The sequence below is a fragment of the Paraburkholderia bengalensis genome (assembly GCF_037126505.1).
Taxonomy (GTDB): Bacteria; Pseudomonadota; Gammaproteobacteria; order Burkholderiales; family Burkholderiaceae; genus Paraburkholderia; species Paraburkholderia bengalensis.
The window spans coordinates 1-44286 of sequence record NZ_JACFYJ010000068.1; the positions used below are offsets into that span (position 1 = coordinate 1).

General features: G+C 64.3%; 40 protein-coding genes, 1 tRNA gene and 1 pseudogene. 19 read left to right on the forward strand and 23 right to left on the reverse strand.

From position 1 onward, the window contains the following. Positions 1–351 precede the first annotated feature (351 nt). The 3 genes from H3V53_RS30220 to H3V53_RS30230 form a co-directional block, all read right to left on the reverse strand. On the reverse strand, positions 352–675 hold the full coding sequence (locus tag H3V53_RS30220; protein ID WP_336601005.1) for an H-NS histone family protein: 324 nt from the start codon (positions 673–675) through the stop codon (positions 352–354). A 210-nt stretch (positions 676–885) separates the two neighbouring features. Next, entirely contained in the window at positions 886–1194 is a 309-nt protein-coding gene (locus tag H3V53_RS30225) for a GIY-YIG nuclease family protein (protein ID WP_336601006.1), read from the reverse strand. Between the two features lie 7 nt (positions 1195–1201). Then, on the reverse strand, positions 1202–2374 hold the full coding sequence (locus H3V53_RS30230; RefSeq protein ID WP_336601007.1) for a GNAT family N-acetyltransferase: 1173 nt from the start codon (positions 2372–2374) through the stop codon (positions 1202–1204). 366 nt (positions 2375–2740) lie between these two features. Between H3V53_RS30230 and H3V53_RS30235 the strand changes: the two genes are divergently transcribed. Both H3V53_RS30235 and glnK read left to right on the forward strand, forming a co-directional pair. Further along, on the forward strand, positions 2741–4798 hold the full coding sequence (locus H3V53_RS30235) for an NAD(+) synthase (RefSeq protein WP_336601008.1): 2058 nt from the start codon (positions 2741–2743) through the stop codon (positions 4796–4798). Between the two features lie 131 nt (positions 4799–4929). Then, on the forward strand, positions 4930–5268 hold the full coding sequence (glnK, locus tag H3V53_RS30240; protein ID WP_008342452.1) for a P-II family nitrogen regulator: 339 nt from the start codon (positions 4930–4932) through the stop codon (positions 5266–5268). Positions 5269–5479: 211 nt separating this feature from the next. Here glnK and H3V53_RS30245 read toward each other — a convergent pair whose 3' ends face one another. The 5 genes from H3V53_RS30245 to H3V53_RS30265 form a co-directional block, all read right to left on the reverse strand. Continuing rightward, positions 5480–6637 carry a porin gene (locus H3V53_RS30245; RefSeq protein WP_336601009.1) on the reverse strand — a complete coding sequence of 386 codons (1158 nt, stop codon included), beginning with the start codon at positions 6635–6637 and terminating at the stop codon, positions 5480–5482. 584 nt (positions 6638–7221) lie between these two features. Continuing rightward, on the reverse strand, positions 7222–8007 hold the full coding sequence (locus H3V53_RS30250) for an ABC transporter ATP-binding protein (protein WP_336601010.1): 786 nt from the start codon (positions 8005–8007) through the stop codon (positions 7222–7224). Positions 8008–8037: 30 nt separating this feature from the next. Beyond that, positions 8038–8751: a histidine ABC transporter permease HisM gene (locus H3V53_RS30255; protein ID WP_054919682.1), complete on the reverse strand. Its 714-nt coding sequence runs from the start codon at positions 8749–8751 to the stop codon at positions 8038–8040. Beyond that, positions 8748–9437 (reverse strand): histidine ABC transporter permease HisQ, encoded by a 690-nt coding sequence (locus H3V53_RS30260; RefSeq protein WP_054919710.1) that lies wholly within the window; start codon positions 9435–9437, stop codon positions 8748–8750. Before H3V53_RS30260 ends, H3V53_RS30255 begins: the two co-directional genes overlap by 4 nt. A 375-nt stretch (positions 9438–9812) precedes the next feature. Further along, on the reverse strand, positions 9813–10589 hold the full coding sequence (locus H3V53_RS30265) for an ABC transporter substrate-binding protein (protein WP_336601011.1): 777 nt from the start codon (positions 10587–10589) through the stop codon (positions 9813–9815). Between the two features lie 417 nt (positions 10590–11006). On the opposite strand from H3V53_RS30265, the gene H3V53_RS30270 reads away from it, so the two are divergent. Then, positions 11007–11714 carry a pirin family protein gene (locus H3V53_RS30270; RefSeq protein WP_336601012.1) on the forward strand — a complete coding sequence of 236 codons (708 nt, stop codon included), beginning with the start codon at positions 11007–11009 and terminating at the stop codon, positions 11712–11714. Between the two features lie 196 nt (positions 11715–11910). Here the strand turns inward: H3V53_RS30270 and H3V53_RS30275 are convergent, their stop codons facing one another. Beyond that, complete coding sequence (locus tag H3V53_RS30275) at positions 11911–12450, reverse strand: Spy/CpxP family protein refolding chaperone (protein ID WP_336601013.1); 540 nt, start codon at positions 12448–12450, stop codon at positions 11911–11913. 223 nt (positions 12451–12673) lie between these two features. Between H3V53_RS30275 and H3V53_RS30280 the strand changes: the two genes are divergently transcribed. After that, positions 12674–13399: a response regulator gene (locus H3V53_RS30280; protein ID WP_054919689.1), complete on the forward strand. Its 726-nt coding sequence runs from the start codon at positions 12674–12676 to the stop codon at positions 13397–13399. Further along, positions 13383–14711, forward strand: a complete 1329-nt coding sequence (locus tag H3V53_RS30285; protein ID WP_054919712.1) for an ATP-binding protein — start codon at positions 13383–13385, stop codon at positions 14709–14711. Before H3V53_RS30280 ends, H3V53_RS30285 begins: the two co-directional genes overlap by 17 nt. Before the next feature lie 95 nt (positions 14712–14806). Here H3V53_RS30285 and H3V53_RS30290 read toward each other — a convergent pair whose 3' ends face one another. After that, positions 14807–15073: a double-stranded DNA-specific endonuclease gene (locus H3V53_RS30290; protein ID WP_336601014.1), complete on the reverse strand. Its 267-nt coding sequence runs from the start codon at positions 15071–15073 to the stop codon at positions 14807–14809. Positions 15074–15222: 149 nt separating this feature from the next. Next, a complete protein-coding gene (locus H3V53_RS30295) occupies positions 15223–16902 on the reverse strand; it encodes a sensor domain-containing diguanylate cyclase (RefSeq protein ID WP_336601015.1) in 1680 nt (559 codons plus the stop codon). Positions 16903–17590: 688 nt separating this feature from the next. Here H3V53_RS30295 and H3V53_RS30300 point away from each other — a divergent pair. Together H3V53_RS30300 and H3V53_RS30305 are read left to right on the forward strand one after the other, a co-directional pair. Continuing rightward, complete coding sequence (locus tag H3V53_RS30300; protein ID WP_336601016.1) at positions 17591–19345, forward strand: ABC transporter permease; 1755 nt, start codon at positions 17591–17593, stop codon at positions 19343–19345. Between the two features lie 22 nt (positions 19346–19367). Next, positions 19368–20711, forward strand: coding sequence for an AAA-associated domain-containing protein (locus tag H3V53_RS30305; RefSeq protein WP_054919695.1), 1344 nt, complete (start codon positions 19368–19370; stop codon positions 20709–20711). Between the two features lie 116 nt (positions 20712–20827). Here H3V53_RS30305 and H3V53_RS30310 read toward each other — a convergent pair whose 3' ends face one another. The 3 genes from H3V53_RS30310 to H3V53_RS30320 form a co-directional block, all read right to left on the reverse strand. Next, positions 20828–21355 carry a hypothetical protein gene (locus tag H3V53_RS30310; RefSeq protein ID WP_336601017.1) on the reverse strand — a complete coding sequence of 176 codons (528 nt, stop codon included), beginning with the start codon at positions 21353–21355 and terminating at the stop codon, positions 20828–20830. Between the two features lie 44 nt (positions 21356–21399). Next, positions 21400–21963, reverse strand: coding sequence for a hypothetical protein (locus tag H3V53_RS30315; RefSeq protein ID WP_336601018.1), 564 nt, complete (start codon positions 21961–21963; stop codon positions 21400–21402). 359 nt (positions 21964–22322) lie between these two features. After that, positions 22323–23378 (reverse strand): sigma 54-interacting transcriptional regulator, encoded by a 1056-nt coding sequence (locus H3V53_RS30320; protein ID WP_054919698.1) that lies wholly within the window; start codon positions 23376–23378, stop codon positions 22323–22325. A 511-nt stretch (positions 23379–23889) separates the two neighbouring features. On the opposite strand from H3V53_RS30320, the gene H3V53_RS30325 reads away from it, so the two are divergent. The 6 genes from H3V53_RS30325 (at position 23890) to otsA (ending at position 28732) form a co-directional block, all read left to right on the forward strand. Beyond that, positions 23890–24207, forward strand: a complete 318-nt coding sequence (locus tag H3V53_RS30325) for a DUF883 family protein (protein ID WP_054919700.1) — start codon at positions 23890–23892, stop codon at positions 24205–24207. A gap of 86 nt (positions 24208–24293) precedes the next feature. Further along, positions 24294–24554: a hypothetical protein gene (locus H3V53_RS30330; RefSeq protein ID WP_336601019.1), complete on the forward strand. Its 261-nt coding sequence runs from the start codon at positions 24294–24296 to the stop codon at positions 24552–24554. A gap of 367 nt (positions 24555–24921) precedes the next feature. Continuing rightward, entirely contained in the window at positions 24922–26328 is a 1407-nt protein-coding gene (locus tag H3V53_RS30335; RefSeq protein ID WP_336601020.1) for a sigma-54-dependent transcriptional regulator, read from the forward strand. A 185-nt stretch (positions 26329–26513) separates the two neighbouring features. Then, positions 26514–26726: a hypothetical protein gene (locus H3V53_RS30340; protein WP_336601021.1), complete on the forward strand. Its 213-nt coding sequence runs from the start codon at positions 26514–26516 to the stop codon at positions 26724–26726. Between the two features lie 181 nt (positions 26727–26907). Further along, on the forward strand, positions 26908–27120 hold the full coding sequence (locus H3V53_RS30345) for a hypothetical protein (RefSeq protein WP_054919705.1): 213 nt from the start codon (positions 26908–26910) through the stop codon (positions 27118–27120). A 190-nt stretch (positions 27121–27310) separates the two neighbouring features. Continuing rightward, positions 27311–28732, forward strand: coding sequence for an alpha,alpha-trehalose-phosphate synthase (UDP-forming) (gene otsA / locus H3V53_RS30350; RefSeq protein ID WP_336601022.1), 1422 nt, complete (start codon positions 27311–27313; stop codon positions 28730–28732). 99 nt (positions 28733–28831) lie between these two features. Here the strand turns inward: otsA and H3V53_RS30355 are convergent, their stop codons facing one another. The 7 genes from H3V53_RS30355 to H3V53_RS30385 all read right to left on the reverse strand — a co-directional run bounded on the left by H3V53_RS30355 (position 28832) and on the right by H3V53_RS30385 (position 34889). Continuing rightward, on the reverse strand, positions 28832–29422 hold the full coding sequence (locus H3V53_RS30355) for a hypothetical protein (RefSeq protein WP_336601023.1): 591 nt from the start codon (positions 29420–29422) through the stop codon (positions 28832–28834). Positions 29423–29537: 115 nt separating this feature from the next. After that, a complete protein-coding gene (locus H3V53_RS30360) occupies positions 29538–30971 on the reverse strand; it encodes an MFS transporter (protein WP_336601024.1) in 1434 nt (477 codons plus the stop codon). A gap of 178 nt (positions 30972–31149) precedes the next feature. After that, positions 31150–31659 (reverse strand): YbhB/YbcL family Raf kinase inhibitor-like protein, encoded by a 510-nt coding sequence (locus tag H3V53_RS30365; protein WP_336601032.1) that lies wholly within the window; start codon positions 31657–31659, stop codon positions 31150–31152. Positions 31660–31833: 174 nt separating this feature from the next. Then, positions 31834–32280 carry a very short patch repair endonuclease gene (locus H3V53_RS30370; RefSeq protein ID WP_336601025.1) on the reverse strand — a complete coding sequence of 149 codons (447 nt, stop codon included), beginning with the start codon at positions 32278–32280 and terminating at the stop codon, positions 31834–31836. Continuing rightward, positions 32280–33602, reverse strand: coding sequence for a DNA (cytosine-5-)-methyltransferase (gene dcm / locus H3V53_RS30375; protein ID WP_336601026.1), 1323 nt, complete (start codon positions 33600–33602; stop codon positions 32280–32282). The genes H3V53_RS30370 and dcm overlap by 1 nt, the downstream gene beginning before the upstream one ends. A 262-nt stretch (positions 33603–33864) precedes the next feature. Further along, on the reverse strand, positions 33865–34188 hold the full coding sequence (locus H3V53_RS30380; RefSeq protein ID WP_336601027.1) for a hypothetical protein: 324 nt from the start codon (positions 34186–34188) through the stop codon (positions 33865–33867). Between the two features lie 431 nt (positions 34189–34619). Continuing rightward, positions 34620–34889, reverse strand: a complete 270-nt coding sequence (locus H3V53_RS30385) for a hypothetical protein (RefSeq protein ID WP_336601028.1) — start codon at positions 34887–34889, stop codon at positions 34620–34622. A 226-nt stretch (positions 34890–35115) separates the two neighbouring features. On the opposite strand from H3V53_RS30385, the gene H3V53_RS30390 reads away from it, so the two are divergent. Then, positions 35116–35238, forward strand: a complete 123-nt coding sequence (locus tag H3V53_RS30390) for a hypothetical protein (protein WP_336601029.1) — start codon at positions 35116–35118, stop codon at positions 35236–35238. Positions 35239–35366: 128 nt separating this feature from the next. On the opposite strand, the gene H3V53_RS30395 is transcribed toward H3V53_RS30390, so the two are convergent. Together H3V53_RS30395 and H3V53_RS30400 are read right to left on the reverse strand one after the other, a co-directional pair. Next, a tRNA-Arg gene (locus H3V53_RS30395) sits at positions 35367–35441 on the reverse strand. Between the two features lie 199 nt (positions 35442–35640). Further along, positions 35641–35823: a rubredoxin gene (locus H3V53_RS30400; RefSeq protein WP_028365620.1), complete on the reverse strand. Its 183-nt coding sequence runs from the start codon at positions 35821–35823 to the stop codon at positions 35641–35643. Positions 35824–36152: 329 nt separating this feature from the next. On the opposite strand from H3V53_RS30400, the gene H3V53_RS30405 reads away from it, so the two are divergent. The 5 genes and pseudogenes from H3V53_RS30405 (at position 36153) to H3V53_RS30425 (ending at position 44136) form a co-directional block, all read left to right on the forward strand. Beyond that, a complete protein-coding gene (locus H3V53_RS30405) occupies positions 36153–36554 on the forward strand; it encodes a DUF4399 domain-containing protein (protein WP_336601030.1) in 402 nt (133 codons plus the stop codon). 206 nt (positions 36555–36760) lie between these two features. Continuing rightward, positions 36761–38686, forward strand: coding sequence for an ATP-binding cassette domain-containing protein (locus tag H3V53_RS30410; RefSeq protein WP_336601033.1), 1926 nt, complete (start codon positions 36761–36763; stop codon positions 38684–38686). Between the two features lie 307 nt (positions 38687–38993). Further along, positions 38994–40979, forward strand: a complete 1986-nt coding sequence (locus tag H3V53_RS30415) for a DNA topoisomerase IV subunit B (RefSeq protein WP_336601031.1) — start codon at positions 38994–38996, stop codon at positions 40977–40979. A gap of 78 nt (positions 40980–41057) precedes the next feature. Then, positions 41058–43380: pseudogene (gene parC, locus H3V53_RS30420) on the forward strand (DNA topoisomerase IV subunit A). 297 nt (positions 43381–43677) lie between these two features. Next, the gene (locus H3V53_RS30425) at positions 43678–44136 is read left to right on the forward strand and encodes a CopD family protein (protein ID WP_054919736.1); all 459 of its coding nucleotides are present in this window, start codon (positions 43678–43680) and stop codon (positions 44134–44136) included. Positions 44137–44286: the final 150 nt, after the last annotated feature.

A 44286-nucleotide genomic window follows, 5' to 3' on the forward strand; every position in this document is an offset into this window, starting at 1 on the left:
GAGCATCGCGCTGAAAAGTTAACAGCTCGGCGCCTCGTTTACAACACCTCCCGCGTCAAAAGCAAAAATGCCGTTCAGTGCTTAACTGAACGGCATTACTCTTTGGAGCGTCTTTTTTTTTCGCGCGTGACCGGTCGGACGGGCGTGGCTGGATCTGCCCGGCATAACCCTGCCGGATGGCCTTGCGATCGATGCCGGCATGAGCCGTTCGAGAGGCGAGCAGGCGACCCACGCTTTGAGGCGTCACGCGCGCGTGATGCGCACCTCGTTGTCATGCAGCAAGCCGCGGTTGCTCATCCAGCCTCCCACGGGGCAATCGGATGGCTTACGCCTTCACGATCGGCGACGGGGTTACTGCGGCTGGATATTCGCGAGGCGCGAACCGGCGAACGGGTCCTTGCTCCAATCGACTTTCGGGCGTTCCTGTCTGGCCGGCACAGGCTTGTCGATGGCGAAATGTTCCGCCGATTGCCCGGCGCTGACGGCATTGCTCAACCATTGGGGCATTGCGCCCTGACCGTCCCACGTCTCGCCGAAAGCGCTGCGAAACCGCACCGCCTTCGCGCGGCGCCGGTCTTCCGCGAGTGCGACCGCCAGGTCGGCTGCCTTGATGCCAACCTGCGCCATGCGGCGGCGCAAATACGCAATCATGCTGTCACGCTTTCGTTCGTCCATTTGCTTCACCTCTGGGGGTTCTTGCCTAAGTATCGGATCACGTCGGGTATCACATCGCGGGCGGTCGGGCTGCTCGTCCGTCCGGCCGGGAACCGGCGATGCATTTGCAGTGATGCAAGTATCTGTTCGGCCAAAGACGGCGTCGAGGCGCAATTCCTGAAAACACTGTTGCGCCCGATACAAAAAATGCGCGAACGTTGTTGCAGCGCGTCAGGATTCTTCGGAAGGCGACGGCTCGTCATCGCCGACGGCGGGCAGCACGGACTCGAGCGTGCGCGCGCCGCACGCCAGTTCCCACTTCTGCGCGGGCGCGAGTTGCTTCACGCGATACTCGGCGCGCAACGCGCTCGACCGGTCGGTCAGCTCGAACGATGCCAGCAGGCGCACCGGCTTGCGCGAGCGCGTGTAGCGCGCGCCCGTGCCGGCGCAGTGCTTGTCGAAGCGCGCGGCGACGTCGGTGGCGATGCCTGTGTAGACACTGCCGTCCGAGCATTCGATCAGATACAGGAACCACGGCATCGCGCGTTCAGTCTTTGAAGGGATTGTGTTCGCGCAGTTCATCGACGTACGCGTGGATGTGATTCTTCTCGTTGTCGAGAAAGTGCGCAACGGCGTCGGAAAACGCGGGATGCGCGAGCCAGTGCGTCGAGCGCGTGACGGTCGGCATGAAGCCGCGCGCCATCTTGTGCTCGCCTTGCGCGCCGCCTTCGAACACGCCGAGCTTCTGCTCGATGCAGAACTCGAGCGGCTGATAGTACGCCGTCTCGAAGTGCAGGCAGGGCACGTGTTCGAGCGCGCCCCAGTAGCGGCCGTACAGCGTGCCGCCCGCGTTCGCGCCGTCGCGCTGATAAACGACGAGCGAGCTCGCGATCGGCTTGCCCTCGTATTCGGCGATCACCATCATCAGATTCTCGGGCATCGACGCCCCGATCATCCGGAAAAAGTCGAGGTTCAGATACGGACTCGAAAAGTGCTCGCGGTATGTCTGCCGATAACACTTGCTGAAGAAGCGCCAGTCGGCGTCGCTGATGTCTTCGCCCGCCATCCGGCGAAACGTGATGCCCGCGTCGCGCACCTTGCGGCGCTCGGCGCGAATGTTCTTGCGCTTCTTCTGTTCGAGCGTCGAGAGGAACTCGTCGAAGTCGCGATAGCCTTCGTTGACCCAGTGAAACTGCACGCCTTCGCGCTGCATCATGCCGAGGTCCGTCAGCGCCTGCGCTTCGGCGTCCGTCGGGAACAGCACGTGCAGCGACGATACGTCGGCCTGCTCGGCAAAGGCGACGAGCGTCGCGGCGAGATGGCGCAGCGCGTGCGGATCGGCTGCTAGCAGGCGCGTGCCCTGCACGGGCGTGAACGGCACGGCGCACAGCAGCTTCGGGTAATAGGGCAGGCCGTTGCGCTTGTAGGCATCGGCCCAGGCCCAGTCGAACACGTACTCCCCGTACGAGTGGCCCTTCGCGTAGACGGGCGCGGCCGCGGCGAGCTTGCCCGTGCGCGGATCGGTCAGCGTGACGAATTGGGGCGCCCAGCCCGTGTCCGCGACGGCGCATCGCGTCGCGTGCAGCGCGCTCAGAAATTCGTGGCGCAAGAATGGCGTGGGTTGCGCCTGCTGGCTGAGCAGCGCGTTCCATTCGGCGGCATCCACTTCGAGCGGCGAAGCGAGGATGCCCGCGCGGTAATCAAAACGTTCCTGGTTCAATCTTTTCGACCGTTGGCGATCCTGTTGCCGCGCGCGGTTCGGGCGCGCGGCATGTCGGGACGGGATGAGGCTGATAGATGCGTATTGCGCGCGTGCCGGTTCGCGTCGGCCTTGCGAAGCGCGCCTTTGTGCATCGACGGGGCGAGGCCACGGCGCGCGGCCTCGCGCGGCGAACGGCCATGTTAATGCAAATGCGTGCGCCCGGTGCGCGGCGTGCGCGACTCGACGGGCGAGCGCACGCGTTCGAGACCTGGAATGCGCTTACGGCTTATCATCTACGCTGATCGATAGCAGCCGTTTCGCGCGTGCCGTCCACCATTCCAATCCGTTCGATCACCGACGCACGCGCCCGAAGGAATCTCTGACATGAAAGGCAACTTCTTCAATTTGTATTCGCACGGCTTTGCACGCGTTGCGGTGGGCGTGCCGCGCTGCCGCGTCGCCGACCCCGCCTTCAACGCCGACGAGACGCTCGCGCTCGCGCGCGAGGCCGCCGCGAAGGGCGCGGCGCTCGTCGCGTTTCCCGAACTCGGCTTGCCCGCCTATACCTGCGACGACCTCTTCCATCAGCGTGCGTTGCTCGACGCATGCAAGACAGCGCTGGCAAAGATCGTCGAGGCGTCGAAGAAGCTGCCCCTTGCGTTGATCGTAGGCATGCCGCTGCAGGTCGATCACAGCCTGTACAACTGTGCCGTCGTCGTGGCGCGCGGCGCCGTGCTGGGTGCCGTGCCGAAGAGCTATCTGCCGAACTACGGCGAATTCTACGAGGCGCGCCAGTACACGCCGGCCGATAGCGCCATCGCGCGCGACATCGAATTGCTCGGCAAGCCGGTGCCGTTCGGCGCGTCGCTGCTGTTCGAACTGACCGACGTGCCCGATTTCCGTTTCCACGTCGAGATTTGCGAGGACGTCTGGGTGCCCATTCCGCCGTCGTCGTTCGCGGCGCTCGCGGGCGCGACCGTGCTGGTGAACCTGTCGGCGTCGAACATCGTGGTGGGCAAGTCGGGTTACCGGCATCAACTGGTCGGCCAGCAGTCGGCCCGTTGTCTCGCAGCGTATCTGTACACGTCGGCGGGGCGCGGCGAATCGTCGACGGACATGGCGTGGGACGGCCAGGCGCTGATCTGCGAAAACGGCGAGATGCTCGCCGAGTCCGAGCGTTTTCTCGACGACTCGCACATCATCTTCGCGGACGTCGATCTCGAACGGCTGTCGCACGAACGCATGCGGCAGACCACGTTCGGCATGTCGGTGCAGCGTCACAAGGACGAGGCGGCGAAGTTCCAGATCGTGCGCTTCGCGATCGAGCGCGCAGCGGCGCATGCGCTGCCGCTCGCGCGCAAGGTCGAGCGCTTCCCCTACGTTCCCGCCGATACGCGTCGCCGCGACGAGCGTTGCAACGAGGTCTACAACATTCAGGTGCAGGCGCTCGTGCAGCGGCTGTCGGCGTCGAATATCCAGAAGGTCGTGATCGGCGTGTCGGGCGGACTCGACTCGACGCATGCGCTGCTCGTCTGCGCGAAGGCGATGGACCGGCTCAAGCTGCCGCGCACCAATATCATCGGCGTGACGATGCCGGGCTTTGCGACGAGCAGCCGCACGCTCAAGCAGGCGCGCGAGCTGATGGACGTGGTGGGCTGCACGTCGATGGAAATCGACATCCGGCCAAGCTGCGAGCAGATGCTGAAGGATCTCGGCCACCCGTACTCGGCGGGAGAGGCGAAGTACGACATCACGTTCGAGAACGTGCAGGCCGGCGAGCGCACCAACCATCTGTTCCGGCTCGCAAACTTCCACAACGGCATCGTGATCGGCACAGGCGATCTGAGCGAGCTGGCACTCGGCTGGTGCACGTACGGCGTCGGCGATCACATGTCGCACTACAGCGTGAACGCGAGCGTACCGAAGACGCTGATCACGCATCTGGTGCGCTGGGTCGCGGAGACGGGCGCGATCGGCCAGAACGGTTCCGATACGCTGATCAACATTCTCGGCACGGAAATCAGCCCCGAACTGGTGCCTGGCAAAGAGGCGGGCGCGATCGAACAGAAAACGGAAACGTTCATCGGCCCGTACGAGCTGCAGGACTTCAATCTGTACTACATCCTGCGCTATGGCTTCGCGCCGTCGAAGGTCGCGTTCCTCGCGCTGCACGCATGGCGCGACAGGGAGCAGGGCGGCTGGCCCGAAGGCGTGCACGTCGCGCGTAACGAGTACGATCTCGCTGACATCAAGCGCAATCTCGGCATCTTTCTGTGGCGCTTCTTCAAGACTAGCCAGTTCAAGCGCAGCTGCGTGCCGAATGCGCCGAAGGTCGGCTCGGGCGGCTCGCTGTCGCCGCGCGGCGACTGGCGCGCGCCGAGCGACTCCGAAGCCGTGGTCTGGACGGATGATCTCGCAACGGTTCCGGACAAAGCCGCCTGAAATCTGTCTTTATCTGCCGTTGAGAGCGCGTCGCTGCACGCGTTGCCCTGCATGATGCTGGCAACGTGTGCAGTGCGGCGTAGAATCGACGCATCTGAACCTTCCTTTTTCGAACCGAGACGAGGCCTGCCATGAAACGCATCACCGCCATCATCAAACCGTTCAAGCTCGACGAAGTGCGCGAAGCGCTCGCCGAAGTCGGCCTGACGGGGCTGACCGTCACCGAAGTCAAAGGCTTTGGCCGCCAGAAAGGACACACGGAGCTGTACCGCGGCGCCGAGTACGTCGTCGATTTTCTGCCGAAAGTGAAGATCGAAGTCGTTGTCGCGAACGATCAGACCGATCAGGTGATCGATGCCATCATTGGCGCGGCGCGCACGGGCAAGATCGGCGACGGCAAGATTTTTGTCGCTGACGTCGAACGCGTGATCCGCATTCGCACGGGTGAGGAGAACGAAGCAGCCGTGTAATCGCGCGGCCTGCATGCCGTTCGATAAAGCGCCGGCGTTGCACCGCGCCGGTGCCGCGATGCACGGGCGAAGTGCCCCGGATGGCGCAACGCCATGTTGCTCGCGGAAATAAAAAAAGGTGCGACACCCTTTCGGACATCGCACCGATACGCGCCTCTCGCAGCAGCGTGAAAACTGTTTCTGTTAAAGCTGTTTTGTTGGCACCGTTCGATTAGAACGAGTGCTGGATACCTGCGTACACGCCCGTCTGGCTGTGGCCCGGCAGCGGGTTGTCCGTTGCGACCGACGTACCAGCGTTGTTCGCGTTCAGGCCGAAGTTAGCCGTCTTGCTGTTTTGCGTCGTTGCGACTTGCAGGTCGAGCAGCGTGCGCTTGGACAGGTTGTACGAACCGCCAACCGTATAGATGGTCGCGTTGCCGCCGCCGTTGTTCGCGTTCACGTGGTAGACAGCTGCGATCAGAGCTGCAGCCGGCGTTGCTTGCCACGTGATACCGCCCCACTCGTGATCGAGCGTGGTCGGCGTACCCGGCAGATAGTTCGTCGCGCCCGACGAGCGGATCGCCTGGTAAGCGGCCTGAATCTTGAACTGACCGAGGAACACGTTCAAGAGAGCCGAGTACTCACGCGATGCTGCGAACACGCCCGTACCGATGTTGCCCGTGTTGGTCGGGTCGCCTGCAGCCGGGTTCGGGCCGAACAGGCCGCCGTTTGCCGGGTTGCGGATTTCGTCATAGAGACCGCGAACCTGGAACAGCGACGACGTGTACGTGACCTGTGCACCAGCCTCGCGGCCTTGCGCCGTCGTGCCGTTACCGTTCCAGTTCGTCGCGTTCGACAGAGCGTATTGACCGTAGAAGTCAAAGCCTGCGATCTTCGGCGACTGGTAGGCTACGTTGTTGCTCGATTGCGGCCAGTTGCGGCCACGCACCAGCGATGCCGACGACCAGTTCGACTGACCGAACGGGTCGAAGTCCCACACGCCGTTCGAGATGAAGAGCATGCGGCCCATCGTGAACGTACCGAACTGGTCGTTCGCGAAGCCAACCGTCGCCCAACGATTGAAGAGACCACCGCCGCCAGGGCCCGCACCCGTCATCGTGTTGAAGGAGCCTTCCAACTGGAACACGGCCTTCGTGCCGCCGCCCAGATCTTCAGAGCCCTTCAAGCCCCACAGGCTGGTACCCCAGTCGCCGCTTTCTGCGCGGAAGCGGTGCGTGCTGCTCGTTGCCGAGCCGCCCACTTGGTTCTGCGGCACACCATTCATATACTCCAGACCAGCGTCCAGGCGCCCATACAGCGTCACGCTGCTCTGTGCGTGTGCTGCAACGCCGAAAGTCAGCAGCGCTGCGGCAGCCAAAGCTTTCTTCATCTTCTCCTCCATACCCTGTCAAAAAGTAAAGCCAGTACTGCGAGTGGTGCCCGGACGCCAGCAGCGCCGAGCAGGAATCCTGCTAAAAAGATGGGCGGTGTGACGGGCGGTTTTGTCGACGCGCAGCCTGGGAAGCTGTCTGTTCGTCTCTCCGATCCCTCGCGACCGGCATCTCCTTGTTCGTTCGTTTTGAAGTGAAACTACTTTTCTTGAACTTTGTTTTGCTACTTTCGTTACTAATTTAGCAAAATACCCTTCGGTTGGCGAATAAATTAGCGATGCTCGGTAAAGGTGTCTCTAAATTGCAATACCAATATGAGACAAGTGGGCGATCCAAGGTCTCAAAACGGCCTCTAAACCTTGTCCGGCAAGGGTTACAGCCGTGTTAATGACTGATGTCAAGGATTGCCACTATTGACGGGAGAAATCGTCGGGAGTAAAGGCGTTTTGAACTGTCGTTCGCGCATATGTTGGGATGCCGAAGCGTTGAAGCCTTGCTGGGAACGCAAGAGCGGCGGCGCGCGCGCATGAAAAAGGGCGCCGGTAAGCGCCCTGTAATACTACATAAACTACAGACTCCTGCCTTATTTAAGACTGCCCGACAAGAACTGCTTAAGACGATCACTCTTCGTGTTCCTGAACACTTCGTCCGGATGGCCTTCTTCTTCGACGCGTCCTTGATGCAGGAACATCACGTGGTTCGACACGTTGCGCGCAAAGGCCATTTCGTGCGTCACGACGATCATCGTGCGGCCTTCTTCGGCGAGCGTCTGCATGACCTTCAGCACTTCGCCGACGAGTTCGGGGTCGAGCGCAGAAGTGGGTTCGTCGAACAGCATCACGTCCGGGTTCATCGTCAGCGCGCGGGCAATGGCGACGCGCTGCTGCTGGCCGCCCGACAGATGCGACGGATACTGCTTCTCCACGCGCGGCGCGAGGCCCACTTTCTCCAGATACGCGCGGGCGCGTTCTTCGGCTTCCTTGCGCGGAATGCCGAGCACGTGCAGCGGCGCCTCGATGATGTTCTCGAGCACCGTCATGTGCGTCCACAGATTGAAGTGCTGAAACACCATCGAAAGCTTGGTGCGCATCTTCTGCAGCTGCTTCGCGTCCGACACGCGCAGCGCCCCGCGCTTGTCCTTCTGCGTGCGGATTTCCCGACCGTCGACGAAGATGCGCCCGGCGTTCGGCTGCTCGAGAAAGTTGATGCAGCGAAGCATCGTGCTTTTGCCCGAGCCGGACGAACCGATCACGCTGATCACGTCGCCGCGATTCGCGCGCAGCGTGACGCCCTTGAGAACTTCGTTGTCGCCGTACTGCTTGTGCAGGTTGTCGACGAAAAGCATTTGCGGTGTAGCTTGAGTGTTCATCGGGTTCCTTGACTTGCTTATTCGCCGTACTTACTTGCCTTGCGGGCGCAGATAAGCGAGCCAGCGGCGCTCGGCGCGGCGGAACAGCCAGACGAGCGCAAAAGAGATGATCAGATAGAGCAGGGCGGCAATGCCGAATGCATCGAACGAACGATAGGTGGCCGAGTTGACGTCGCGCGCGATCTTAAGAATATCGGGCACGGTCGCCGTGAACGCGACGGTCGTGGCGTGCAGCATCAGGATCACTTCGTTGCTGTAGTACGGCAACGCGCGGCGCAGCGCCGACGGCAGAATGACGCGCCGATACAGCGTGAACTGCGACATGCCGTACGCGCGCGCCGCTTCGATTTCGCCATAGGGCGTTGCCTTGATCGCGCCCGCGAAAATTTCCGTCGTGTACGCGCAGGTGTTCAGCGTGAACGCAAGCAGCGTGCAGTGCATGCCGTCGCGGAAGAACGCATTGGTCAGCGCGTTCGAGCGGATGATTTCAAGGCTGTAGAGGCCCGTGTAGCAAAGCAGCAGTTGCACGTACAACGGTGTGCCGCGAAAGATGTACGTATACAGCCACACCGAGCGCGCGAGCCATTTGTTCTTCGACACGCGCGCGACGGCGAGCGGTATGGACAGACAGAAGCCGAGCCCGATCGACACGACCAGCAGCCACAGCGTGATGACGACGCCCGTCAAGCGGTAGCCGTCCGTATACAGATAGTTGCGCCAGTATTCCTGGATCAGCTCGATCATAGTTCCGCCTTGCGTACGCCAGTCGAGTAGCGTTTTTCGAGGTACATCAGCACGAAGTTCGAGGCCGTCGTGATAAGCAGATAGATGGCGCCCGCCATCAGCGTGAAGAAGAAGAAGCGCAGGGTGCCCTTGCCGGCGTCCTGCGAAGCCTTGACGACATCCGCAAGGCCGATGATCGACACGAGTGCCGTCGCCTTGACCATCACCTGCCAGTTGTTGCCGATGCCGGGCAGCGCGAAGCGCATCATTTGCGGGAACATGATCCGGGAGAACACTTGCCAGCCCGTCATGCCGTATGCCGCGCCCGCTTCGAGCTGGCCGCGCGGCACGGCGAGAAACGCGCCGCGGAAGGTTTCGGTGAAGTACGCGCCGTAGATGAAGCCGAGCACGGCCACGCCGGCCACGAACGGATCGATGTCGATCTGGTCCCAGCCGAGCATGTCGGTGAGGTTATTCAGCCAGATCTGGATGCTGTAGAAGAGCAGCAGCATCAGCACCAGATCAGGGACGCCGCGAATCAGCGTCGTGTAGAGGGTGCCGATGCCGTACGACAAACGGTTTCTCGACAGCTTCGCCGCCGCGCCGAGCAGACCCAGCAGGAACGCGAGTGCGAGCGACAGGATTGCCAGCTTCACGGTCTGCACCGTGCCGGCAAAGATGATCGGGCCGTAGCCTTGAAAGAGCATAGTGAGTCCTTGACGACGCTCCCGCGCGCCGCGAAAGACGCGGCAATGCGTACGCTGCGCTGGTTCGTCCGAAGGCGGATGCCGATGGCCTTCGATGTCTCCCGTGCGGCGCACAGCATGCCGCTGTGCGAATCATGACTGCCTGACCGTTGCGGGCCGGCAGCGCGTTTTACTGCGTTGCGTTTTACAGCCTTGCGTTTTACAGCCTTGTTCTACTGCCAGTTTTGCCGCCGGTTCTACTGCCTGCTTGCCGCGCTGCTGCCACGCGGCGCGGCGTTGGGTCCGACTGTATTACGAACCTTGCGATCCGGCCCATCCGGGCCAGCCCCGAGCCCGCGCTTGGCGCCGTGCTGCGCGGCGTCCGGTCGGTCGCGTTCAGCGGCTCTGATCGATATCGACGTCGAAATACTGCTTTTCGAGCTTCGTGAACGTGCCGTCCCGATGCACGTCGGCGAGCGCCCGGTTGAGCATGGCCTTCAGCTCGCCGTCCTCCTTGCGCACGCCGATGGCCGTGCCTTCGCCGATCGTTTTCGCGTCCTTCACTTCTGGGCCCGCCCACCCGAAATCCTTGCCGCGCGGCGTTCTCAGGAAGCCGGCGTCGGCTTGCAGCTCGTCCTGCAGCGCGGCGTCGAGACGCCCCGTCGCCAGATCCGCATAGACCTGATCCTGGTTCTGGTAAGGCACGATCGTCACGCCCTTGGGCTCCCAGTACGCCTTCGCGTACGCTTCCTGCGTCGAGCCCTGCTCGACCCCGACCCGCTTGCCTTGCAGCGACGCCGCCGTCGGCAGCAGCGGCGAGCCCTTCTTCGCGATCATGCGCGCGGGCGCATCGAACAGCTTGTCGGAGAAGTCGATCTGCTCGCGGCGCTTGTCCGTGACCGTCAGCGACGACACGATGATGTCGAACTTCCGGACCTTGAGCGCCGGGATGATGCCATCGAGATCCTGCGCCACCCACACGCATTTGACGTTCATCTTCGCGCACAGCGCGCGGGTCAGATCGACGTCGAAGCCAACCATCTGGCCGTTCGGCGCCATCGATTCAAACGGCGGATAGCTGGCGTCGACCCCGATGCGCACGGTTTTCCACTCTTTTGCCGCGGCCCCCGACGCCAACACGGCGAACGCCATGCCTACTGCGAACTTCTTCATGTATCTCCTGACTTCCCGGCCGCGGGCGGCCTGCCAGCGGCGGCCGTCGCCATTCTAGGCGGACAAAAATCGCCTGCCCGAACAGGTTGCGCCGGCGGCGAGCCGGCCGGCGCTGGCGCGCCGCACGGGTCGGTCCGTACCACCCGTGCCAAAAAGCGCGGTATTTTACCCGAACCGGCGCCCGGTGCCAGTGCTTGCCGCAACGAAAAAGCCCTTTGCCGCCAGAGACATGCGCGTGCGGCCGGGGTCGCGGCGGGCGGCCGGCCGGTTCCATCGCGCCGAATCGGCCGATGCAGCCCGCATGGCAGCCTTTGCCATTGCCATCATTTCGGAAACGATCCGGTGCGCCGGTGCGGATTGTCTGGGGCGGGCGTAGCCCATACATTCCCGTATCGCCAATTTTCACGGGAGACTCATATGATCAGAATTCGCCGCTCCGAAGAGCGTGGCCATGCGAACCACGGCTGGCTGAACGCGAAGCACAGCTTTTCGTTCGCCGATTACCATGATCCCGAGCACGTTCATTTCGGTCCGCTGCGCGTGATCAACGAGGACCGCATCGCCGCGGGGCAGGGCTTCGGCACGCATGGCCACCGGGACATGGAGATCGTCACCTACGTGCTCGAGGGCGCGTTGTCGCACCGCGATAGTCTCGGCAACGGCTCGACCATCCGTCCGGGCGACGTGCAGCGCATGAGCGCCGGCACGGGTGTGATGCACAGCGAATTCAACGGCTCGCAGGATGATCCGTTGCATCTGCTGCAGATCTGGATTATCCCGAAGCGCGCCGGCGATGCGCCGGGCTATGAAGAAAAGCGCTTCACCGACGCAGACAAGCGCGGACGCCTGCGCGTGGTCGCGTCGCCCGACGGGCACGACGGCTCGGTGACGATTCACGCCGATGCGTCGATCCACGCGGGCCTGTTCGACGGCGCGGAGCGTGCCGAACATGCGCTCGAGGCCGGGCGTCAGGCTTACGTGCACGTTGCGCGCGGCGCCGTCACGGTCAACGGCGAAACGCTGAGGGCCGGCGATGCCGCGATGATCACCGACGCGTCGAACGTCACGCTCGAAAACGGCGACGGCGCGGAAGTGCTGCTGTTCGATCTCGGCCAGTTGCGCTGACGGAGGTCACGCCCGCTTCGCAGATCTGCGCGGGCAAATGCCGAAACGCCACGCAAGCGCTTGCTTGCGTGGCGTTTTTCTGTTGCGCCTCGGGCGTGGAGTGCGGCACGGCCCGAGCCGCCGGGCCGCAGCCGTCGGATACCGGGCGCATACAGGAGACGCACTGGACGCGCGCCGGCACGACCCGCGCCCGAACTCAGGGCTTCACCGCCGACGCCGCCGCGTCGCCGCGATGCTTCTCCCAGCGCTCCCGCATCTGTTCGTGACGCTGCTCCATCTTCGCGAAGTGCTGCTTGAGCGCCGTGCTGACGGTGGTCTTCTGCTGGTCGTTCAGGCCGTTGTAGAAGTTGAGCCACGCCGTCGACGTCTGCTCGCGCAGTTGCGCGTCCTTCTGCTCGATCTGCTGATGTGCGGCGTGCATCGCGTTCAGATCCAGAATGGGCTGCTGCTGCATCTGCTTGAACTGCTGGCGCATCTGCTCGTGGTTCGCGCGCTCGGCTTCATGGCTTTGCTTCATCGTGTCGAGCGCGGCCTGCCAGGCTTTCTCCTGATCCGCGTTCAGCTTCAGTTGCCCGTGCAACTGGTTCAGTTCCTTCATGAACCCGCCGTGATGCCAGCCCGGACCGCCGTGGCTCATGCCGGGGCCGCCCGGGGGCTGCGCCGCGAACGCGGCTCCGAGACTCAGTGAAAGCGACGCAGCGGCAACGGCGAGAAAGCGTGATGTTTTTTTGGACATTACAGTGCTCCTTGATCAACTAGCCGACGATGCCGCCCGTCTCGAAGGTGGACCGGCGCGCATTCGGTAAGGCACAGCGTAGAGGGATCGAAGGCGGCCCGTGTTACGCGTATCCTTGCTGAAGTTACGCCACATTACGCGCGCCTTTCGCGGTAACACCCGGTAACCCTTTGGGGGGCAGGTGAGGCGAAACGGCGTGAAGGCGCGCGTTACACTTCTCCACATGGCTACTCAAATTCTTGTCGTCGACGACGACGTCGAACTGCGCGACCTCCTGCGCGACTATCTTGCCCGGCAAGGCATCGAGGTATCGGTGCTGCACGATGCCGCCTCGCTCGAGCGGCGCATCGAGCGCGAGCGTCCCGATCTGATCGTGCTCGACCTGATGATGCCGGGCGTCGACGGGCTCACGGCGCTGCGCAAGCTGCGCGCGTCCGGCGACGATATCCCCGTCATCATGCTCACGGCGCGCGCCGACGACGTCGATCGCATCGTCGGACTCGAGCTCGGCGCGGACGATTACCTCGGCAAGCCGTTCAACCCGCGCGAGCTGCTCGCGCGCGTGCAGGCGGTGCTGCGCCGCCGCAAGACGCAGCCGTCCGCGGCCGCGCCCGAGCAGCGCGAGCCGTTTTCGTTCGGCCGCTTCTCGCTGGATTTCCAGTCGCGCACGCTGCATCAGGAAGGCAAGCCGCTCACGCTGTCGGGCAGCGAATTCGCGCTGCTGAAGATCTTCGTCAACAACCCGATGCGCACACTCACGCGCGAGCGCCTGCTCGAACTGCTGCACGGTCCCGAGTACGACGGCACCGACCGCGGCATCGACGTGCAGGTCTGGCGTCTGCGCCGCATTCTCGAAACCGATCCGTCCGTGCCGCGCTTCATCCAGACCGTGCGCGGGCGCGGATACGTGTTCGTCCCCGATGGCGAGCAACATGCGGCGTCCAATTGATTCACTGTTCGGGCGGCTCGCACTGCTGGTCGTCTGCGTATTGCTTCTGTCGCATTTCGCGTGGTACCTGCTGGTGCGCTTCGAGCGCAATCAGTCGCAAACGCGTTATGCCGTAGAAGAAGCTGTGTTCCTCGTCGATGCCGTGCGCGATCACATGAAGCGCGAGCCGGATCAGCCGCTGCCGTCGCGCGTGCGCCTCGTCGATCCCGCCAGCGCCGACGTGCCGCCCGATACGACGGACTTGCCCGTACCGCTCGACCGTTTCGTTGACGACGTGCGCGACCGTCTGCCCACCTCGACGCAGGTGCGCGTCGGCGCGCCCGGCAAGCCGCCCACGCTGTGGGTCCGCGCGGCCAGCGACGCTAGCTGGATCGTCGTGCCCGTGCAGCCGCTGCGGCCGCCGCGCTCGCTCGACCGCATGGTGCTGTGGCTCGCCATCATCTTTTCGGCCGGCGTGATGGCAGCGCTTTTTGCCGCATGGCAACTGCAGCAGCCGCTGCGCTCGCTTGCCCAGGCGGTCACGCGCTTCGGGCGCGGACTGCCCGTGCCGCCGGTGCGCGAGCGCGGTCCGCGCGAGTTGCGGCAGCTCACGCACGGTTTCAACCAGATGGTGCAGGAAGTGGCGCGTACCGAGCATGATCGCGCGGTGATGCTGGCGGGCGTCGCGCACGATCTGAAAACGCCGTTGGCGCGTCTGCGGTTGCGCGCCGAGATGATGGACGAAGCGAAGATGCGTGACGGCGTCGTGCGCGACGTCGATTCGATGACGCATATCGTCGAACAGTTTCTGGTGTTCGCGCACGACGGCGCCGACGGCAGCGAGCCCGTCGAAGTGGACGCGCAGTGCGAGCGCGTGGTGCGCAGCTATCGCGCGGTGTCGAGCGGCGCGCCGACGGTGCAGACCGATCTGCGGGCGGGCGCCGGCTTCCGGTTGCCCGCTGCGACGCTCGACCGCATTCTGTCCAACCTGCTCGACAACGCGCATGCGTACGGTGCGCCGCCCATCGCCGTGTCGACGGCGCGCACTGCGCAGGGCTACACGCTGACGGTCACCGACAACGGCAAGGGCATCGCCGCGCAAGACCTGATCAACGCGAGCCGTCCATTCGTGCGGCTCGATCCGGCGCGCGGCGGCAACGGTCATAGCGGCCTGGGGCTCGCGATCGTCGAGCGGCTCGTGCGGCGCGCAGGCGGCGAATGGCAGATCGGCAACAACGACGAGACGACGGGCGGACGCGGCTTGCGTGTGCAGATGACGTTCCCGCTGGAGTCGGTGTCGCGCGCGGCGTCGGCGTCGGAGAGCGTCTGGTGAGGTTGATGTGCCGCGCGCCTCGCTGCGCGGTACTCTTCGGGCGGGGCGACGGAATCTGACCATCTTCCCGCCGTCTTCTTTCAGGTGGGCAGCGCCTATTGGGTGAAGAGCGTGTTGAGCGCGGCGGCCGCCTCGCTGTCGACCGTATTCCACGTGACAGTCTCCGCCTCGAAGATGTAATGCGTCGTGTATTTGCCGAGACGCGCCAGGATTTCTTCCTGGATCACTTCGGGTGCCACTTCCAGCTTCAGATACCACGCCGTCGATGACAGACGCGTCTGAAACGCGCCGTATTCTGCGAGCAGATGATCGAAAGCGTCAGCGTCCTGATCGCGGCAGACGATGACCAGATTTCCCTTCATGCGAACCTCCGGAGGAGCGAAAAGAGCGAAAAGCGGTGATCGAAAACTCTCGAATGAAAGTCGATGATACCTGCTTAGGCTTCGCTTGCCCGGCGGTCTAGCACGCATTCATGCGTGCTTCGTACTGGTGCGCCAGCAGCTTTTCGATGCTACCAGGCGTTGGCGGGCGCGCGTGCGGGCGGGGCGGTGTCGTCGGGCGGGACGGCTTCGCTGCGGTCGCGGCCGCCCTGTTTCGCAGCATAGAGCGCCTGGTCGGCGCGGCTGATGATGCGCTCGGGCAGATCTTCCGGCGACAGCTCCGTGATGCCGATGCTCACGCTCAAGCCCACCGACTGCGGCAGCTTCGCCGACGGCATCGCCTTCAGCCGGACGCGCAGACGCTCGACCACTTCGAGCCCTGCAGCGAGCGCCGTTGCCGGCAGCAGAATGCCGAACTCTTCGCCGCCTAGCCGGCCGATCGCGTCGCTGCCGCGCAGCTCGGTGCGGCAGGTATCGACGAAATGTTCGAGCGCGCGGTCGCCGGCTGCGTGGCCGAAGCGGTCGTTGATCTGCTTGAAGTGATCGAGGTCGGCAATCGCCATGCACAGCGGCTCGCCCGTGGCGTGCGCGCGGTCGATCTCATGCCGCAGCAGGTCGAGGAAATAGCGGCGCGACAGCGCGCCCGTGAGCGCGTCGTGACGCGCTTCCGCCGACAGCAGCGTGTTCGCCGATTGCAGCTGCTCGGCGAGCACACGCGTGGCGCGGTGGTGGCGCCGCTCGCGCAGATACGACACCGTGATCACCCACGCGAGCGCGACTGTGCCCGCGAGCGTCAAGAACACGAGCAGATGATCGCGCTTGTGATTGCGCATCAGCTCGGGCCACGCGGCGAGCGGGTCGACCAGATGCGCGGAGAGGCCGGAGTTCAGGCCGCCGCGCGACTGATAGAGCGTCGGGGTCGGCTGGCCGGGCATGTCGAACAGCTGGTCGCGGATCTCCGGCGGCACCCACGGCGCGTCGCGGTGCACCTGAGTCTTGACGGGCCGGATCTGGATGGTCGGAAACTGGTCGCGATGGTAGGTGCTCACCCGCTCCGCCTCGTTCATCTGGGTGACGCGCGAGTTCGGCATGGCCTGGCCTTCCAGCTCCGCGTTGTGCGCCATGATGATGACGCCGTTGTCGTCGGTGACGAAGGTGCCCGCGTGCGCTACCCAGTGACGCAGCCGCGCGATGCCGACCTTCGCGACGATCGCGCCGACCAGCAGGCCGTCGTCATACACGGGCGCCGAGATGAAGATGCCCGGCTCGCCGCTCATGCGTCCCACGCCGTACGCCTCGCCGAACGCGCCGAGCAGCGCGTTGGTCAGGTAGCTGCGCGAGCGCATGTCGAGCCCGACGAACGAGTGCGAGTTCTGCGCATTGCTCGCCGCGACGCACAGCCCGTTGGCGTTCACGAGCCAGATGATGTCGAGGCCGGAGAAGCCCTGGGCATCGCGCAGGAAGCCGTCGATGCCCGCCAGTTCCGGCGACTTCAACAGCTCGTCGCGGTGCGCGGGTTCCAGGTCGACGCCCGACGCGGCATAATTCTGCGAATGCGTCAACGCCTGCTGGATCACGCCGAGTTCGGCCATCGTTGCGGGTATCGCGCGTGACATCGCAAGGTCGCTCGCGATCACCTCGGCCATGTTGTAGACGATCGAACCGGACATTTGCCGCTGCTGACGCAGCGCGGCATCGAGTTCTTGCTGTACCATCCGGTCCGCGACGAGACCCGATGCGAACCAGCAAGCGAGCACGACCAGTATGAAACTGGCCGGTCCCAATGCCTGGCGCAAGGTTGTCCTTTTCATCGACCCTCTGATCCGTCTGACTGATTCATGCAACAACGTCTTTCGTTGCAACGCGCCGGCGCTGGGCCGTTCCTGTCGATCCTCGCCGTGCGCCGCACGGAGCCAGGATAATGCGCTGCGCCGCCGTCCTCGTTGCCGGCGGCCAGTAGCTTTTGCCGCTTCCCGATTTTAACCGCCGCGCGGCCCGACGCCAGTCGGGATTTGTGCGCCCGGAAGCCCGTTTGCACCGCTGCGCGGCCCGTTGTGGCGTTAACGGCGTTTTGCGGGAGTTTCTGAATGGTGCCGGCGCGGCGGATGTGGCTCACGCCCTGCGGCTTACAGATCCATTCCGGACGCCATTCAGCGTGACATTTGAATGTCAACGGTTGTTTCTGTCACACAGGTTGTAGTAGTGTCGTGCCGTCCAAAATGAGGAAAGCTCGCCCGCTTGCCGGCGGCGGCCCGCGCAACACGATTGCGCCGGCCGTAAGTGCAGGCGCGCACGGGGCGCCGCGCAACGTATCCGTTGCCGGCCAATGCGTATCCAACGCCAACGATTTATCGCGCATTAGCGTTTTGCCATGCCTGATTTCCGCTTTCCGGATCGATTCTCGGACCTTCGGGCCGCCGTCTGCCACGGCGGCCGCGCGGGCGTAGCCACCGCGGCGCGCGGCATATCCGTGCCTGAGCGCGAAGGGAGGGCCGCCTGATGGACCTGTTCAGCTTCACGCTCAATCGCACCGCCAACGCGTCCGCGTGGCGCGTGCTGCCCAATCGTTGGGACTTCATCGCGTTTCCGCTCATCATCTGCCTGATCGCGATGGCCGTGGTCGGCTTTCACGAGACCTTGGCGCCCATCTCGACGCTGCAGACCGAGGCCATCTCGCTCGATCCCGCGAACCTGCCCGAGTATGCGTTGCGCACCACGCTGCGCATGCTCGCTGCGATGGTCGCGTCGCTCGTCTTCACGCTCGTCTACGGCACGCTCGCCGCGAAGAGCCGCCGCGCGGGGCAGGTGCTCGTGCCGATACTCGACATCCTGCAGTCGGTGCCCGTGCTCGGCTACATCTCGTTCACGGTGACGTTCTTCCTTGCGCTCTTTCCGTCGCGCGTGCTGGGCGCCGAACTGGCCGCGATCTTCGCGATTTTCACGAGCCAGGCGTGGAACATGACGTTCAGCTTCTATCAGTCGCTGCGCACGGTGCCGCGCGATCTGGATGAAGTATCGAAGGGGTTTCATCTCACGTCGTGGCAGCGCTTCTGGAAGCTCGAAGTGCCGTTCTCGATGCCGGGCCTCATCTGGAACATGATGATGTCGATGTCGGGCGGCTGGTTTTTCGTGGTCGCGTCGGAGGCGATCACGGTGGGCAATCATTCGATCACGCTGCCTGGCATCGGCGCGTATCTGGCGCAGGCCATCGCCGACAAGAACCTGCACGCGATCGGCTGGGTGATCCTGACGATGACGGTCGTGATTCTCGCGTACGACCAGTTCCTGTTCCGCCCGCTCGTCGCGTGGACGGACAAGTTCCGGATGGAAAACACGAGTTCCGGCGACGCGCCGGAGTCGTGGCTGCTCGACCTGATTCGCCGCACGCGCCTGATTCACCGGCTGCTCGTGCCGCTCGGCTGGATGTTCGCGAAGGCCGCGCGCATCCCGTTGCGCTGGCCGAGCGTCGGTCCCGTGCGGTTCGTGAAGCCGTCCGAGCGCAAGCCGTCGAAAGTGGGCGATATCGTGTGGTCCGTGATCGTACTGCTGGTCACGCTGTATGTCGTGTATCGCGTGGTCATGTACGTGCGCACGGGCGTCACGCTCGACGAAGTCGGCCATGTGGTCGTGCTCGGCCTGCTGACGCTGTTGCGCGTGACGCTTTTGATTGCGATCGCATCGGTCGTGTGGGTGCCCATCGGCGTGCTGGTCGGGTTGCGTCCCGCCCTCGCCGAGAAGATCCAGCCGCTCGCGCAGTTTCTTGCCGCGTTCCCCGCGAACCTGCTGTTCCCCGTGTTCGTGATCGTCATCGTCCGGTTCCATCTGAACCCGGACATCTGGCTGTCGCCGCTGATCGTGCTCGGGACGCAGTGGTATATCCTGTTCAACGTGATCGCGGGCGCGAGCGCCTATCCGAACGATTACAGGGAAGCCGCGAAGAATTTCCGCATCCGCGGCTGGCAGTGGTGGCGCCAGGCGATGCTGCCGGGCGTGTTCCCGTACTACGTGACGGGCGCGATCACGGCCTCGGGCGGCGCGTGGAACGCGAGCATCGTCGCCGAAGCCGTGCAGTGGGGCGACACGAAGTTCGCCGCGCATGGTCTCGGCGCGTACATCGCGCAATACACGGCGGCGGGCGACTATCCGAAGATCATTCTGGGCATCGCGGTGATGTCCCTGTTCGTGTCCCTGTTCAATCGCCTGTTGTGGCGTCCGCTGTACGCCTACGCCGAAAGCCGTCTGCGGCTCGATTGAGATTCATTGAAGGCATAACGCGATGCAAAATCCCAAAGCCGTAACCGCCACGCCGATCCAGACGCCGCCGATGCCGCCGCGTCTCGGCCAGGAAATCCTGCGCGTCAAGGACGTGTGCCGCGGGTTCAACAAGACCCAGGGCGAACTGCTCGTCCTCGACGACGCCAACCTGTCGCTGCGCGAGGGCGAAATCGTCGGTCTGCTCGGCCGTTCGGGCTCGGGCAAGTCGACTCTGTTGCGCATCATCGCCGGGCTGATCGAGCCGACGGATGGCGAAGTGACGTACATGGGCAAGCCGCTCAAAGGGCCCGCCGAAGGGGTCGCGATGGTGTTCCAGACCTTCGCGCTATTCCCTTGGCTGACCGTGCTGCAGAACGTGGAAGCGGGGCTGGAGGCGCTTGGCGTCGGCGCGCGGGAGCGCCGCGAGCGGGCGCTCGCCGCAATCGACCTGATCGGCCTCGACGGCTTCGAGAACGCGTATCCGCGCGAGCTGTCGGGCGGCATGCGACAGCGCGTCGGCTTTGCGCGCGCGCTGGTCGTCGATCCGACGCTGCTGCTGATGGACGAGCCGTTTTCCGCACTCGACGTGCTGACGGCGGAGACGCTGCGCACCGACTTGCTCGATCTGTGGACGCAAGGCCGCATGCCGATCAAGTCGGTGCTGATCGTCACGCACAACATCGAGGAAGCCGTGTTCATGTGCGACCGCATCCTTGTACTGTCGTCGAATCCTGGCCGCGTGATCGCCGAGATCAAGGTGCCGTTCAAGCATCCGCGCAACCGTCTGGACCCGGCGTTCCGGCGCCTGGTCGACGACATCTACGCGAAGATGACGGCGCGGCAGACGGGCGAGGCGACCAAGAAGGGGCTGGAGCTGCATAGCTGGCTGCCGCATGTGTCGACCAACCTGATGGCCGGTCTGATCGAAACGCTCGCGGCCGCGCCGTACCACGGCCGCGCGGACATGCCGGAAATCGCGCGATCGCTGCATCTCGAAGTGGACGACCTGTTCCCGATCGCGGAAGTGCTGCAGCACCTCGGTTTCGCCGACGTGCGCGAGGGCGACATCTTCCTGACGCCGCCCGCGCGCGTGTTCGCCGAGTTCGGCACGCAGGAGCGCAAGCTGATGTTCGCCGATCACCTGTTGAAGCACGTGCCGCTCGCCGCGCGGATCAAGAAGGTGTTGAACGAACGTCCGGGGCACCGCGCGCCGCGAGTGCGCTTCGAGCAGGAGCTGGAAGATTTTCTGTCGGACAGCGCCGCGGAAGAAACGCTCGACGCCGTCATCAACTGGGGCCGTTATGGCGAAATCTTCTCGTACAACGACCAGACGGAAATCTTCAGTCTGGAGGACGTCGAGTCCTGAGCTTTCAGGCGTTCGCGTGAGCCATGAAGAGGGGGAGCCGTGCGGCTCCTCTTTGTTTTTGTCGCGGCCACATCCACACGACGACGGCAGCGGCCGTGGCTTGCGTCAGCGCTCCGTCATTGCAGATTGCCCCAGCGCTCGACGGCCGGTTCCGCCGACGCCCATTTCCAGTAGCCCTTGTTGTCCTGCTGGCAGGCGCTCGCCGTGTACCAGAAGACCTTCGAGTCGGGCTTGTCGCCGTCGATGACGGAGAACACGAACTCCTTGCAGATCGCCAGCGACGACGCGAACGCGCGCGTCACGCGCACCTGGCCGTGGCCGTTCTCGATGGGCAGCGCGTGTTTGACGCTCCAGTCGCGCGTTTCGCCGACGGGCATCGCGCCCGCAAGCGCCGCGATCACGTTTTGCTGATCCGAGTGCATCACGCGCAGGTAGCGCGCGACGGCCTCGTCGGTGGCGGCCTGCACGGCAATGCCGACGCCGATGCCGACAGCGGGATTCGCGGTCACGATGCCTGTCGCCGCGCCCGCGCCCGCACCGGCCGCCGCGCCCACCGATGCCGAACTGCAGCCGCTGACGACGGCGCCTGCACCGACGCACAACGCGGCAACCAGCGCGAAGCGCGCAAGCGTCGCTGCCATCATGGCGGCGACGCGTCGTACTGCGCGCTCAGGTGTCAGGCGCGAAATCATTGCAGCGAACCCCAGCGTTCTGTCGCGGGTTCCGCCGACGCCCACTTCCACGCGGTGCCGTCGCGGCAGATCGATGCGACGAAGAACGCGCTCGACGCGGGCACGTTCTTCGTCGCGGTTTTGTCGACGGAGAACACGATTTCCTTGCAGTCGAGTTGGCCCGCGCTGATTGTGCGGCTGACGGTCACGCGGCCATGCTCGTCGTCTTCGAGCGGCACGGAGTGCGTGATGCTCCACGGCGCGACGGCGCCGACGTCGAGCGGGCCGGCCGCGACGGCGATGCTGTCCTGCGTGTTGCGATGGATTACGCGCTCCGAATACTGGACGCCCGCCCGTGCCGCCGCGACGGCGCCCAGGCCGATACCCGTGGCGACGGCGGCGTTATTGGTCACCTTCGCGGCAAGGGCCGCGCCCGCGATACCGGCGCCAGCCGTGGCGCCTTCCGAGTACAGCGAGCCGCAGCCGCTGAACGCTGTTGCGACGGCGGCAGCCAGGGCGGTAATCAGCGCGACGCGCGGGAACGTGGAACGCCGCAAGGGGGCGTGCGGTTGGCGGTGCATGGCTTTCTGCATTTCTTCGTCTTGCTCCTGCTCGTGCCTTCGACGCCGGGCGCCAGCGCAGAGGCAGAATGCGTCTGATCATTTTTCGCAGCGGCATTGTGCAGGATGCCTTTTGTTATTGGCATAGGGAAAATGCAAGCAATTGCAAAAGATGCTGCGGGGCCGCCGTCTTTCTGATTGGCGAGCCCAGCAGTTCCCGTGCCTGACGACGCCGCGCCGCACTGGCGCGAGCGTGCTTGCCGAGCTGGGCAGCGAGGGAGGGGGCGATGCGGCTTCGCGAGGAAGCCGCTGCCGGAGGGAAATGGGGAAGCGGCGCGAAGGCATGCACGACGCGCACGACATGCGCGACATGCCACGCATCAGTTGTCGTCGGTATTCGACTCTTCGTCGCCGTACGTGCTGAGCCGGTTGTACAGCGTCTTCAGGCTCACGCCGAGCGCCTTGGCGGCGCGGCGCTTGTCGCCGCCGCAATACTTGAGCGTGCCGAGAATGATCTGCTTTTGCGCGTCGGCGAGCGGCGTGCCGATCCACACGCTCATCGAGTCGCCGAGCGTGACGGGTTTCTTCACGCGCGACATCAGATGCGGATGCGGCAATTCCACAGCCTTCTCAGCCAGGATGAACGCGCGATACACCGCGTTCTTCAGTTCGCGCACGTTGCCGGGCCACGACCACGTGCGCAGTGTTTCCATCGAGCGCTTGCTGAAGACCTTGTTCGTGCCTTCCTGGCGATTAAGCTCGTCGAGGAAATGCATCGCGAGCAGTTCGCGGTCGCCTTCGCGTTCGCGCAGCGGCGGAGCGCGCAGCGGAAACACGGCGAGCCGGTACATCAGGTCTTCGCGCAGACCGTTTTCCTTGACGGCGACAGCGGGATCACGATTGGTCGCAGCGATGACGCGCACGTCCCCGCGAATCAGCTCCGTGCCGCCGACGCGATAGAACGTGCCTGTCTCCAGCGCACGCAGCAGTTTCACCTGGCGCACGGGCGCCATTTCCGTCACTTCGTCGAGAAACAGGGTGCCGCCGTTCGCGTGTTCGAAGTAGCCGACGCGGCCTTGGACCGCGCCCGTGAAGCTGCCTTTCTCGTGGCCGAACAGTTCGGCTTCGATCAGTTCGTCGGGGATGGCGCCGCAGTTGACGGCTACGAACGCGCCGTCCTTGCGCGCGCTGTGCTCGTGGATCGTGCGGGCAATCAGCTCCTTGCCGGTGCCCGATTCGCCGATGATGAGTGCCGTCGCGTCGGTAGCGGCGACGCGGTCGATCTGTTCATAGAGATCCAGCATCACGGGCGATGAGCCGTACAACGTGCCGTACGACTTCAGCCCCGCGACGTTTTCCGTCGCGCGCGGCCGGGCGGGCGGCGTGGCGCCGCCTTCGGAAACGGCTGCGGGCAAGTCCAGATCGGGTGACGACATAGCCAAGGGTGTCCTGTGCAAATTCGGGTGGATATCGTGAATGGCGCAGGCCGGAATCGACTGCGTGGACTGCTTTGTAGAGTGGTCCACTATCTCACAAAAGGCAATTTAACCACTCGCCCGGCCCTCCCGGCAAGGCGGGCATAGTGCGGCGTTGGCTGGCAATTCGTCAACGTTGGCGTACGATCGACACGCGATGCCGGCAAAAGTTGCGCAAACGGCGCAGGGGCGGAAAGTTTGCCCGGATCGCGGCGCACGGATGCCAGCCGTGCGAAGGGCTTTGTCGGCGGGCGGAACTCGGCGGTCGCATGGGGATCGCAGGTGGGTGCCGGGTACGTCCGTTGCAAAGTGACGTGGGCAGCTATGAGGGATGGCGCGCGCGGATATCCGCGCGAGGCGGAACCGTCCGCCCGCGACAGGCGCCGCTCCCGTTTGGGGTCTCGCCTGGAGCCTCCTTGGCGTCTGGGCTTGGCACCCCGCTTCGCGCCCGATAACGAGATGGGAGATTGCAATGACGGAAACCACTGAACAACTCGCGTTGGGCCGACAAAAAATCGTCCAGGACCTCAACGTTCTGCTGGCCGACTCGGAAGAAATGCTACGGCTTGCGGCGGCCGTGCCGGGCGAAGGGCTCGACGCGCTTCGCGAGCGCCTGCGAACGCATGTCGATGCGGTACAGGGCGCGCTCGCCGATGCGCAAAGTTCCGCGCAGCGGCGCTATCGCACTGCGACGATCCAGACCGAGCGCTACGTCCGGCAGAACCCGTGGCAGTCGCTTGGCATTGCGGCTGGCATCGGCTTCGTGCTCGGCATGCTAGCCGCGCGGTGACGCGGCACAGCGGCGTCCCCGGATCGCAGATCATCGGCGGTGCGACTGACGTCTTTTTTCCTCTTCACGACAACAAGGAGTTCAAGATGGCACGACCCAGAATCGGCGTATTCGGCGCTCTGTTCGCCGTGGGCAGCGTACTGGCGTGGCGCTGGGCGCAAAAGCAGCGCGCCGCGCAGTCATCCGCCGCGCGCGATCTGACGCGCTGGGAGGGCGAGGGCGGTTCCGTCACCGAGCCCGAGAACCCCGCGCGGGGCGCGCAGATGACGCCTGCCGCACATCTGCGCAAGGGCAACGGCGCCAACGGCGCCGATCACGGCGACGCGTGGCCGTTTCCGCGCAGCTAGCGCGAACCATACGCGCGAACCGCTCGAGAAGTGCAGGAGAGAACGCTGGCAACCAGCGCGGCGGCGCCACGACATAGACAAATTGAACAAATGGACGTCGCCGCGATTGGTGCTTGACGTTTTTTCAATGTCCCGCCGTATAATGAGCAAAAACAACAATAATCAGTGGCTTTTGCGGCAACATTTACGGGAATTGTTGCGCAGATGCGTTAATTCGGAAAGTTTTTCACGGTGGAATCACTTGGCGTCGCCAAGCAAGCTTGCAAAGCTGACGTATGCTTGAAGATTGCAGCGCTTTCGTCGTCCCAACTTTCTGGCCGCAGACTGCGCGTATCCACTATCAGCACTTACGAGCTTTTCATACGCGATGCCACATGTATTGATTGTCGATGACGATCCGAATACCCGCGATGCGCTTGCGACGATCATCGCGGAAGACGGCCTGACAACGGCGACGGCAGGCGATCTGCGCGAGGCCCGCATCCAGCTGGTGCGGCAGATGCCGGACGTCGTGTTCACCGATCTGAAACTGCCCGACGGAACGGGCGTCGACCTGTTCGAAGATCTCGATCCGCGCTCGGGCGTCGAGTTCGTTGTGATCACAGGGCACGCGACGGTCGAATCCGCCGTGAGCGCATTGAAGATGGGCGCTGCCGACTACCTCGTGAAGCCCATCAACATGCAGCGCGTCAAGGCGATTCTCAGCCGCCTGCCGCGCGCCGGCGACCTCAAGGCAGAGATCGGCACGCTGCGCGGCGAGTTGCGCCGGATGGGCCGTTTCGGCCTGATGCTCGGCAATTCGCCCATCATGCAGCAGGTGTACGACCAGATCAGCCGGGTCGCGCCGACGGCCGCTTCCGTGATGCTGGTGGGCGAATCGGGCACGGGCAAGGAAGTCGCGGCGCAGACGCTGCATCAGTTGAGCCTGCGGCGCAAGCATGCGTTTCTCGCCGTCAATTGCGGCGCGATTTCGCCAAACCTGATCGAATCGGAAATGTTCGGCCACGAACGCGGCGCGTTCACGGGCGCGGACCGTCAGCACAAGGGGTATTTCGAGCGCGCGAACGGCGGCACGCTGTTCCTCGACGAAATCACCGAAATGCCGATCGAGTTGCAGGTCAAGCTGCTGCGCGTGCTGGAAACGGGCATGTTCATGCGAGTCGGCACGACGAAGGAAATCGAAACCGACGTGCGGCTGATCGCGGCGACGAACCGTGATCCGGAGCAGGCGGTGCTCGAAGGCAAGTTGCGGCTGGATTTGTATCACCGGCTCAACGTGTTCCCGATCAGCCTGCCGCCGCTGCGCGAGCGCGGCAAGGACGTGGAGCTGCTGGCGCAATCGTTCCTCGATGACCTGAACGAGCAGCACGGCACGAAGAAGCACTTTCCGCCCGCCGTGAAGGAGATGCTGCTGTCGTACCCGTGGCCCGGCAACGTGCGAGAGCTGAAGAACTATGTGCAGCGCGCGCACATCATGTCGGGTACGGATTCCGACAGCACGGCGACCGTGCCGCTGCAGATCTCGCTGTCCAAGCCGACGGCGGGCACGGCGATCACGATTCCGTTCGGCACGTCGCTGGCCGAGGCCGATCGTCAGTTGATCCTCGCGACGCTCGAGCAGTGCGGCGGCGTCAAGACGCGCGCTGCGGAAATTCTCGGCATCAGCCTGAAGACGCTGTACAACCGGCTCGTCGAGTACGGCAACGACGCGGGCCGCGCCGATGGCGACGATGTCAGCGACGAACCGCAGGCGCTCGGCAAGGCGGACGCCTGAGGCCGTAGCGAAGTCTGGGCACGTAAATTCCGTGCGCGGTGTTGGCGCGCGGTTCCGACGCATCGTTCTCGCCGTCACGCCGTCAGGGGAGGCGGCGTCGCAACGGCACATGCCTTGCTGAATTTCGTTCGAGCAGTCGAAAGCCAAAAGCGACGACAACAGCGAACGAAACCAGGGAGCCCATCATGCCGGACTACGACGCCGTCCCCGATCTCCACGCGCATCGCCCCGAACCCACGACGCCGGATACGCCGCCCGAGCCCGGTCAGCCGGATACCGTGCCCGATCCGACGCGTGAACCGGTCGAACCCGACACACCGCCCATCGGTGATCCGCCGTCACAACCTTCGCAGACGCCGCATACCGGCGGCCGGCTCGCGCTCTGGCCCGAGTTCTGACGCGTTCTTTGCTTCAAAAATGGCCGAAACGCGGCGCGTGCAATCTGCGCGCCCGGGCGATGTACTCGTTACAAAGCGACCGAACTTTTTACCGGCAAATTACGTTGATCCGCCTAGACTTAGGTGATGTGCCCGGTCGATCCCCCGCTCGGGCAGCAGCCTTCCCCTGGAGGCGTCCATCATGAGACATCCCGCATTGCGGCGCTCCGCGCGCCATTCGAAGCGCGACCAGCGCCCATCCAGCGGCACGGGCAATCCACCTGTCGGCGCCGATCCCGCGCACGAAAACCGCGCCGCGCCGGGCGCCCCGCCTGACGGGGATCACAACCAGGGCGGCACGCGCCAGGAAGGGATCGATTACCAACGCGATCTGGGCTCCGAACAGGACGCCTGAGGCTTGTTTTTCCGCTGGGACCCGTGGCGAAAATTCTGCTGCGCGCAGCCTCGCGCGCAGCGGGTTTGTACTCGTCCGTCACATTTACATACATTTTTATTCCGAGTTTTTGCGCATGACGGCATAAGACTTGCGTGCGTGCGATTGAGTATCACCGCATGAACAGTCAACTGAATGAGGTGGAGCCGCAATGAGCAGATTGATCGTCGTTTCAAATCGCGTCGCGCCGACTCAGGAAGGACGCCCCGCAGCGGGCGGTCTCGCCATCGGCGTGCTGGATGCCCTGAAGGAGACGGGCGGAGTATGGTTCGGCTGGAGCGGCGAGACCGTCGCCGAGCCGTCGGCGCCCGTCATCGAGAAGCAGGGCAACGTGACCTACGCCACCGTGGGACTCACGAAGCGCGATTACGACCAGTACTACCGCGGTTTCTCGAACGCGACGCTGTGGCCGACCTTCCACTACCGCAACGACCTGTCGCGCTATGACCGCCAGGAATATGCCGGCTATCTGCGGGTGAACGTGACGCTAGCGCGGCAACTGAAGGAGATGCTCAAACCCAGCGACATCATCTGGGTCCACGACTATCACCTGCTGCCGTTCGCGCGCTGCCTGCGCGATCTCGGCGTGAAGAATCCGATCGGCTTTTTCCTGCACATTCCGTTTCCTGTGCCGGAAGTCATGCGCACCGTGCCGCCGCACGAAGAACTCGTGAAATGCATGTGCAGCTACGATGTCGTCGGCTTTCAGACGGATGCGGATCGCCAGTCGTTCGTCGACTATATCGAGCGCGGCCATCACGGCACGTCGAGCGACGAGAACATGATTCATGCGTATGGCCGCTTCCTGAAGGTCGGCGCGTATCCCATTGGCATCTATCCGGACGCGATCGCGAAGGCGGCCGAACAGTTCAGCGATCGCAAGCAGGTACGCAGCCTGCGCGACGCGATGCGCGACCGTAAGCTGATCATGAGCGTCGACCGCCTCGACTATTCGAAAGGGCTGGTGGAGCGCTTCCAGGCGTTCGAGCGTCTGCTGCTGAACGCGCCGGGCTGGCATGGCCGCGTGTCGCTTGTGCAGATCGCGCCGCCGACGCGCTCCGACGTGCAGACTTACCAGCGCATTCGTCAGAACCTGGAAGGCGAGGCGGGGCGCATCAACGGACGCTTTGCGCAGCTCGACTGGACGCCGATTCAGTATCTGAACCGCAAGTACGAGCGCAATCTGCTGATGGCGCTGTTTCGCCAGTCGCAGGTCGGCTACGTGACGCCGCTGCGCGACGGGATGAACCTTGTCGCGAAGGAATATGTGGCGTCACAGGATCCGGCCGATCCCGGCGTGCTCGTGCTGTCGCAATTCGCAGGCGCCGCCGAGCAGTTGCCGGGCGCGCTGGTCGTCAATCCGTTCGATCTGTCGCAGATGGCCGAGGCGCTGGAGCGCGCGCTGTCGATGCCGCTCGCCGAGCGCCAGGCGCGTCACGCGGACATGATGGCGCCGCTGCGCGAGAACAATCTGTCCGTGTGGCGCGATACGTTCCTCGCCGACTTGCGGCATGTCGCGACGGCTTCGTCGGTGACGGAGAAGGCCGTCAAGCGGGCAGACGTGACGGTTTGACGAAACACGACGCGTCAAGCGACGCGTCCTTTCTCCCGGGTGCACGATGCCGACGGCAGCCTTCGCAGGCTGCCGTATTCATTCCAGCACGGCGTCTTCTCAAGCCCGTTGCTGGCTGAGTTCCGTCAACGGCACGGGCGTCGCGCGCGGATCGAAGTCCGCCCATTTGCCTTGCTGCCAGCGGCCCGTCGCGCGCTCGATGTCGGCGCCGCCCGTCTCGCGCAGAATGCGCGCCGCCTCCATCTGGTTCTCCGGGCACACGTGCACGGCGACGAGCACGCCCGAGTTGCGCAATTCGTGATGCACGATGTCGTGATGCTCTTGCGGCGCACTGCGTGCCTGCACCAGCTTGCCGACCAGCGATCCCAGATACGCGCCCACGCCCGCCGCGATCACGACGACGGGCACAGAAGCCGCGAACGCCGTGAAGACCGCGACGCCGATCACGGCGCCCGCGGCGGCGCCGAACGTCATCGCGTGATGATGGAGATGCAAGGTCGGCGGCGGCGCGGCGGAGATCGTCGGCGCGACGGCGGCATGCTCCGGAAGCGGATGGCGCGCGTGCTGGCCGCGCGGATTGACGAAGAACAGTGTGACGTCTTCTGCGACGAAGCCGTTGTCGAAGAGCGTCTGCGCGGCCGCTTCAGCGGCGGGAAAAGTGGTGAAACGTCCAGCGACGATGAGTGACATGGCGCCCCCTTCGTTCAAGGAACTGAGCGAAGCGCGCCGGCGCCGCGCTGAACGGCGGCGCGCAACGGCTTCGACTACAAGAATAGGCGCAAACGAGGACGGCGAAAAATCCGTGTCACGCGCGCGGCGCCGTGTGCCGGGCGACGCGCATCAGGCTGACGACGGCGCCTAGCGCCGCGAACGCGGCGGCCACGTACAGCGCGATCGTCGGGCCGCGTCCAGGCGCCACGCCGAAGATCAGCGCGACGAGCGCCGAGCCGAGCGTCTGGCCCGTCAGCCGCGCCGTGCCGAGCATGCCGCTCGCACCGCCGCTGCGATGGCGCGGCGCCGCCGACAGCATCGTGCGGTTGTTCGGCGACTGGAACATGCCGAAGCCGATGCCGCACAGCGCCATGCGCCAAACGATGTCGGACGGCGCCGGATGGGCGCCGAGCGTGGCGAGCAGCAGCAGGCCGAGAGACAGCACGGTGAGTCCCGCGCCGCCGAGCCAGCCCGCCGACACGCGGTCCGACAGCACGCCCGACAGCGGTGCCGCGCCGACGATCACGAGCGGCCAGGGCGTCATCAACAGACCCGTCTCGACCTGCGACATGCCGAGATGGTCCTGCAGCAGGAACGGCAGCGACACGAAGGCGAGCATCTGCGCGCAGAACGAGCACACCGACGTGCCCACCGACAGCGCGAAGATGGGAATGCGCAGCAGATCGATGGGCAGGAGCGGCGCGGGCTGCGTCAGCTGCCGCCGCACGAAGAAAAAACCGATCCCGCACGCGGCGATTAGCTCGGCGGCGACGTAGCCGTAACGCTCGCCGTGGCCGAAGCCGTCGACGGCGAAGATCACGAGGCCGAATACGAACGCGTTCATCACCGCGCTCGTGTAGTCGTACGGCGACGGATGCGGTTCATTGCGCGGCAACGCGCGCAGGCCGACCGCGATCGCCGCGACGCCGATGGGCACGTTGATCGCGAACAGCCACGGCCACGCCGCGACGGCGAGCACGGCTGACGCCACCGTCGGTCCCACAGCCGACGAGGTCGCGACCACCATCGCGTTGATGGCGACGCCGCGCCCGAGCTGCGCGGGCGGATAGATCATCCGCACGAGCGCCGTGTTCACACTCATGATGCCCGCCGCGCCGAACCCCTGGATCACGCGGGCGAGTGCAAGCGTCGGCAGCGAAGAGGCGAGCGCGCAGCCGAGCGACGCGACCGTGAACAGCACCAGCCCCGATAAGTAAATACGCCGGTAGCCGATCCGGTCGCCGAGCGACGCGAGCGGAAGGAGTGAGATCGTCACCGACAGCTGGTACGCGTTGACGACCCAGATCGAGCTGGCGGCGCTGGCGTTCAGGTTGCGTGCGATGGTCGGCAGCGCGACGTTGGCGATCGCGCTGTCGAGCACGGCGAGCGTGATGCCCAGCGCGACGACGAGAATCGCCCAGTAGCGCTGCGGCAGCGGCAGTCCCTGTTCGGCGTCGTCGGCGGGATGGGCGGCGGAGCGGGGCGCGCCCGATGCGTTGCGGCTGTTCCTCGACGAACTTGCTGGCATTGTCTTTGTTATTTAGAACGGTGGCGCGCGCGCCGGTAGAGCACAGGATCGCGATGCGTGCCGTTGCGGCGGGAAACGTCCCGCCCGGCACCGAGCGCGCCCCGGCGCCTGCGACGCCGAGGCGGATGAAGTTGACGGCCGGGCGCGCAGCAGGGTTGCGACACGCGCCGCGCCACGGCTACTTCAGCTCGTACAGGCCGGTGTAGGTGGCCGAATCGATTTCGTTCAGATGCGTCATCATGCGCGCAACCGCGTTGGTCGTATCGGCGGAAAGAGGCAGGTGCGCGACCTTGAGCGCGTGAATCCGATAGAGGAAGCGGTGCGGCCTGTCGCCGCGCGGCGGCGCGGCGCCGCCGAAACCCACCGTGCCGTAGTCGTTGCGAAACTGCAGCGCGCCCTGCGGCAGCAGGCTGCCGTCGGCCTTGCCCGCGTTGCGCGGCAGCGAGCGCGCGTCGGCGGGGATATTGACCACGACCCAATGCCAGAAGCCGCTGCCCGTGGGCGCGTCGGGATCATGGACGGTGAGCGCGAAGCTCTGCGTATCGGCGGGCGGTGCATCCCATTGCAGCGCGGGAGAAACGTTCTCGCCTTCGCCGTCGACGCCGAACGATTTGTCGTTCATTTCTTGCGCCTTTGGCATGAAGCCGTTGGCGGGGAAGTCGTCCGACCAGATGCGAAAATCAGCCATCATGTGCCTCCTTCTATGGATGGTTCCAGGATGGACGGGAGCCGCCGGTCGAACCGCCTGAAAAACACCAGCGAGCCAATCGAGTGTAGCACCGGCACCTTGCAATATTCGCGGCGTGTCGGCCGGCGGTTCGCAAAGTCCGCCCGTCCGCCAGATCCAGCTGCGGGCGCAACGTTATGCGCGCTCCTCGTGCAGCGGCGCGTCGCCGTCCAGCCAGTCGACGAGCCGTTGCAACACGCCGTCGATATCCCGGTTCGCTCCACGCAAGGCGCATTCCCACACCGTCGCGACGCGCCAGCCGTGCTCCAGCAGCGCGGCCTGGGCTTTCGCGTCGTTGGCGCGATTGCGGCCGATCTTCTCGCGCCAGAACTCCGGGCGCGTCTGCGGCCATTTGAAGAGCGGGCAATCGTGGCCATGCCAGAAGCAGCCATGCACGAAGATCACCGCGCGATAGCGCGGCAGCACGATGTCGGGACGGCCGGGCAGGTCGCGTGCGTCGAGCCGGAACCGAAAGCCGCGCCGATGCAGCAGGCTGCGGATCAGGATTTCGGGTTTCGTGTTGCGTCCGCGGATGCCGGACATCATCCGGCTGCGCGTGGCGGCATCGACGATATCGACCATCAGGCCGCTAGCTCCGCGGCGTGCGCGTCTTGCTGCGCGCGCGTGAGCGCGAGCACGTGCGGCAGCATGATGCGCGCGACTTCGCGCATCACAGGCACGACGACGCTGTTGCCGAACTGGCGATACGCCTGCGTATCGCTGACGGGAATGCGGTACGTGTCGGGAAAGCCCATCAGCCGTGCGCATTCGCGCGGCGTCAGGCGGCGCGGACGGCTTTTCTCGCCCTGATAGACGAGGATTTCCGAGCCGTCCTTGTGATATCTCGCCGACAGCGTGCGCGTCACGCTTTGCGGATACGCCATGCCGTAGCCGAAACCGTTGCCCGCCGCGCGATGCTTGTCCGCGTAATTCTGAAGATAGGTCCAGAGCTTGGGTGTCAGCGTGTACTTCGGCTGAACGCGGCGTATGGCGTGATCGAAAAAGCGTTCGTCATCCCATGGCAGCACGGGCTCGCTGCCATCTGTCTTATGCAGGATCGACGCGAGGCGCGGACCTTCTGCGGGCAGACGCAAATCGTCCCATGAAAAAGACGTCTTGCCGCGAAAGCCGACGATGATGATCCGCTCGCGATGCTGCGGCGTGAAATGCGCGCCGTCGATCACGCGATAGTGGACTTCGTAGCCGAGTTCGTCGCGCAGCGTCTGCAGGATCACGTCGAACGTGCGGCCCTTGTCGTGCGACAGCAGGTTCTTCACGTTTTCGAGCAGAAACGCTGCGGGACGTCGCGTGGCGATGATGCGCGCGACATCGAAAAAGAGCGTGCCCTGGGTCGTGCACTCGAACCCGTGCGGGCGGCCGAGCGCATTCTTCTTGCTGACGCCCGCAATCGAGAACGGCTGGCACGGAAAGCCGCCGAGCAGGATGTCGTGCGCGGGCACCTGCTCGGCGGGAAACGTGACGATGTCGCCGATCAGCGTGTGATCTGGCGTGCCGTCCGGCGGCGCGGCGCTGTCGACGAAGCTTTCATCGAAATGCTCAGCGAAGTTTTCACGATAGGTCTTCTGCGAGAACGCGTTCCACTCGCTGGTGAAAACGCACTGTGCGCCGTGCGCCTCGAAGCCCATCCGGATGCCGCCGATGCCGGCGAACAGGTCGATGAAGCGCGTGCGCGGACCGTCGCCCGTATGCGAGCGCGCGTTGGGTGCGGCCGCTGCCGACAGCAGTGCGTGGAGCGCCGGTTCGAGCATCGCGGGGCAAGGCGTTTCGCCCTTTTCCCAGCGGCGCACCGTCTTGATGTCCTTGCCGACATGCGCGGCGATTTCTTTTTGGGTGAAGCGGGCGCGCGCCTGCTTCAGCAGTTCAAGCGGTGAAGCCTGGGTCACAGGAGTCCTTGCTGGGTATTTTTGCGGACATTATGACCTACGAATGTCCCTAATTTGCGATCGTCGCGTGTTTTGGGGACAAATTTCGCTGGACGCCGGATGGCGGCCCAAGAGGAAGGGAGCAGCCCCGGCGACAAGCCCGTTCGCGCTGCTGGGGCGGCAGCATCAAAAGGCGGACAGTGCGCGGGTCAACGAATGTTAAATGCGCGGCGTGCAGCCGTTCTGCGGCGCGGCGGGCCGCAGCCTTCTGTCGCTTGTGATTTCAGCGCGTGCCGCGCACGCGATGGCGGTTCGCGTCGCGCGACGCCGCGGGCCGTGTCGTCGTTACAGGCAGCGGCAGCAGTTCCTTCGCGCACAGGTCGTCGAGCTGCAGCAGCAGGTCGTCGATCGCGCAGAGCTGCGAGTTGGTCAGATGCCCGGCTTCGAGCAACTCCAGGAGCCGCCTGCGCCAGTAGGCGGCCGGGAGGATCGCCCCACCCAGGTCGCCATGCATCGAAGGCCGCATCACGCGGGCAATGTGCGCGAGGTCCTGATCGATCAGAGTCGATTTGAACGATCCCGCCGATGAAGTGAGGTAAGTATCCATGACCCGCACTACGGCAGGGCGCGGGGAAACTTTAGGGTCCGGACGAAAATATTTTGGCCGTTCCATCGAACGGCACATCGAGGCGGGCGATCCAGCGATCGCGCGGGAGGCGTGCGAGCGGGTCAGCTCATGTCAGCGCAAGGGCGAGGCCGCAGGTGAGCACGACGAGCACCAGGCCGGCGGCGACTGCGAGGTTGTAGGGATAAGGCATCGGTCGACACGATGAATCTGGGGCTGACGCAATGATAGGGGGACGCGCGCCGCGCGTCGTCAGACAAATGACGCGCTAGGTGGGAGAGCGTACGTTGCCTGGCCGCGCCGGCGTCGGCGCGGGTGCACGCCGCCCATCTTGCTGGCCTCCGGCTGCTGGCGCGGGCCATGCGGACCCGTGTGCCTGTCCCGTGAGCGATTTGCCGCAATCGCCCGCAGGCTCACGCCGGCTGATCGGGACTTGCGGACGGTTTGGCGGCGCCCTCGAGAAAGCGGCGCGTCGCTTCGAACGATTGCAGCATCTGATCCGGCCACGGCGTCTGCAGCATGACCGCCTGGTGGTTTTCGAAAGCGGAACTGAGCAGCTTCGACAGTTCTGGCGAGCTGAGATGACGCAGCAGCACGCTGACGGCAATGGCCGTCGCCTGGCTTGCGCCCGCCGTCTGCAATTCGGAAGTGGTGAGGGCGGCGACTTGCTTGTTGATGTCCATAAGAAATCCTTCGTTGTCCTGGCGGGTGTTGCGCGAAATGCGTGATTTTGTCACGCCCCGGCGACGCTGACGGGAGGCGCAATGCCCGAGAACATCGCCAGGAGCCGCGCCATGCCGTCGAGCGTGGTTTCGTTGTCGAAAAAGGGAACTGTGTTTTAGCAATTCCGATAGTTTTCTTTGCGAAGCGAGCCGGTACACTCGATTCAACTGTTTCGCTCTGGAGTCGATGATGCTCGCTACCTTTTTCGTGCTTTGGCCGTTTGCTGCCGCTTCGCTGTTCGTGCTTGCCCGCTTTTTCGATCAGCGTGACCTGCAACTGGCGAGGGTCTACGCGGTGCGCCGCCGCTAATCGGCCGCCGGAGGAACAGGCATGCCGCGCACGGCGCGGCGCTCAGTGAAAAACTGCAGCAAACAAAAAACCCGCAACAGCTCGCGCTTTGCGGGTTTTTCGTTGTGGCGTGTCCGTCGCCGATTGGGTGGTCCCCCCGACAGGAATCGAACCTGTATCTAGCGCTTAGGAGGCACTCGTTCTATCCATTGAACTACGGGGAGGAGCCGCCGACGAGCGCAGAGTATAGCAAATCGCCCGCTGGCCCAAACGCCTTTCGCAGCATGCGTTCCCGCTGCCGCGCGCCCGATCGCGCACGGCGCGCAGCCGCGTTGGACGACTCAAACAAAACGGTCCGCGGAACACAGATTCCGCGGACCGCTCGAGGCACGACGGGCGCGTGCTTCGTGCGCCCGTCGTCCGTCAGAACTCGACGACGGCGAATTCCGCCTTGCCCACGTCGCACAGCGGGCAGCGCCAATCTTCCGGGATGTCGGCGAAACGCGTCCCCGCTGCGATCCCTTCTTCCGGCAAACCTTCCTCTTCGTTGTAGATCCAGCCGCAAATCAGGCAGACCCAGCTCTTGTATTCGATCACTTCACTCACGACACACGCTCTTCATCTGATAACCGCACAATGCGCCAATCTGCCCCTTTATGGGGCATCCGGCGGCGACCCGCAATATTACCGGAATTCGCGGAAAGACTCGGGCAAGTCGCTCTGTTTATCGTTCTAAATCAATGCGAAGCGGCGCGCGGGTGGGCGATTCTGGCGCAGATCGGCGCCTGCTGCCGTGTATTCTTTCTGTGCGGCGCGGCCGTGCGCTGTGCAGCATTGCGCGTGCGTCGTGTGTGCGTCGACCCATGACGCGCGCTCGCGCGATGCCGTCTCATGCCATTGCGCCCATCGATCCGCTTTCGCCAAGGAGAACAACGATGCTGAATAACCGATGGTTGGCCGGCGCAGCGTGCGCGGGCATGCTGGTCGTGTCGGGCGTGGCGCATGCCGCTGGCGTGTCCTTCGTCGAGCCGAAGGACGGCGCGACCGTGAGCAATCCCATCCACGTGAAGTTCGCCGTCGATGGCATGAAGGTCGCGCCCGCCGGCACGATGACGGAAGGCACGGGGCATCATCATCTGATCATCGACGGGCAGCCGCTGCCGAAGGGGGACGTGATTCCCGCCAACGACAGGTCGCTCCATTTCGGCAAAGGCCAGACGGAAACGGAGATTACGCTGCCGCCCGGCGACCACACGCTGACGCTCGATTTTGGCGACGGCGCCCACCGCTCGTACGGCCCGGACATGAGCAAGACGATCACGATTCACGTGAAGTAACAGCGGCGCTACGCTCGCGGCTCACGGCCGGCGAAGCGCGCTTCCCGGCTGGCATGGTTGCACGTGCAGCGGGTGCTCGCTTGCGCCGGCATCGGCGCAAGCGTCATTCGTCCTATGCCATCGTGCCGGGCCGCGTCGAGTCAGTCCGGACGCCGCCGATAGGTACAATGAGCGCTTCCGACTCATCGCTGGTTTGCTCATTTTCCATGTCGCTTTACACCATCACGGGCGCGCAACTGGCGTTCGGCCACGTCGCGCTGCTCGATCACGCGGATTTTTCTCTCGAAGCCGGCGAGCGCGTCGGGCTGATCGGCCGTAACGGCGCGGGCAAGTCGTCGCTGCTGAAGATCGTTGCCGAGCTTGCCAGGCCCGACGACGGTCTCATCACGCGGCAGCAGGATCTCGTCACTGTGTACGTGCCGCAGGAACCGGAGTTCGACGGCGCCGTGACCGTGTTCGATACGGTCGCCGCGGGTCTCACGCACCAGAGCGCGCTGCTCGACGAGTACAACACGGTCGCGCACGATCTGGCCGAAACGCCCGAAGGCGCGCAGCACGACGCGCTGCTCGCGCGCATGAACGCACTGCAATCGTCGCTCGATGCGACGGATGCATGGAACTGGCGCACGCGTGTGGCCACGACGCTCGCGCAGATCGGCCTCGACGGCGACGCGCTCGTCGGCTCGCTGTCGGGCGGCATGCAGAAGCGCGTCGCGCTCGCGCGCGCACTCGTCGTGCAGCCGGACGTGCTGCTGCTCGACGAGCCGACCAACCATCTGGACTTCGACGGTATTCGCTGGCTCGAGGAACTGCTGATCGCACAGCGCGCGGGCCTGTTGTTCATCACGCACGATCGCGCGTTTCTCGACCGTGTCGCCACGCGCATCGTCGAATTGGATCGCGGGCGTCTGCTGTCGTATCCGGGCAATTTCTCCGCGTATCAGACGCGCAAGGCGCAGCAGCTGGAAGTGGAGCGCGTCGAAAACGAGAAGTTCGACAAGCTGCTGGCGCAGGAAGAAGTATGGATTCGCAAGGGCGTCGAGGCGCGCCGTACGCGCAGCGTCGGCCGGATCGCCCGGCTCGTGCAGATGCGCAAGGAACGCGAAGAACGCCGCAACGTGCAGGGCAACGTGAAGCTCGACGTGGGACAGGGCGAGAAGTCCGGCAAGATCGTCGCGGAACTCACGGATGTCACGAAGCGCTATGGCGAGCGTACGGTGGTCGACCGTTTCTCGACGACGGTGATGCGCGGCGACAAGATCGGTTTCGTCGGGCCGAACGGCGCCGGCAAGACCACGCTGCTCAAGCTGATCCTCGGCGAGTTGCAGCCGGATGAAGGCAACGTGCGCGTGGGCACGAATCTGCAGGTCGCGTACTTCGACCAGATGCGCGCGCAGCTCGACCTGGAAAAAAGCCTCGCCGACACGATCAGCCCCGGTAGCGACTGGGTCGAGATCAACGGCCAGAAAAAGCACGTGATGAGCTATCTCGGCGATTTTCTGTTTGCGCCGGAGCGCGCGCGTTCGCCCGTCAAGTCGCTGTCGGGCGGCGAGCGCAACCGGCTGCTGCTCGCGCGTCTGTTCGCGCGGCCTGCGAACGTGCTGGTGCTCGACGAGCCGACCAACGACCTCGACATCCCGACGCTCGAACTGCTCGAAGAACTGCTCACGGATTACGACGGCACCGTGCTGCTAGTGAGCCACGACCGCGCGTTCCTGGACAACGTGGTGACGTCGGTGATCGCGTCCGAGGGCGAGGGCAAGTGGCGCGAATACGTGGGCGGCTTCACCGACTGGCAGATCCAGCGCGATCGTTCGGAGCAGATCACGCAGCAGGGCGCGCCCAAAGAGCAGCCGAAAGAGGCCGCGCCGAAGGAAAGCGCGGCGGGCCGCAACGCGCAGCGCACCGTCAAGCTTTCTTTCAAGGAGCAACGCGAGCTGGAGGCGCTGCCCGAAAAGATCGCCGCGCTCGAAGCAGAGCAGAAGACGATCGCCGCGCAAATCGAGGACGGATCGATCTTCGTCAAGGACGCGCAGGAGGGCGCGCGGCTGACCGAGCGCTACGCGGCCATCGACGACGAACTGCTCGCCGCAATCGAACGGTGGGACGAGCTGGAGAGCAAGCGGAAATAGCGCACGGGGTGTCGGCGGTTTTTCCTGCCAATTGTCCTACACCCATCATCTAAATTGCCCCGCGCATCGAAATCAGTAAAATACCCGCGGACCTGCTTCCCACGGTCGTTCCAGCGCGTCGCGCAATAGCGGGCGCGCCGGAGAACCTTGGAAAGCAGACAGGGCAAACCGATAACCGCTGCACGCAACCCATGCAGCGCACACACTCCGTTGTTTCGTTTCGTTTTTTTTGAGAACTCAACGCATTGTCCACGCACCTGTCCACAAGACATGTGGACAACGATGAACCGACGGACCCGAGCAAGCCATGTCAACGAAAAAGCCTAACGCCGCGTATAGCGAAGCATCGATCAAGGTGCTCAAGGGCCTGGAGCCGGTCAAACAGCGGCCCGGCATGTACACGCGCACCGAAAATCCGCTGCATATCATTCAGGAAGTCATCGACAACGCGTCCGACGAAGCGCTCGGCGGCTACGGCCGTCAGATCACGGTCACGCTGCATGCCGACCATTCCGTATCCGTCGAGGACGACGGGCGCGGCATTCCGTTCGGCATGCATCCGGAAGAGGGCGTCCCCGTCGTCGAAATCGTTTTCACGCGCCTGCACGCAGGCGGCAAGTTCGACAAGGCGGCGGGCGGCGCCTATACATTCTCGGGCGGTCTGCACGGCGTCGGCGTGTCGGTGACGAACGCGCTGTCCACGCGCCTCGACGTGACCGTCTGGCGCGACGGCAAGGTCGCCGAACTCAGCTTTTCGCACGGCGATGTCATCGAGCCGCTGCGGGTGCGCGCCGCGACAAAAGCCGACAAGAAGTCGGGCACGCGCGTGACCGCCTGGGCCGACCCGAAATATTTCGATTCGCCCAATCTGCCCCTCGGCGAACTGCAACGGCTGCTGCGCTCGAAAGCGGTGCTGCTGCCGGGCGTCGAAGTCGTACTTGTCAATGAAAAAACGGGCGAACGTCAAAGCTGGAAGTACGAAGACGGTCTGCGCGGCTACCTGATGGAAGGCATGGCGGGCAGCGAGCTGCTGATTCCTCTCTTCGAAGGCGAACGCTACGCGGAAAGCTCGCGCTCGAATGAGGAAACGTTCGCCGAGGGAGAGGGCGCGGCGTGGGTCGTCGCGTGGAGCGAAGAAGGGCCGCTCACGCGCGAGTCGTACGTGAACCTGATTCCCACGCCCGCAGGCGGCACGCACGAAGCCGGTTTGCGCGACGGTCTCTTTCAGGCCGTAAAGAGCTTCGTCGAGTTGCACAATCTGCAGCCGAAGGGCGTCAAGCTGCTCGCGGAAGACGTATTCGCGCGCGTGTCGTTCGTGCTGTCCGCGAAGGTGCTCGATCCGCAGTTCCAGGGGCAAATCAAGGAACGTCTGAATAGCCGCGATGCCGTCAAGCTGGTGTCGTCGTTCGCGCGCCCCGCGCTCGAACTGTGGCTGAACCAGCACGTCGACCATGGCAAGAAGCTCGCCGATCTCGTCATCAAGCAGGCGCAGGCGCGCACGCGCGCAGGTCAAAAGGTCGAGAAGCGCAAGAGCTCGGGCGTCGCCGTGCTGCCCGGCAAGCTGACCGATTGCGAATCGACGGAAATCGGCCGCAATGAACTGTTTCTCGTCGAGGGCGATTCGGCGGGCGGCTCGGCAAAAATGGGCCGCGACAAGGAATACCAGGCCATCCTCCCGCTGCGGGGCAAGGTGCTGAATACCTGGGAAACGGAGCGCGATCGTCTCTTCGCCAACAACGAAGTGCACGACATTTCTGTGGCGATCGGCGTCGATCCGCACAATCCGGATGACACAGTCGATCTCTCCAATCTGCGCTACGGCAAGATCTGCATCTTGTCCGATGCGGACGTCGACGGTTCTCATATTCAGGTGCTGTTGCTCACGCTGTTCTTCAAGCACTTCCCGCAGCTGATCGAGCGCGGGCACGTGCATGTCGCGCGGCCGCCGCTGTTTCGCGTCGATGCCCCCGCGCGCGGCAAGAAGCCCGCGCAGAAGCTGTACGCGCTCGATGAAGGCGAACTGGAAGCGATTCTCGACAAGCTGCGCAAGGACGGCGTGCGCGAATCGCAATGGTCGATCAGCCGCTTCAAGGGTTTGGGCGAAATGAGCGCCGAACAGCTGTGGGACACGACGATGAACCCGGACACGCGGCGTCTGTCGCCGGTGGCGCTCGGCGACCTCGACTTCGACGCGACCGTCGCACGCATGACGATGCTGATGGGCAAGGGCGAAGCGGCGTCGCGCCGTAGCTGGCTCGAAGAGAAGGGCAACCAGGTCGAAGCGGATATCTGAGCGCCGCCGCGCTTCGCGCTCGCGGCCGCGGCCGACGCAGCACGAAGCGCGCGCCGCCAACAAGGACACGGAATCTAGATGGACGACAACACTCCCGATCTGTTCACTGAACCGGCCGCGCCCGAAGGGGACGTGCTGACGCTCGGCAACTACGCGGAACGCGCATATCTCGACTACGCGGTGAGCGTGGTGAAGGGACGCGCGCTGCCCGACGTCTGCGACGGCCAGAAGCCCGTGCAGCGGCGCATTCTGTACGCGATGAACGAAATGGGTCTCGGCGACAACGCGAAGCCGGTGAAGTCGGCGCGCGTGGTCGGCGACGTGCTGGGTAAATATCACCCGCACGGCGATCAGTCGGCGTACGACGCGCTCGTGCGTCTCGCGCAAGATTTTTCGATGCGCTATCCGCTGATCGACGGCCAGGGCAACTTCGGCTCGCGCGACGGCGACGGCGCGGCGGCGATGCGTTACACGGAAGCGCGCCTCACGCCGATCGCGAAACTGCTGCTCGACGAAATCGATCAGGGCACCGTCGATTTCATGCCGAACTACGACGGCTCGTTCGAAGAGCCCAAGTTGCTGCCCGCGCGTCTGCCGTTCGTGCTGCTAAACGGCGCGTCGGGCATCGCGGTGGGTCTCGCGACGGAAATCCCGTCGCACAATCTGCGCGAAGTCGCGGCGGCTGCCGTCGCGATGATCCGCAATCCGAAGATCACACATGCCGATCTGATGCAGCATGTGCCCGGTCCAGACTTCCCGGGCGGCGGCCAGATCATTTCGAGCGAAGCCGAAATCTCGCAAGCGTATGAGACAGGGCGCGGCAGCCTTAAGGTCCGTGCACGCTGGAAGATCGAAGATCTCGCGCGCGGTCAGTGGCAACTCGTCATCACTGAGTTGCCGCCGAACACTTCCGGCCAAAAGGTGCTCGAGGAGATCGAGGAACAGACGAATCCTAAGATCAAGCTCGGTAAGAAGTCGTTGACGCCGGAACAGTTGCAGACGAAGCAGACGCTTCTTGGTCTGCTCGACGCCGTCCGCGACGAATCCGGCAAAGATGCGCCCGTGCGTCTCGTTTTCGAGCCGAAGTCGAGCCGGATCGATCAGACCGAGTTCGTCAACACGCTGCTCGCGCATACGAGCCTCGAATCGAACGCGGCGCTGAATCTCGTGATGGTCGGCGCGGATGGACGCCCGCGTCAGAAGGGTCTCGGTGAGATCCTGCACGAGTGGATCGGCTTCCGCTTCACGACGGTCACGCGTCGTTCGCAGCATCGTCTGGGCAAGGTCAACGACCGGATTCACATCCTCGAAGGCCGGATGATCGTCTTTTTGAACATTGACGAAGTCATCCGCATCATTCGCGAATCGGAAGAACCCAAGACGGCGCTGATCGACGCCTTTGGTCTGTCTGATCGTCAGGCCGAAGACATTCTCGAAATCCGGCTGCGTCAGTTGGCGCGCCTCGAGAAGATCAAGATCGAAAAGGAACTGTCCGAACTGCGCGACGAAAAGGCCAAGCTCGAAGAACTGCTCGGCAGCGAACCCGCGATGAAGCGCCTGCTCATCAAGGAAATCGAAGCGGACGCAAAGCAATATGGCGACGATCGCCGCACGCTGATCCAGCAGGAAAAGCGCGCGACGTTCGAAGCGCGTGTCGTCGATGAACCTGTCACCGTCGTCGTGTCGCAAAAGGGCTGGGTGCGCGCGCTGAAGGGCCACGGGCTCGATCCCGCTGGCTTCACGTTCAAGGCGGGCGACGGCCTCTACGCCGCGTTCCAGTGCCGCACGCCTGACACGCTGATCGCGTGGGGCAGCAAGGGCCGGGTGTATTCCGTGTCCGTCGCGCAATTGCCGGGGGGGGCGCGGGGACGGCGTGCCCGTCACGTCGCTGATCGAACTCGAATCGGGCACGCATCTGATGCATTACTACGCCGCGTCGGCGGAACAGGCGTTGCTGCTGGCGTCGTCGAACGGTTTCGGCTTCATCGCGAAGGTCGGCGACATGGTGAGCCGCGTGAAGGCCGGCAAGGCGTTCATGACAATCGACGAAGGGGCGACGCCGCTCGCGCCGATGCCGATGCTCCCCGACGCGACGCAGGTCGCCTGTCTGTCGGGTGGCGGGCGGCTGCTGGTGTTCGGTCTCGATGAGATGAAGACGCTGTCGGGCGGCGGACGTGGGGTGATCCTGATGGCGCTCGATCCCAACGAAGCGCTCGTGCAGGCACTCGCCATCAGCAGCGCAGGCGTCGTGTTGCAAGGCATGTATCGCAACAAGCCGGCGGAAGAGCAGTTGTCGGGCAAGGCGCTCGAACCGAATGTCGGCAAGCGCGCACGCAAGGGCCGCACGCCGGATACGAAGCTCAAGGAAGTGACGTCGCTGCGCCCGGTGCTGGGCGAGTAAGGTCGGGTAACGCGGCCGCGAAAGCCGTGCATGCGGTGCGATCGCATGGTGTGCGTTCGCTCGCTGCGCACGGCATCGTTACCTCGACGTACTATCCGGATCGCGGCGTGCCGTTTTACCGGCGCGCCGCGGAACATGCCGTGAGCGGGGCGTCTCACGGCGCAACACGAAACAGTTTGCGCGGGATTGAACTGCGCGAGATGTCACGGGTCGAATGCGGTCATTGGCGCAGATGGGCGCCGACGTGAATCGAACGGACATGATGGCAACGCGCTGCATCGGGTAAGGAAAACAACTATGAACAAGGCGATCGAAGTCGCGCTGTTTTTGCATCTGTTGGGCGTCGCCGTGTGGATCGGCGGCATGGTGTTCGCGCATTTCTGCCTGCGCCCCGCACTCGAAGATTTATCGCCGCAGTTGCGCCTGCCGCTGTGGGAGTCTGTGTTTGGCCGCTTCTTCAACTGGGTCGGCGTGTCCGTCATCGTCATTCTGCTGACGGGCGGCTTCTTGCTGATGCAATTCGGTGGCGGTCACGCCACTTGGCAACTGCACGCAATGGCAGGCATCGGCATCGTCATGATGCTGATTTTCGGGCATATCCGTTTCGCGGTCTTTCCGCGCATTCGCCGCGCCGTGCAGGCGCAGAAATGGCCCGACGGCGCGCGGGCGGTGGGCACGGTGCGGCGGCTCGTCGTCGTGAATCTGGTGCTGGGCATCGTGACAATCGGCGTTGCCGTGATGTCGCGCGGGTTCTGAAGGCGACCACAAACAGGTTCGCAGCAACGCCCGGAAAAAGCGCGCATATGTGGTAATGCCGTTCAGTTAAGGTCTTTTCTGAGGTACCGAACGGTGTAACGTGAAGGGCGGGATTTGACGACCCGGTCGCATGCGCGGCCGGGTCGTTTG

What these genes read in the sequence shown, in the direction of transcription:
- H3V53_RS30220 (WP_336601005.1), bottom strand. Translation starts at nt 675, where the DNA reads ATGGACGAACGAAAGCGTGACAGCATGATTGCGTATTTGCGCCGCCGC.
- H3V53_RS30225 (WP_336601006.1), bottom strand. Translation starts at nt 1,194, where the DNA reads ATGCCGTGGTTCCTGTATCTGATCGAATGCTCGGACGGCAGTGTCTAC.
- H3V53_RS30235 (WP_336601008.1), top strand. Translation starts at nt 2,741, where the DNA reads ATGAAAGGCAACTTCTTCAATTTGTATTCGCACGGCTTTGCACGCGTT.
- glnK (WP_008342452.1), top strand. Translation starts at nt 4,930, where the DNA reads ATGAAACGCATCACCGCCATCATCAAACCGTTCAAGCTCGACGAAGTG.
- H3V53_RS30245 (WP_336601009.1), bottom strand. Translation starts at nt 6,637, where the DNA reads ATGAAGAAAGCTTTGGCTGCCGCAGCGCTGCTGACTTTCGGCGTTGCA.
- H3V53_RS30250 (WP_336601010.1), bottom strand. Translation starts at nt 8,007, where the DNA reads ATGAACACTCAAGCTACACCGCAAATGCTTTTCGTCGACAACCTGCAC.
- H3V53_RS30255 (WP_054919682.1), bottom strand. Translation starts at nt 8,751, where the DNA reads ATGATCGAGCTGATCCAGGAATACTGGCGCAACTATCTGTATACGGAC.
- H3V53_RS30260 (WP_054919710.1), bottom strand. Translation starts at nt 9,437, where the DNA reads ATGCTCTTTCAAGGCTACGGCCCGATCATCTTTGCCGGCACGGTGCAG.
- H3V53_RS30265 (WP_336601011.1), bottom strand. Translation starts at nt 10,589, where the DNA reads ATGAAGAAGTTCGCAGTAGGCATGGCGTTCGCCGTGTTGGCGTCGGGG.
- H3V53_RS30270 (WP_336601012.1), top strand. Translation starts at nt 11,007, where the DNA reads ATGATCAGAATTCGCCGCTCCGAAGAGCGTGGCCATGCGAACCACGGC.
- H3V53_RS30275 (WP_336601013.1), bottom strand. Translation starts at nt 12,450, where the DNA reads ATGTCCAAAAAAACATCACGCTTTCTCGCCGTTGCCGCTGCGTCGCTT.
- H3V53_RS30280 (WP_054919689.1), top strand. Translation starts at nt 12,674, where the DNA reads ATGGCTACTCAAATTCTTGTCGTCGACGACGACGTCGAACTGCGCGAC.
- H3V53_RS30285 (WP_054919712.1), top strand. Translation starts at nt 13,383, where the DNA reads ATGCGGCGTCCAATTGATTCACTGTTCGGGCGGCTCGCACTGCTGGTC.
- H3V53_RS30290 (WP_336601014.1), bottom strand. Translation starts at nt 15,073, where the DNA reads ATGAAGGGAAATCTGGTCATCGTCTGCCGCGATCAGGACGCTGACGCT.
- H3V53_RS30295 (WP_336601015.1), bottom strand. Translation starts at nt 16,902, where the DNA reads ATGAAAAGGACAACCTTGCGCCAGGCATTGGGACCGGCCAGTTTCATA.
- H3V53_RS30300 (WP_336601016.1), top strand. Translation starts at nt 17,591, where the DNA reads ATGGACCTGTTCAGCTTCACGCTCAATCGCACCGCCAACGCGTCCGCG.
- H3V53_RS30305 (WP_054919695.1), top strand. Translation starts at nt 19,368, where the DNA reads ATGCAAAATCCCAAAGCCGTAACCGCCACGCCGATCCAGACGCCGCCG.
- H3V53_RS30310 (WP_336601017.1), bottom strand. Translation starts at nt 21,355, where the DNA reads ATGATGGCAGCGACGCTTGCGCGCTTCGCGCTGGTTGCCGCGTTGTGC.
- H3V53_RS30315 (WP_336601018.1), bottom strand. Translation starts at nt 21,963, where the DNA reads ATGCACCGCCAACCGCACGCCCCCTTGCGGCGTTCCACGTTCCCGCGC.
- H3V53_RS30320 (WP_054919698.1), bottom strand. Translation starts at nt 23,378, where the DNA reads ATGTCGTCACCCGATCTGGACTTGCCCGCAGCCGTTTCCGAAGGCGGC.
- H3V53_RS30325 (WP_054919700.1), top strand. Translation starts at nt 23,890, where the DNA reads ATGACGGAAACCACTGAACAACTCGCGTTGGGCCGACAAAAAATCGTC.
- H3V53_RS30330 (WP_336601019.1), top strand. Translation starts at nt 24,294, where the DNA reads ATGGCACGACCCAGAATCGGCGTATTCGGCGCTCTGTTCGCCGTGGGC.
- H3V53_RS30335 (WP_336601020.1), top strand. Translation starts at nt 24,922, where the DNA reads ATGCCACATGTATTGATTGTCGATGACGATCCGAATACCCGCGATGCG.
- H3V53_RS30340 (WP_336601021.1), top strand. Translation starts at nt 26,514, where the DNA reads ATGCCGGACTACGACGCCGTCCCCGATCTCCACGCGCATCGCCCCGAA.
- H3V53_RS30345 (WP_054919705.1), top strand. Translation starts at nt 26,908, where the DNA reads ATGAGACATCCCGCATTGCGGCGCTCCGCGCGCCATTCGAAGCGCGAC.
- otsA (WP_336601022.1), top strand. Translation starts at nt 27,311, where the DNA reads ATGAGCAGATTGATCGTCGTTTCAAATCGCGTCGCGCCGACTCAGGAA.
- H3V53_RS30355 (WP_336601023.1), bottom strand. Translation starts at nt 29,422, where the DNA reads ATGTCACTCATCGTCGCTGGACGTTTCACCACTTTTCCCGCCGCTGAA.
- H3V53_RS30360 (WP_336601024.1), bottom strand. Translation starts at nt 30,971, where the DNA reads ATGCCAGCAAGTTCGTCGAGGAACAGCCGCAACGCATCGGGCGCGCCC.
- H3V53_RS30365 (WP_336601032.1), bottom strand. Translation starts at nt 31,659, where the DNA reads ATGGCTGATTTTCGCATCTGGTCGGACGACTTCCCCGCCAACGGCTTC.
- H3V53_RS30370 (WP_336601025.1), bottom strand. Translation starts at nt 32,280, where the DNA reads ATGGTCGATATCGTCGATGCCGCCACGCGCAGCCGGATGATGTCCGGC.
- H3V53_RS30380 (WP_336601027.1), bottom strand. Translation starts at nt 34,188, where the DNA reads ATGGATACTTACCTCACTTCATCGGCGGGATCGTTCAAATCGACTCTG.
- H3V53_RS30385 (WP_336601028.1), bottom strand. Translation starts at nt 34,889, where the DNA reads ATGGACATCAACAAGCAAGTCGCCGCCCTCACCACTTCCGAATTGCAG.
- H3V53_RS30390 (WP_336601029.1), top strand. Translation starts at nt 35,116, where the DNA reads ATGATGCTCGCTACCTTTTTCGTGCTTTGGCCGTTTGCTGCCGCTTCG.
- H3V53_RS30405 (WP_336601030.1), top strand. Translation starts at nt 36,153, where the DNA reads ATGCTGAATAACCGATGGTTGGCCGGCGCAGCGTGCGCGGGCATGCTG.
- H3V53_RS30410 (WP_336601033.1), top strand. Translation starts at nt 36,761, where the DNA reads ATGTCGCTTTACACCATCACGGGCGCGCAACTGGCGTTCGGCCACGTC.
- H3V53_RS30415 (WP_336601031.1), top strand. Translation starts at nt 38,994, where the DNA reads ATGTCAACGAAAAAGCCTAACGCCGCGTATAGCGAAGCATCGATCAAG.
- H3V53_RS30425 (WP_054919736.1), top strand. Translation starts at nt 43,678, where the DNA reads ATGAACAAGGCGATCGAAGTCGCGCTGTTTTTGCATCTGTTGGGCGTC.